The 57671-nt window shown below is 71.0% G+C and carries 44 protein-coding genes (1 of these 44 running past the window's edge); 21 read left to right on the top strand and 23 right to left on the bottom strand.

Annotated elements, in window-relative coordinates; translation table 11 throughout:
- From ABZS77_RS23440 to ABZS77_RS23395, 10 genes are all read left to right on the top strand, one after another.
- Positions 1-646, top strand: partial view of an ABC transporter ATP-binding protein gene (locus tag ABZS77_RS23440; RefSeq protein ID WP_354826462.1) — the 3' portion only. The gene continues 86 nt to the left of window position 1, outside the view; 646 of the gene's 732 nt are visible here — the last part of the coding sequence; its start codon lies off the left edge, out of view; the stop codon is at positions 644-646.
- Positions 633-1334 carry an ABC transporter ATP-binding protein gene (locus ABZS77_RS23435; protein WP_354826459.1) on the top strand — a complete coding sequence of 234 codons (702 nt, stop codon included), beginning with the start codon at positions 633-635 and terminating at the stop codon, positions 1332-1334. The genes ABZS77_RS23440 and ABZS77_RS23435 overlap by 14 nt, the downstream gene beginning before the upstream one ends.
- A gap of 1 nt (position 1335) precedes the next feature.
- A complete protein-coding gene (locus tag ABZS77_RS23430; RefSeq protein WP_354826457.1) occupies positions 1336-2670 on the top strand; it encodes an MmgE/PrpD family protein in 1335 nt (444 codons plus the stop codon).
- Positions 2671-2680: 10 nt separating this feature from the next.
- Positions 2681-3322, top strand: coding sequence for an aspartate/glutamate racemase family protein (locus ABZS77_RS23425; protein WP_354826455.1), 642 nt, complete (start codon positions 2681-2683; stop codon positions 3320-3322).
- Positions 3319-4686 carry an FAD-binding protein gene (locus tag ABZS77_RS23420; RefSeq protein ID WP_354826452.1) on the top strand — a complete coding sequence of 456 codons (1368 nt, stop codon included), beginning with the start codon at positions 3319-3321 and terminating at the stop codon, positions 4684-4686. Before ABZS77_RS23425 ends, ABZS77_RS23420 begins: the two co-directional genes overlap by 4 nt.
- Entirely contained in the window at positions 4683-6152 is a 1470-nt protein-coding gene (locus ABZS77_RS23415) for a dihydroorotase family protein (RefSeq protein ID WP_354826450.1), read from the top strand. The genes ABZS77_RS23420 and ABZS77_RS23415 overlap by 4 nt, the downstream gene beginning before the upstream one ends.
- 2 nt (positions 6153-6154) lie before the next feature.
- Complete coding sequence (locus ABZS77_RS23410) at positions 6155-7360, top strand: CoA transferase (protein WP_354826447.1); 1206 nt, start codon at positions 6155-6157, stop codon at positions 7358-7360.
- A 119-nt stretch (positions 7361-7479) separates the two neighbouring features.
- On the top strand, positions 7480-9057 hold the full coding sequence (locus tag ABZS77_RS23405) for a tannase/feruloyl esterase family alpha/beta hydrolase (protein WP_354826445.1): 1578 nt from the start codon (positions 7480-7482) through the stop codon (positions 9055-9057).
- A 255-nt stretch (positions 9058-9312) separates the two neighbouring features.
- A complete protein-coding gene (locus ABZS77_RS23400; RefSeq protein WP_354826442.1) occupies positions 9313-10557 on the top strand; it encodes an MFS transporter in 1245 nt (414 codons plus the stop codon).
- 222 nt (positions 10558-10779) lie between these two features.
- Complete coding sequence (locus ABZS77_RS23395; protein WP_354826440.1) at positions 10780-11469, top strand: Type 1 glutamine amidotransferase-like domain-containing protein; 690 nt, start codon at positions 10780-10782, stop codon at positions 11467-11469.
- Here the strand turns inward: ABZS77_RS23395 and ABZS77_RS23390 are convergent.
- The 3 genes from ABZS77_RS23390 to ABZS77_RS23380 are packed head-to-tail and all read right to left on the bottom strand — an operon-like array spanning position 11456 to position 17600.
- Entirely contained in the window at positions 11456-14587 is a 3132-nt protein-coding gene (locus ABZS77_RS23390; RefSeq protein ID WP_354826437.1) for an amino acid adenylation domain-containing protein, read from the bottom strand. The genes ABZS77_RS23395 and ABZS77_RS23390 overlap by 14 nt on opposite strands.
- The gene (locus tag ABZS77_RS23385) at positions 14587-15804 is read right to left on the bottom strand and encodes a cytochrome P450 (protein ID WP_354826434.1); all 1218 of its coding nucleotides are present in this window, start codon (positions 15802-15804) and stop codon (positions 14587-14589) included. The genes ABZS77_RS23390 and ABZS77_RS23385 overlap by 1 nt, the downstream gene beginning before the upstream one ends.
- Positions 15801-17600 (bottom strand): non-ribosomal peptide synthetase, encoded by a 1800-nt coding sequence (locus ABZS77_RS23380; RefSeq protein ID WP_354826432.1) that lies wholly within the window; start codon positions 17598-17600, stop codon positions 15801-15803. Before ABZS77_RS23380 ends, ABZS77_RS23385 begins: the two co-directional genes overlap by 4 nt.
- Positions 17601-18031: 431 nt before the next feature.
- Between ABZS77_RS23380 and ABZS77_RS23375 the strand changes: the two genes are divergently transcribed.
- Complete coding sequence (locus tag ABZS77_RS23375; protein ID WP_354826429.1) at positions 18032-19393, top strand: condensation domain-containing protein; 1362 nt, start codon at positions 18032-18034, stop codon at positions 19391-19393.
- A gap of 111 nt (positions 19394-19504) precedes the next feature.
- On the opposite strand, the gene ABZS77_RS23370 is transcribed toward ABZS77_RS23375, so the two are convergent.
- Entirely contained in the window at positions 19505-20791 is a 1287-nt protein-coding gene (locus ABZS77_RS23370; RefSeq protein ID WP_354826427.1) for an aminotransferase class V-fold PLP-dependent enzyme, read from the bottom strand.
- A gap of 200 nt (positions 20792-20991) precedes the next feature.
- Positions 20992-22566 (bottom strand): condensation domain-containing protein, encoded by a 1575-nt coding sequence (locus tag ABZS77_RS23365; RefSeq protein WP_354826424.1) that lies wholly within the window; start codon positions 22564-22566, stop codon positions 20992-20994.
- Positions 22567-22781: 215 nt separating this feature from the next.
- Between ABZS77_RS23365 and ABZS77_RS23360 the strand changes: the two genes are divergently transcribed.
- The 5 genes from ABZS77_RS23360 (at position 22782) to ABZS77_RS23340 (ending at position 31199) form a co-directional block, all read left to right on the top strand.
- Positions 22782-24146: a condensation domain-containing protein gene (locus tag ABZS77_RS23360; protein ID WP_354826421.1), complete on the top strand. Its 1365-nt coding sequence runs from the start codon at positions 22782-22784 to the stop codon at positions 24144-24146.
- 62 nt (positions 24147-24208) lie between these two features.
- On the top strand, positions 24209-26029 hold the full coding sequence (gene asnB / locus ABZS77_RS23355; protein WP_354826418.1) for an asparagine synthase (glutamine-hydrolyzing): 1821 nt from the start codon (positions 24209-24211) through the stop codon (positions 26027-26029).
- 58 nt (positions 26030-26087) lie between these two features.
- A complete protein-coding gene (locus ABZS77_RS23350; RefSeq protein ID WP_354826415.1) occupies positions 26088-26609 on the top strand; it encodes a DinB family protein in 522 nt (173 codons plus the stop codon).
- A gap of 135 nt (positions 26610-26744) precedes the next feature.
- Positions 26745-29945 (top strand): amidohydrolase family protein, encoded by a 3201-nt coding sequence (locus ABZS77_RS23345; protein ID WP_354826412.1) that lies wholly within the window; start codon positions 26745-26747, stop codon positions 29943-29945.
- A 456-nt stretch (positions 29946-30401) separates the two neighbouring features.
- Positions 30402-31199 (top strand): AraC family transcriptional regulator, encoded by a 798-nt coding sequence (locus tag ABZS77_RS23340; RefSeq protein WP_354826409.1) that lies wholly within the window; start codon positions 30402-30404, stop codon positions 31197-31199.
- A 64-nt stretch (positions 31200-31263) separates the two neighbouring features.
- On the opposite strand, the gene ABZS77_RS23335 is transcribed toward ABZS77_RS23340, so the two are convergent.
- The 13 genes from ABZS77_RS23335 to ABZS77_RS23275 all read right to left on the bottom strand — a co-directional run bounded on the left by ABZS77_RS23335 (position 31264) and on the right by ABZS77_RS23275 (position 48052).
- On the bottom strand, positions 31264-32061 hold the full coding sequence (locus ABZS77_RS23335; RefSeq protein WP_354826407.1) for a TIGR03084 family metal-binding protein: 798 nt from the start codon (positions 32059-32061) through the stop codon (positions 31264-31266).
- A gap of 19 nt (positions 32062-32080) precedes the next feature.
- Positions 32081-33754, bottom strand: coding sequence for a GMC family oxidoreductase (locus tag ABZS77_RS23330; RefSeq protein ID WP_354826404.1), 1674 nt, complete (start codon positions 33752-33754; stop codon positions 32081-32083).
- Positions 33751-34281 (bottom strand): DUF5987 family protein, encoded by a 531-nt coding sequence (locus tag ABZS77_RS23325; RefSeq protein WP_354826581.1) that lies wholly within the window; start codon positions 34279-34281, stop codon positions 33751-33753. The genes ABZS77_RS23330 and ABZS77_RS23325 overlap by 4 nt, the downstream gene beginning before the upstream one ends.
- Before the next feature lie 46 nt (positions 34282-34327).
- The gene (locus tag ABZS77_RS23320; protein WP_354826401.1) at positions 34328-34774 is read right to left on the bottom strand and encodes an SCP2 sterol-binding domain-containing protein; all 447 of its coding nucleotides are present in this window, start codon (positions 34772-34774) and stop codon (positions 34328-34330) included.
- A 193-nt stretch (positions 34775-34967) separates the two neighbouring features.
- Positions 34968-35762: a 4'-phosphopantetheinyl transferase superfamily protein gene (locus ABZS77_RS23315; RefSeq protein ID WP_354826399.1), complete on the bottom strand. Its 795-nt coding sequence runs from the start codon at positions 35760-35762 to the stop codon at positions 34968-34970.
- 2 nt (positions 35763-35764) lie between these two features.
- Complete coding sequence (locus ABZS77_RS23310) at positions 35765-36814, bottom strand: enediyne biosynthesis protein (protein WP_354826396.1); 1050 nt, start codon at positions 36812-36814, stop codon at positions 35765-35767.
- A complete protein-coding gene (locus ABZS77_RS23305; RefSeq protein WP_354826393.1) occupies positions 36811-38772 on the bottom strand; it encodes a CRTAC1 family protein in 1962 nt (653 codons plus the stop codon). Before ABZS77_RS23305 ends, ABZS77_RS23310 begins: the two co-directional genes overlap by 4 nt.
- Before the next feature lie 244 nt (positions 38773-39016).
- Entirely contained in the window at positions 39017-39544 is a 528-nt protein-coding gene (locus ABZS77_RS23300; RefSeq protein ID WP_354826578.1) for a flavin reductase family protein, read from the bottom strand.
- 46 nt (positions 39545-39590) lie between these two features.
- Positions 39591-40013, bottom strand: coding sequence for an acyl-CoA thioesterase (locus ABZS77_RS23295; RefSeq protein ID WP_354826389.1), 423 nt, complete (start codon positions 40011-40013; stop codon positions 39591-39593).
- Between the two features lie 3 nt (positions 40014-40016).
- Entirely contained in the window at positions 40017-45779 is a 5763-nt protein-coding gene (locus tag ABZS77_RS23290) for a type I polyketide synthase (RefSeq protein WP_354826386.1), read from the bottom strand.
- The gene (locus ABZS77_RS23285) at positions 45776-46768 is read right to left on the bottom strand and encodes a DUF1702 family protein (RefSeq protein WP_354826384.1); all 993 of its coding nucleotides are present in this window, start codon (positions 46766-46768) and stop codon (positions 45776-45778) included. Before ABZS77_RS23285 ends, ABZS77_RS23290 begins: the two co-directional genes overlap by 4 nt.
- 256 nt (positions 46769-47024) lie before the next feature.
- Positions 47025-47567, bottom strand: coding sequence for a copper resistance CopC family protein (locus tag ABZS77_RS23280; RefSeq protein WP_354826381.1), 543 nt, complete (start codon positions 47565-47567; stop codon positions 47025-47027).
- 5 nt (positions 47568-47572) lie between these two features.
- Positions 47573-48052, bottom strand: a complete 480-nt coding sequence (locus ABZS77_RS23275) for a hypothetical protein (RefSeq protein ID WP_354826378.1) — start codon at positions 48050-48052, stop codon at positions 47573-47575.
- A 421-nt stretch (positions 48053-48473) separates the two neighbouring features.
- Between ABZS77_RS23275 and ABZS77_RS23270 the strand changes: the two genes are divergently transcribed.
- On the top strand, positions 48474-49409 hold the full coding sequence (locus tag ABZS77_RS23270) for a hypothetical protein (protein ID WP_354826375.1): 936 nt from the start codon (positions 48474-48476) through the stop codon (positions 49407-49409).
- A gap of 85 nt (positions 49410-49494) precedes the next feature.
- Here ABZS77_RS23270 and ABZS77_RS23265 read toward each other — a convergent pair whose 3' ends face one another.
- Entirely contained in the window at positions 49495-50352 is an 858-nt protein-coding gene (locus tag ABZS77_RS23265) for a maleylpyruvate isomerase N-terminal domain-containing protein (RefSeq protein WP_354826372.1), read from the bottom strand.
- A gap of 352 nt (positions 50353-50704) precedes the next feature.
- Between ABZS77_RS23265 and ABZS77_RS23260 the strand changes: the two genes are divergently transcribed.
- On the top strand, positions 50705-51781 hold the full coding sequence (locus tag ABZS77_RS23260) for a carboxymuconolactone decarboxylase family protein (RefSeq protein WP_354826370.1): 1077 nt from the start codon (positions 50705-50707) through the stop codon (positions 51779-51781).
- Between the two features lie 161 nt (positions 51782-51942).
- Here the strand turns inward: ABZS77_RS23260 and ABZS77_RS23255 are convergent, their stop codons facing one another.
- On the bottom strand, positions 51943-52071 hold the full coding sequence (locus ABZS77_RS23255) for a hypothetical protein (protein ID WP_354826367.1): 129 nt from the start codon (positions 52069-52071) through the stop codon (positions 51943-51945).
- A gap of 609 nt (positions 52072-52680) precedes the next feature.
- Here ABZS77_RS23255 and ABZS77_RS23250 point away from each other — a divergent pair.
- Positions 52681-53409, top strand: a complete 729-nt coding sequence (locus ABZS77_RS23250) for a DUF899 family protein (protein ID WP_354826364.1) — start codon at positions 52681-52683, stop codon at positions 53407-53409.
- On the opposite strand, the gene ABZS77_RS23245 is transcribed toward ABZS77_RS23250, so the two are convergent.
- Positions 53391-54197 (bottom strand): alpha/beta fold hydrolase, encoded by an 807-nt coding sequence (locus ABZS77_RS23245; protein WP_354826361.1) that lies wholly within the window; start codon positions 54195-54197, stop codon positions 53391-53393. The genes ABZS77_RS23250 and ABZS77_RS23245 overlap by 19 nt on opposite strands.
- Before the next feature lie 163 nt (positions 54198-54360).
- Between ABZS77_RS23245 and ABZS77_RS23240 the strand changes: the two genes are divergently transcribed.
- Entirely contained in the window at positions 54361-55728 is a 1368-nt protein-coding gene (locus tag ABZS77_RS23240; RefSeq protein WP_354826359.1) for an FAD-dependent monooxygenase, read from the top strand.
- Positions 55729-55743: 15 nt separating this feature from the next.
- Positions 55744-56904 carry an epoxide hydrolase family protein gene (locus tag ABZS77_RS23235; RefSeq protein WP_354826357.1) on the top strand — a complete coding sequence of 387 codons (1161 nt, stop codon included), beginning with the start codon at positions 55744-55746 and terminating at the stop codon, positions 56902-56904.
- 135 nt (positions 56905-57039) lie between these two features.
- On the opposite strand, the gene ABZS77_RS23230 is transcribed toward ABZS77_RS23235, so the two are convergent.
- Positions 57040-57465, bottom strand: coding sequence for an SgcJ/EcaC family oxidoreductase (locus ABZS77_RS23230; protein WP_354826354.1), 426 nt, complete (start codon positions 57463-57465; stop codon positions 57040-57042).
- Between the two features lie 59 nt (positions 57466-57524).
- Positions 57525-57671: DUF397 domain-containing protein (locus tag ABZS77_RS23225; RefSeq protein ID WP_354826575.1), on the bottom strand; the 147-nt coding region annotated here is incomplete at its 5' end.

Genomic DNA, 57671 nt, shown 5'->3' with positions numbered 1-57671 from the left:
CAGCATCCTCGGCGTCATCGGGCCCAACGGCGCCGGCAAGACCACGGTGTTCAACCTCATCGCCGGTGCGTTGCGGCCGGACACCGGCCGGGTGCACCTGGGCGGGAAGGAGATCACCGGGCACGCGCCGCACAAGGTGACCGCAGCGGGCATGACCCGGACGTTCCAGCTGATGCGGCCGTTCTACTCGATGACCGTGCTGGAGAACGTCACGATCGCGGTGCTGGCCGGCGGCGCCGCCAAGCGTACGGCCCGGACGGCCGCCGCCGAGCTGATCGACCGGGTCGGCCTCGGTCGGTGGCGCGACTCGGCGACCGAGGGCCTGCCCACCGCGGCCCTCAAGCGGCTGGAGCTGGCCCGGGCGTTGGCAAGCAAACCCCGCGTGCTGCTGCTCGACGAGGTGCTGGCCGGCCTGGTGCCCGCGGAGCGGGCGCCGGTGATGGAGCTGCTGGAGCGGCTGCGCTCCGAGGACGGCGTCACGCTCGTCTTCGTCGAACACATCATGGCCGCGGTCATGCGGTTGTCCGACTCGGTGCTCGTGCTCGATCTGGGCCGGGTGCTCACCTCGGGCCCACCGCAGGAGGTGACCCGTGATCCGCGGGTCATCGAGGCCTATCTCGGGGAGGACCCGCATGCTCACGCTTGAGGGGGTCAGCGCCGGCTACCACGGCCTGCAGATCCTGCACGAGCTCGACCTGCGGGTCGAGGAGGGCGAGATCGTGGCGATCGTCGGTGCCAACGGTGCCGGCAAGACCACCACGCTGAAGACCATTTCCGGGCTGGTCAAACCGACCTCGGGCACGATCACGTTCAACGGCGCGCGGGCCGACGGCGTACGCCCGAGCGAGCTGGTCGCCCGTGGCCTGCTCCAGGTGCCGGAGGGGCGGGCGCTGTTCGGGCCGCTCAGCGTCGAGGAGAACCTGCGGATGGGCGGCTGGACCCGTGGCCGCAAGCCGCTCGACGAGCCGTTGCGGGAGGTCTTCGACCTGTTCCCGATCCTCGCCGAGCGGCGCGCCCAGGCCGCCGAGACGCTCAGTGGCGGGCAGCAGCAGATGCTCGCGATCGGCCGGGCCCTGATGGCCGGTCCACGGCTGTTGCTGCTCGACGAGCCGTCCACCGGTCTGTCGCCGAAGCTGACCTGGACCGTGCTCGACGCGATCAAGGCGATCCGCGACCGGGGTGTCTCGGTGCTGCTGGTCGAGCAGAACGCCGCGCACGCGCTCAACCTGGCCGACCGGGCGTACGTGCTGGAGAGCGGCAGCCTGGTTCTTGAGGGCTCGGGATCGGAGCTCGCCCGCGACGACCGGGTCCGAGCCGCCTACCTGGGCCTCTGACGTGACGTCCACGGTGGAGGCGGTGGCCGGGCTGGGCGCCTGGGCCGCCGCGCTCCGCTGGTCCGACGTCCCGGACGCCGTCCGCGACCGGCTCGGGCTGGTGCTGCTCGACTCGCTCGGCGTGACGGTGGTCGGCGCCCGGCAGGCCGAGCAGCGGGCCCTGGTCGCCGCGTGGCGTCCCGGTGCCGGCCCCGCGCCGCTGGTCGGCGCCGGCGCGACCACCACAGTCGAGGCGGCAGCCTGGCTGAACGCGACAGCGATGGCGCGGCTCGAACTCGACGAGGGCCACAAGTACGCCAAGGGCCATCCGGCGGCGCACGGGCTTCCGGCGGTGCTGGCGCTCGCCGCCGACCTCGGCGCGTCCGGCCCGGAGACGATGTCGGCGCTGCTGGTGGCCTACGAGGTGGCGGCGCGCTTCGGCCGGGCCACCACCCTGCGGGCCGGCGCGCACCCACACGGCAGCTGGGGTGTGGCGGGTGCGGCGGCCGGCTGCGCGCGGCTGCTCGGCCTGCCCGCCGAGGGTGTCGCCGCGGCGATCGACGCGGGCGCCGGTCTGCCGGTGGCCGGGCACTTCGCCAGCGCGCTTGACGGCAATCCGGTCCGCGACGCCTGGTTGGGAGCCTCCAACGTGTCCGGGTTGGCGGCGGCGCGGATGGCCGCGGCCGGCGTCGCCCGCAACACCGGTACGCCCTCGTTGTCGCTCGGCGACGTGCTCGGCCGGTTCGACCCCGCGCCGCTCACCGACGGGCTCGGCACGCGGTGGGACGTGCGGCTCGGCTACTTCAAGCGCCACGCGTCCTGCTCGTTCACCCATCCGGCGGCCGACGCGGCCCTGCTGATGCGGGCCGAGGGGTTGACGCTTGACGACGTCCAGGAGGTCCTGGTCGAGACCCACTCGCTGGCCGGCGGGCTCGACCGGACGAGGTGGGACAGCCGGCTGGCCGCGCTGTTCTCGACGCCGTTCGTGGTGTCCGCCGCGCTGGTGCACGGCACCGTGGACCCCGCCGTTTCCGCCGACGACCGGCGCGACGACCCGCGCGTCCGCGCGCTGGCCGCCAAGGTGGTGCTGCGGGTCGCTCCGGACCTCGACGCCCGACTGCCCGACGAGCGTGCGGCCCGCGTCACCGTCCGCACCCTCGGCGGGTCACCCAGGGTGGTCGAGGTGCCCAACCCGGTCGGCGACGCGGCCCACCACCCGATGGCCGAGGGCGACGTGCTCGCGTTGCTCGGACGCCTGCTCGACCCCGACGCCGTCCGAGCCGTGCACGAGGTCGCCGCCGGCCTGGCCGCCAGCACCGACGTCGGGTCCGACCTGCGCCGGCTCGCCGAGATCTAGGAGAGAGACCGTGCGGATCTACGCCGTGACACCGATCCATGTCGACGCCGAGGAACTGGCCCGCCGGCAGGCGCGCTACGCCGCGCTGTCGCCGCCCGGCGTCGAGGTCGTGCTGCACGACATCGGCGCGGACGGGCCGCGCGCCCTGGACACCGACGCGCAGGTGCGCGAGAGCGAGGAACTGGTCACCGCGGCGCTGCGCGGCGCGCCGGCCGGCTTCGACGCGCTGCTGCCGGACTGCGTGCTCGACCCCGGTGTGGCGGACCTCGCCGGCACCCTGCCGGTGCCGGTCTTCGGGCTGCTCCGTCTCAGCCTCGGCTGGGCCGTGCTGAGCGGGCGGAGGTGCGCGGCGGTGGCCCGCAACAAGCCGATCGCCGACGAGATCACCGCCCGGGCCGCTGTCTACGGGTGGTCGGCCGACCTGCTCGGCGTCGAGGTGCTCGACCTCGACGTGCACGCGATCGCCGACACCTCCCGCTGGGCCAGCACGCTCGGCGGTGCCGTCGGCACGCTCGCCGCGGGCGGCGCGCGTTCGGTGATCAACGGCTGTTCGGCCGTCGACCTGCCGGCCGGCGTCAGTCTGCCAGCGCGGGTGGTGGACCCGACAGCCCTGGCGCTGCGGCTGATCGGCGCGGGGGAGGTGGGCGCGTGAACGGGCCGGACCTCGTGGTCGCCGGCGCCGGGGGAGGGCTCGTCGCCGCCCTGCGCGCCGCCCAGCTCGGCCTCGACGTACTGGTGGTCGAGGCCAGCGAGCACTTCCGCCGCGGCAACAACACCTCGATGTCGACCGCGATGATCCCGGGCGCCGGCTCCCGGTGGCAGCGTGCCGCCGGCATCGACGACTCGGCCGAGCTGTTCGCGGCGGACGTCGCGCGCAAGACCAAGGGGCAGGGCGACCAGAGGCTCGCCCGCGCGCTCGGTGCGGTGAGCGCCGAGCTGGTCGAGTGGCTGGCGGACAGCGTCGGGCTGGAGCTGTCGCTGGTCACCGACTTCCACTACCCGGGTCACTCGGTCGACCGCTGCCACACCGTCGAGGGCCGGCACGGCACCGTCCTGCTCGACCACCTCGTCCAGCGACTGGGCGGGGCCGGTGTCGACATGCTGGTCCCGGCCCGACTGGTCGACGTCGTCGTCGGGTCCGGCGCGGTCCGGGCCGCCGTGGTCGAGCGACCGGACGGCACACGCGAGGAGATCCCGACCGGGGCGGTGCTGCTGGCCACCAACGGCTACGGCGCCGACCGGGCCATGGTCGGCGAGCACCTGCCGGAGATCGCCACGGCGGTCTACCACGGCAGCGAGACGTCCCGTGGCGACGCGCTGCGGATCGGCACCGCGCTCGGCGCGCGGAGCGCCTTCCTCGACGCGTACCAGGGGCATGCCGCCCTCTCGGCGCGCTCCGCGACGCTGGTCGGCTGGGCGACCGTGATGCACGGCGGTGTCCTGCTGGACAGCACCGGGCGGCGGTTCGGTGACGAGACGACCGGCTATTCCGAGTACGCCGCCGCGCTCGCGGCCCGCCCGGAGGCGTTCGGTTGGCTGGTGCTGGACCGCCGGATCCGCGACGCCTGCCTCGCGTTCACCGACTTCCGGCAGAGCGTGGAGTCCGGCGCGCTGCTGGACGCGGCCGACGAGGCGGCACTGTCCTCGGTCACCGGGCTGCCCGCCGAGGCCGTGACCGCCGAACTGGCCGAGACGGCGGCGGTGGCTCGCGGCGAGCGGGCCGACCGGTTCGGCCGCACCTTCTTCGAAGCACCACTGGAGCCGCCGTACCTCGCCGCCCGGGTGGTGCCGGCGCTCTTCCACACCCAGGGCGGCCTGGTGGTCGACGAGCATGCCCGGGTGCTGGGCCCGGGTGACGCGCCGATCCCCGGCCTCTACGCCTCGGGTGGTGCCGCGGCAGGTATCTCCGGCCACGGCGCGGCCGGTTACCTGGCCGGCAACGGCCTCCTGCCCGCCCTCGGCCTCGCCTACCTCGCGGCGAACCACGTCGCTCGAACCACGGGAGGAAACGCATGAAACCGCTGGAGACCTTGATCAAGAACGTGACCGTGATCCGGCCCGACGCCGGCTCGCCCGACGGCGACCGGCTCGACATCGGCATCGCCGGTGGCAAGGTGGTGCGGGTCGAGGCCGACATCCCGGCCGACGAGGCGCAGACCGTGGTGGACGGGCGCGGCCGGCTCGCGTACCCGGGCGCGGTCGACGCGCACCAGCACTGGGGCATCTACAACTCGCTGGCCGAGGACACCGCCACCGAGAGCCGTGCGAGCGTCCAGGGTGGCGTGACGACCGGACTGACCTACATGCGTACGGGGCAGTACTACCTCAACCGGGGCGGCTCGTACGCGGAGTTCTTCCCGCACGTGCTCGCCGCGTCGGAGGGACGCTCGTTCATCGACTACGGCTTCCACCTGGCGCCGATGATGAGGGAGCACATCGACGAGATCCCCTCGATCATCGAGAACTTCGGCGTGACGTCCTTCAAGATCTTCATGTTCTACGGCAGCCACGGGCTGCACGGGCGGTCCAGCGACCAGAGTTCGTTCCTGATGATCCCGCCGGACGAGCGCTACGACCTCGCGCACTTCGAGTTCGTGATGCGCGGCGTGCAGGCGGCTCGGGAGAAGCTGACCGAGGCGGCACCGCACGTGTCGCTGTCGCTGCACTGCGAGACCGCCGAGATCATGACCGCGTACACGAAGCTGGTCGAGCAGGACGCGTCGTTGCAGGGCCTGGCGGCCTACAGCGCGTCACGGCCGCCGCACTCGGAGGGGCTCGCGGTGACGATCGCGGCGTTCCTGGCGGACGAGACCGGGCTGCCAAACATCAACCTGCTGCACCTCTCCTCGCGCAAGGCCCTGCGGGCGGCGATGGCGATGGCCCGGACGTTCCCGCATGTCGACTTCCGCCGCGAGGTCACCATCGGGCATCTGCTGGCCAGTGTGGACACCGCGCACGGTCTGGGCGGCAAGGTGAACCCGCCGCTGCGCCCGCAGGAGGACGTGGAGGCGCTCTGGGAGTACGTGCTCGACGGCAGCGTCGACTGGGTGGTCAGTGACCACGCGTGCTGCAAGGACGAGACGAAGTTCGGCGACCCGCGCGACGACATCTTCGCCGCGAAGTCGGGCTTCGGCGGGGCCGAGTACCTGCTGCCCGGCCTGGTCTCGGAGGGGCGCAGGCGCGGCCTGTCGCACCAGCGGATCGCCCAGTTGGCCGCCTGGAACCCGGCCCGCCGCTACGGCCTGCCCGGCAAGGGCACCATCGGGGTGGGCTTCGACGCCGATCTGTGCCTGGTGGAGAACACCACCTGGACCGTGCGCGCTGCCGACTCCGAGTCGACCCAGGAGTACACGCCGTTCGAGGGCTTCGAACTCGGCGCCCGTGTCACCGACACCTGGGTCCGGGGGCAGCGCGTGCTCGACGCCGGCAACGTCGTCGGCACCCCGGGCGGCCGCTACGTGCACCGTCCGTACCAGGGGTGAGCATGTCCAGTGTGAACGACGGACCGCTGGCCGACCTGCGGGTGCTCGACCTGTCGACAATCCTGGCCGGCCCGCTGGTGGCGCAGATGCTCGGCGACTTCGGCGCCGAGGTCATCAAGATCGAGCATCCGGCCCGCGGCGACGGCATGCGCGGGCACGGATTGGCCAAGGACGACCAGCCGCTGTGGTGGAAGATGGTGGCCCGCAACAAGCGGACGGTCGGGCTCTATCTCGGCGACCCGGCCGGAGCGGAGATCTTCCGCAAGCTCGCCGCCACCGCCGATGTCGTGATCGAGAACTTCCGGCCCGGCACGCTGGAGCGCTGGGGCCTCGGCTACGACGTGCTCTCCGCGGACAATCCGCGGCTGATCCTGCTGCGGGTCACCGGCTTCGGTCAGTCCGGCCCGTACGCGGCGCGGCCGGCCTTCGGCACGCTGGTGGAGTCGATGAGCGGTTTCGCCCACCTGACCGGCGACCCGGACGGCCCGCCGACGTTGCCGGCGTTTGGTCTGGCCGACTCGATCGCCGGGATGGCGGGCGCGGCGGCGGTCTCGATGGCGCTGTTCCAGCGGGAGAAGGACGGCCTGGGTCAGGAGATCGACCTGGACCTGCTCAGCCCCATCATGACGGCTGTCGGGCCCGGCGTGATCTACGCCGACCAGCTCGGCATCGACCAGCGGCGTACCGGCAACCGGTCGCTCAACAACGCGCCGCGCAACACCTACCGGACGGCTGACGGGCACTGGGTGGCCATCTCCACGAGTGCCGACAGCATCGCCCGGCGGGTGCTGACGCTTGTCGGCCACCCCGAGGTGATCGACGAGCCGTGGTTCGCCACGGGGCGCCAGCGGGCGCAGCACGCCGACCTGCTCGACGGTTACGTGGGGGAGTGGATCGGGGCGCGGACCCGCGACGAGGTGCTGCGCGCGTTCGAGGAGGCGGGGGCGGCGGTGGCGCCGGTCTACAAGCCGAGCGAGTTGCTCGACGACCCGCAGGTACGGGCACTGGATCTGGTGACCACAGTGGATGACCCCGACCTGGGGCCGGTCCGGATGCAGAACGTGCTGTGGCGGATGGGCCGTACGCCGGGCCGGATCCGGTTCACCGGGCGCGCACTGGGCGCCGACACGGACGCGGTGCTCGGGGACGAGCTGGGTCTGTCGGCGGAGGAGTTGGCGGCCCTGCGCGAGCGGGACGTGCTCGGCTGAGTTCCGCCCAGCGGAACGATAGGCATGGATGTTGACAGGGCATTCGCCCAGCTCTAGCGTCATCCCCCAGGCCGTGGCGATGTTGCCACGTTCCGCCTAGCGAAACACTGGAGGCCAATGTGCTCCACAGGTTCCGTCTCCTCTCCGCCGTGGTCGTCGCCGCCGCCCTCACCGTCGGCACGGCACCCGGCATCGCACACGCCACGCCACGACTCGACTGCTCCACGACCGCCGCCGCCGGAAAGCTCAGCCGCGCCGTCGGCTACCCGACGACGGTCAGCTCCGCCACGACCGGCGCCACGGCGGCCGCCACGCCCTACTGCGACGTCCGGGCCGCCATCACGGTCCGTGCCGACGACGGCAGCACCTCGGTGATCCAACTGCGTCTCCAGGTGCCGACCGACTGGAACCGCCGCTACGTCCAGCTGGGCGGCGGCGGCTTCTGCGGCACCATTCCCACGGCCGGCACCTCCGGCAACGGCAACGTCGACCTCGGCTACGCGGTCGCCTCCGACGACACCGGTCACGTCGGCAGCGGCTCGGACGCCTCCTTCGGCCTGGACAACAAGGCCGCGCAGAACACCTGGGGATACCTCTCCGAGCACCTGACCGCGCTCGCGGCCAAGACGCTCCTCAAGGGAATGACCCGCCACGCCCCCGCTTACTCCTACTTCGTGGGTTGTTCCACGGGTGGCCGGCAGGCGCTGATCGAGGCGCAGCGCTGGCCCGGCGACTTCGACGGGATCGTCGCCGGCGCACCGGCCAACCGACAGAACTACCTCGCCCCGCTCTCCCAGGGTGTGCGCGAGCAGCAGAACCGGGACGCCGACCGTAACCAGATCGTCGACGCGGCCGCCGCGGCGGTCGTCAACCAGGGCGTGCAGGCCGCCTGCGACGGGGTCGTGAAGGATGGTGTCGTGGACGACCCGCGCGCCTGCCGGTTCGACCCGGCGACGCTGCTCTGCCCGCAGGGGGCGGCCGCACCGGGTTGCCTCAGCGCCGCGCAGGTGGCGGTGGTGAAGAAGTGGTACGACAGCCCGCGCGACAACCGTGGCCGGGCGCTGTACCCGGGCGGGCTGCCGCTGGGTTCCGAGGGCGGCTGGGTCGGTGCCGACATCAGCACGTCGCCGACCGGCCTGAGCGGCGGCGGCGCGTTCGCCGAGCAGGTCCTGCGCTACCTGGCCTTCCCGACCGACCCGGGGCCGGGCTACTCGCTCTGGGACTTCGACCCGACCCGGGACGCGGCGAAGCTCGACCGGATGGCGAAGGTCTACAACGCCGACACCACCGATCTCGACGCCTTCCGCAGGGCGGGCGGCAAGCTGATGCTCTACCACGGTCTGGCCGATCCGCTGATCACCCCGTTCGGCACGATCCAGTACTACGAGGACGTGGTGAAGCGGTACGGCTCGCTGGCCCGGACACAGCAGTTCGCCCGGATGTTCCTGCTGCCCGGCGTCTACCACTGCTCCGGCGGTCCCGGTGCCGACCGGGTCGACTGGCTCGGCGCGATCCGCGCCTGGACCGAGCGGGGCCAGGCGCCCACCTCGGTGCTGGCCAGCAAGGTGAGCGGTGGCGTGACCACGACGGAACGTCCGGTGTACGCGTACCCGCTGAAGGCCAGCTACGACGGCAGCGGTGACCCGAACGCGGCGGCCAACTGGAAGCCGGTGCTCGGCCCACGCGGCTGGCGCTGATCGCATCCTGAAAGGGCCCGCGCATCCCGCGCGGGCCCTTTCGGCTCGGGTCCGTCGCGGCCGCCACGTCGCCGCGAGGGTCGGATCCGACCACCGCGTTCCCCGTCGAGGTCCACACCGACGGGCCGGCGAGGACGTACGCGCCCGCCCGACCCGCCGCGCGGCTAGGCAATCCGGGAGAAGTGCCGGGCGAGCCGACTCCGAGATGCTGCTCCAAGTGCCGGAGCGAGATCGGAGACGGTAAGTATGCCGCGGTTGAATCCAGTCAGCGCCGTCACCTCGCTCTTCCCCACCGAGCCAGGCCCCAGACGCTCGTACGCGGTGGCGACGCTCGTCAACACGTTCGGGACCGGTCTGCTGCTGGTGAGCCTGCCGTTGTACCTGACCCGAATCGTGCACCTGTCCGCCGCGCAGGTCGGACTCGGTCTGACCATCGCCGCGACGATCACCCTGCTGGTGGGCCTCCCGATCGGTGATCTGGCCGACCGGCGCGGCCCCCTCGAAGTGGCCAAGACCGTGCTGCCGCTACAGGCCGCCGCGACGTTGGCCTTCCTCTTCGTCGACAACTTCATCGCCTTCGTGATCGTCGCCACCGTGGACACGATGGCCGCGCGGGCGGTCATCACGGCCGAGGGAGCGCTGCTGCGACGGGTGGCCGGCGAGGAGGCGGCCTCCTACCGCTCCTCGACCCACGCGATCACGAACCTGGGGTTCTCGGCCGGCTTCGCCTGCTGCGGCATCGCGATCCAGCTCGGCACGTCGATGGCCTACCACGCGCTGATCATCATCGACGCGCTGACCTTCCTGACCGCGTGGGCGGTTCTGCGGGGGCTGCCCCGGTACGAGCCGCTGCCGAAGCCGAAGACCGGCCCGCGCTGGGGCGTCCTGCGGGACCGGCCGTTCGTCGCGCTGGCCGTGCTGGGAGCCGTCTGCAGCCTCGAGTTCGCCGTGCTCACCCTGCTGCTTCCCCTGTGGGTGGTGGAGCGCACGGACGCACCGCGATGGACCATCCCGCTGGCCCTGGTGATCAACACTCTCCTGGTCGTCTGGTTCCAGGTCCGCCTCGGCGGCCACGTGAAGACGATCCGACAGGGTGGACTCGCGTGGCGACGGGCCGGGGTCTTCTTCCTCTTCAGCTGCTGCGCCATCGGCCTCGCCGCGGGGTTGCCCACCTGGCCCGCGCTGATCCTGCTGGTGGCCGGGGTCAGCCTGCACACCTTCGGCGAGATCTACCACCTGGCCGCCGGCTTCGCCCTCACCATGGGCCTGCCCCCGGCCCACGCCCAGGGCCAGTACGACGGCTTCCTCGGCATCACCGGCGGCCTCGGCGTCGCGCTGGCCCCGGCGTTGCTCCTCGGGCCGGTCATGGGCATGGGCAAGCCCGGCATGATCGGACTTGGTGTCTTCCTCGTCCTGGCGTGCATGCTGACGCCGGCCCTGGCGCGGTGGGGAGAGCGGACCAGGCCGGTCCCGTCGGATCTCGCTGCCGCGGCGGACTGAGCCGGCGACACGACGGAGTCCGGCTCGGACCATCGTCCCGTCCGCACCGTTGACGGCCTCGGTGTCGCCGTTGGAGGATGGGCGGTGTCCGAATACAGCTGGATCGACTCGCGTCATCGCCTGAGGCTCGGAGCCAGGTCGGGGAGCCGGTAGGCGCCGCGGATCTGCTCGGGGCACGGTCAGGCGACCCGACGTCACACGGCGGCTCTCAGAAGAGGTCTCATGAAGTTCCTTCTCACTTCCGCAGGCATCAGGAACGCGAGCATTTCCGCCGCACTGGTCGACCTGCTGGGCAAGCCGATCGCCGAGTCCGACGCCCTCATCATCCCGACCGGTGTGTACCCCTTCCCCGGCGGTGCCGGCCGGGCGTGGCAGGCGATCTCCGGATCGTCACCGCACCCGATGTGTGGCCTTGGCTGGAAGTCCCTGGGAGTGCTGGAACTCACCGCGCTGCCGACCATCCGGGAAGAGAACTGGGTCCCGGCGGTCCGCGAGGCCGACGCGCTGCTCGTCTGGGGCGGCGACGTGCTGTACCTGACCCATTGGATGCGTGAGTCCGGCCTGGCGGATCTCCTGCCGTCGCTCGACGAGACGGTCTACGTGGGAATGAGCGCCGGGAGCATCGCGGTGACCCCCTACAACTGCGACGCCGAGTTCGACCTGGATTTCGTCCCCGACGGCAGCGATATGGCGGTCGGAGCCGACCGTGCGCTCGGACTGGTGGATTTCACGCTGTATCCGCACCTCGAATGCGAAGGCATGGAGGACGCCACCGCGGCCAACATCGAAAAGTGGGCGTCGGGTATTCCGGTCCCGACATACGCGATCGACGATGAGACGGCCATCAGAGTGGTCGACGGCGCGGTCGATGTCGTCTCCGAGGGGGACTGGCGGCTGTTCAACCCTTCCTGATGTTTCCCGTTTCCGGCTCGCGATTTCCGGCCAGCTCCACCATCGCGGTCCGTACCGTTTCGAGCAGCCCGGCGGCGGTCTCGTCGCCGATCCCGTCCGACCGGTAGAGCATGACCAGCTCCCAGCTGCCGTCGGGCTGCGGGAACGCCTCGAACATCAGCTCCAGGGCGGTCGTCGGTGGTGGCACCCGTACCGCCCGCAGGGCGATCCCCGGAGCGAACGCGCCCGACGGCGGCGCGTGCTGCACCACAGCCCACACCTGGAACCAGGGGTGCCGGTCACGCGGCGGTGCCAGCACCCGCACCAGCTCGTCGAAGGGCGTACGGCCGTGGGCCATCGCCGCCGCCGTCCGATCGACGACCCGGTCCAACAGGGTGCCGGCCGGCTCGTCCCGCGCACCCGCCACCGGAATCACCAGCGGGTTGACGAAGTAGCCCACCACGTCGTCGAGGTTCGGGTGCGGGCGGCCGGCGGTCACCGTACCCAGGCAGACGTCCGGGACGTCGAAGGTCCGCCCCAGCCCGCGGCCCACAGCGGCCAGCAGGGCGGCCACCGGCGGACCACCGTGCCGCCGGGCCGCGCCGGTCAGCGCCGCCACCTCGGCGGCGGACACCCGGGCCACCAGCTCACGCCGGGGCGTCTCGCCGGTGGAGCCCGGGGCCGGCAGCACCGGTGGCGTCGGCTGGCGCAGCGTGCGACGCCAGAACGGAAGCTCGTCCGCCGCCCACCGCTTCTGTCCGCGCCGCTCCCAACGGCTGTAGTCGGCGTACGACGGACCGCTCGGACCGTCGGGGACACGCCCCTCCAGCCGGCTCCGGTAGGCCGCGCCGAGGGTCTCCACCAGCCGCTGCTCCGACCAGCCGTCGAAGGCGATGTGGTGGACGTTCAGGCAGAGCAGGTGCTGGTCCTCGGCCATCGGGCAGAGACGTGCCCGCAGCGACACCTCACGCTCCAGGTCGAAGGGTCGACGCCAGCAGTCGGCGGTGACCAGCCGGGCCAGCTCGACCGGATCGGTGCAGCCGTCGGGGCCGGTGACCCGTTCCACAGGTACGCGGGCGACGGCCGGGTCGAGGGCGCGTTGCTCCGGAGACCGGCCCGTCCAGCGGTAGACCGTGCGCAGCGTCGGGTGGCGGCGCACCACGTCCTGGAGCGCGGCGTCCAGCACCTCGACGTCGAGCGGCCCGTCGAGCAGGTACGCCAGCATCACGACGTTGTCGGCCGCACCGGGATTCGTCTGCTCGGCCATCCAGAACCGCGTCTGCGCGTGGGACAGCGGCGCGCCGGTGCCCTCGCGCTCGCCGGTCACCGGGATCGCGGCCAGGGTGGGCGCCCCGTCCCGCAGCAGCTCGCGCAGCCCGTCGACGGTACGCGCCCGGTGGACGTCGGCCGCCGTGATCCGACGTTCGAACCGGTGCATGGTCCGGGCGGCGAGCCGAACCGCGTCCAGTGACGTCGCGCCAGCATGGAAGAGGTCGTCAGTGGCGGCGAGGTGGGGGACGTCGAGCAGCCGGCGTACGTCGGACAGGAACGGGTCGGCGGCGTCGGCGGGCTCCGCCGTCGCCGGTCCCCGGCGGGCGCCGGCGGCCTGCTCGGCGAGCGCCCGCAGTTCCACCGGGTCCACCTTGCCGTTCGGGCTGAGCGGAAGACGGTCGACGTGCCGCCACACGGTGGGGATCATCGCCGGTAGGAGTCTCGGCCCGGCGAACGCGCGCAGCTCCGAGTCGCTGAGCGGGGCACCGTCGTGGCTGCGGTAGACCATCGCGAGTTCCGGCCGGCCCGGGTTCAGCTCCAGGCGCAGCACCGCACCGGCAGCGATGCGGGGGTGAGCCGTCAGCACCGACTCGATCTCGCCCGGTTCGATCCGTACACCATTGATCTTGAACTGCCGGTCGGCGCGGCCGCGGTAGCGCAGCAGTCCCCGCTCGTCCAGACAGCCCAGGTCGCCCGTGCGGTAGTGGCGAACCCCGGCCAGCTCCACGAAGGCGCGGGCCGTCTCGGCGGGATCGCCCAGGTAGCCGCTCGCCAGGCCGTCGCCGGAGACGAGGATCTCCCCGACGGAGCCGGCCGGGACCGGACGGTCTCCGCCGTCGACCAACCGGAATCCGGTACGCGGCACCGGCCGGCCGATCGGCACGTCGGCGTCCGGGTCGGCGACGTCGTCCGGGCGGATCACGTGGGTGGTGGTGAAGATCGTGTTCTCGGCCGGACCGTACCCGTTGACCAACCACAGGCCGGGGAACCTGTCCAGGATCCGGCGCAGGTGCGGAGCGGACACCCGCTCACCTCCCACCAGCAGCAGCCGGATCCGGTCGAACAGCTCCGGCGCTTCGTCGGAGAGCACGTTGAACAGGGAGCTGGTCAGCCAGAGACTGTTCACGCCCAGCCCTACGACGGCGGCCAGCGCCTCGACGTCGAGGGCCGGCAGGTGCGCCTCCAGGAGCTGGCAGCGACCGCCGTTGAGCAGCGGTGCCCAGAGCTCCAGGGAGAAGCCGTCCCACGGCAGCGGCGCGGCCTGGAGAAAGACGGATGCCGGATCCAGCGGGATGTCTGGGTGGTCGACCAGGGTGCGGATCGTGCCCCGGTGGGGGGAGACGGCGCCCTTCGGGCGGCCGGTGGAACCCGAGGTGTAGATGACACAGGCCGGCTCGGCGCCGTCCAGCGCGGGCGACGGGACGGGCCGGTCGGGGCCCGCCGTCAGGTCCGCGTACCCGGCGACCGGCAGACCGGGCCGGCCCGCCCGCGGATCGTCGGCCACGAGCAGGCGGCACCGGGTGTCGTCGAAGACCGTCGCTCTCCGGTCCGCCGGCCAGCCGGGGTCCATCGCGACGTACGCGGCTCCGGTGGTGAGCACACCCAGCAGCACGGCGACCAGCTCGACGGAACGGGGCAGGCAGACGGGTACGAAGTCGCCAGGTCCCACCCCCCGGGCCGCCAGCGCGCCGGCGACGCGGTCGGCCCGGGACATCAACTCCGCGTACGTCAGCCGCCGCTCGCCCTGCTGAACGGCCACCGCCTCGGGGGCGAACCGGGCGTGCCGGGCGACGACCCGCTCGATCCGGTCCCCGTAGCGATAGGGGTCGGCCGTCGCGACGCCTGACGCTCCCGGTCCGGCCGTCATCAGCCGACCGCCAGCGGGAGCGAGGTGGTCCCGAGGATGAAGTTCGAGCGGAGCCGCCGGGGTGTACCGGCGAGCCGGAACCGGGCCGGCGTGGCCAGCAGCGCCTCGAAGAGCAGGGACAGTTCCCGTTGCGCGGCGGGAGCCCCGATGCAGCGGTGGATGCCCGCGCCGTACGACAGGTGCCGGTTGGGGCTGCGGGTCACGTCGAAGCGGTCGGCGTCGGGGAACCGGGCCGGGTCGCGGTTGGCCGAGACGTTCCACAGGGTCACCGAGTCACCCCGTCGGATCAGGTGTCCGTCGCGTTCCACGTCGCGCATCGCCACCCGCTGCACGTACGCGTTGACCGAACTCCACCGCACCATCTCCTCGACGGCGCCGGGCAGGGCCTCCGGCCGTCCGCGCAGCAGGTCGTACTGGTCGGGGGCGGACACCAGCGCCTCGATCCCGTGGCAGGCGGTGTACGACGAGGTCTCGTTGCCGCCCACGGCCACGTTCATGCAGTTGAGGAAGATGTCCTCCTCGGACATCCGCCGGCCGTTCAACCGGGCCTTGAGCAGCAGGGTGACCAGGTCGTCGGCGGGGTCGCGGCGCCGTTTGGCGAGCAGGTCGGCGAAGAAGTCGAAGATCTCCGCCTGTGTCCAGGCCAGCCGCAGCTTCTGGTCACCCCCGGTGTCCACGAACGTCTCGTCGCGGAAGCCCACCATCCGCCGGGACAACCCGATGAGGTGGTGTGCCTCGTCGTGCCCGACGCCGAACACCACCATGAGCGCGCCGGCCGGCAACTCGGTGGCGATCTCGGTGGCGAAGTCGCAACCGCCGGCCGCCACCGCCCGCCCGACGGCCTTGTCGAGCAGGACCCGGACCTGGTCCCCGATGCGGTCCACCACGGCGGCCGACAACGCCGGGGCGATCTGCTGCTTGAGCAGCCGGTGCCGGGGCAGGTCGCTGGCGACGAGCATCCGGCCCCCGGCGGTGTCGTCGTCGCTGCGGAAGGACCCGCCGAGGATCGCGCCCCGGGTCGAGCCGAACACGGCGTGCTCCCGGTACGCCCAGTGCACGTCCTCGTACCTGGTCAACGCCCAGAATCGGCTGCCGTCGGCGCCCTCGTTCCAGTGGATCGGGCGGTGCTCGCGGAGCCAGGCGAACGCCTCCAGGTGCCGCCCGCTGACGAACAGGTCGATGTCGGTCAGGTCCACCGGGACGGACGGCCCGGTCATGCCCCGGCCCCGGACGTCCGTGTCTGTTCGTCCCGTGCCTGCTGCACCAGTGCCGCCACGTTGGACAGCACCGGGTCACGCAGGACCGCGGCCAGTTCCACCGACACCCCGTACCGGCGCTCGACCTGGCTGTGCATCCGGAAGGCGAGCAGCGAGTGACCGCCGAGGGCGAAGATGTCCTCGTTCGCGCCGACGTTCTCGACGCCGAGCAGTTCCTCCCACAGCTCCGCGAGATAGCGCTCCACCTCGGTGCGCGGCGCGACGTGGCGTGCCCGACGCTCCCGGACCCGGTCGACGATCTCCTGGAGGGCAGCCATGTCCCGCTTGCCGTGCTCGTTGGACGGGATCTCCTCCACCAGCGCGAACTGGCTGGGCACCAGATAGTCCGGCAGCTCGGCGCGGGCGAACTCCTGGATGTCCCGCAGGGTGGTGTCCTCGGCGGGTACGACCACGGCGAGCAGGTGCCGGCTGTCGCCCTCGCCGGTGGGCAGCACGACCGCCTCGCGTACGCCGTGGCTGCGGCACAGGCTCCGCTCGACCTCGCCCGGCTCCACCCGGTAACCGCGGATCTTCACCTGCCCGTCGACCCGCCCGACGAACTCCAGCACCCCGTCCGGGCGCCGGCGGGCCAGGTCACCGCTACGGTAGAACCGGTCCGGGCCATCGGGCCGCGGACCGGCGACGAACTGCTGCCGGGTCAGCTCCGGCGCGTCCAGGTAGCCGCGGGCGACCCCCGGACCACCGATGTGGATCTCGCCGATCTCGCCGTCCGGTACCGGCTGCTGGCGGTCGTCGAGCAGCAGGACCGTCACCCCGGCCAACGGCTTGCCGATCGGGATGGTGTCCCGCTCGGCGTCCTCGGCGGTGACCCGGTGCGCGGTGCAGGCGGTTGTCGCCTCCGCCGGGCCGTAGAGGTTGTACAGCTCGCCCTGGAACTCGCCGTGCAGCAGGTCCCGGCAGGCCGAGGGCAGCAGGACGTCACCACCGGCCTGGAGGATCCGCAGCGCGGCGAAGGCGTCCCGGTCCTCCCGGATCACCTGGTTGATGACCATGGTGGGGACGAGCATGGCGCTGATCCGCCGCCGCCGCATCTCCCGACGGAAGTCGGCGGCCAGGAGTTCGGGTACGGCCGGCAGGATGACCGTCTCGGCGCCCCGGTACAGGGTCGTCCACAGTTCGAAGTGGAACGCGTCGAAGGAGACGCTCGAAATCTGGCCGACCCGGTCGTCCGGCGTGAGCTCCGGCAGGCTCGGGTTGGTGGCGAACGAGACGATGTTGCGGTGCTCCAGCACGATCGCCTTCGGCCGGCCGGCCGAGCCGGAGGTGAAGAGCACGCTGGCCGCCCCCGCCGGGCCGGCGTGGTCCACGGCCGTGGACGTCGAGGTGGCCCCGCCGCGGAGGACCAGCTCCTCGAGGCCCAGGTGCGCGATGCGCTGCGACCAGTCCGCGCTGGTCACCACCACCTTGCAGCCGGCGGCGACGAGCATGTGGTCGCGGCGGCCGTCCGGGTACCGGGCGTCCACGGCGACGTACGCGCCGCCGGCCCGCAGGATGCCGAGGATGGCCACCACGAGTTCCACCGATCGGTCCAGGTAGAGGCCCACCCGATCCTCGGCCCCGATCCCGCGGGCCCGCAGGTCGGCCGCCAGCGCCGCCGAGCGCCGGTCCAGCTCGGCGTACGTGAGGGTGGTGTCGTCGTCGCTGACGGCGGGACGGTCCGGCCAGCGCCGCACGCTCGTGGCGAACATGCCGGTCAATGTCTGCGCCGCGGGCGATCCGGTGAGGCGGGTGGTCATTCGCATTCCTCCAACGGGCTGGGTAGCGTGACGGGCGAGGTGTGGCGGCGGACGTCAGCCGCGACCAGGCCCGAAACGTCCCGGCTGGTCAGCCAGCGGGGAGTACCGGCGTGCTCGCTCGACCGCAGCCCTGGTACTCGGTCATCACTCTCCTGGGAGCGGGCACCCGGACCGTGGCAGATCCGGTCGCAAGAGCCACCGTGGCAGTCGGCCCGTCGGGCTGCATCTCCGGGATTGCGGGCACGGCGGTGCCGCTGCCCGTCGTCGGAGCCCGGTGCCACCCCGTCATCCCCTTGGAGCACAGGGGGAGATGGACGCGGCCGACGCACCTGCGACGCTCCCAGTGAGCCGCACGTCGTGAGCCGGCAGCTGACCCGTCAGCGCGCAGGGCCGCGCGGTTCGATTTCGTCCCGGCCAGGATGGGGATAACCGTGGCTAATCGGATCGACGTCGAGGACCTGTCGCCGACCGGCGGCGAACCGGCCGTGAGCGCTCGTCCACGGATCTATCCGATGAGCCGGGAACAGGAGGCGCTGTGGCTCGACGATCTCCTGTGGGACGGGCCGTCCCGATACCTGGAAGGCTGGGCCTGCCGGTTCACCGGACAGCTCGACATCGGTGCGCTCGAGTGGGCGCTCGGTCAGATCATCTCGCGTCATGAGGTGCTCCGCACCCGGCTGACCGAGCTCGACGAGGAACCGGTGCAGATCGTCACCGACCCCGGTCCCGTCCGGATGAAGCAGCTGTCGTGCTCTCCGGCGTCACTTCCGGAGCTCCTGAGCCGGATCGCCACCGAACCGATCGACCTCGACGTCGCGCCCATCCGGCCCTGGCTGATCCGGGTGTCCCCGGACGAGCTGGTACTGGTGGTGCAGCTGCATCACGTCGCGATCGACAACTGGTCGCTGAACATCTTCCGGCGCGAGCTCATGCACTTCTACACGGCCCGGGTACTCGGCCGGTCGCCCAGCTTGAAACCGTTGCGGATGCAGGCCGGCGGGTACGCCGTCGCCCAGCGGGCCGCGGGTCTGGATCCGGCGGACCTCGCCTACTGGCGGGAGCGGATGCGCGACGTGCCCCTGTCGTGCACGATCCCGCCGGACCGGCCAGCGTCGGAGGAGCGGGCGCACCGCGCCGGGCGGCACGTCTTCACATTGAGCCCCGAACTCGGCCAGGCGGTGGTCGCCGCCGGCCGGACCCTGCGGACCACCCCGTTCTCCGTCATGGCGGCGGCGCTGGCCGCGACGCTGTGGCAGTACGGCCGGCCCGATGAGGTGATCTTCGGTACGCCGGTGTCGCTCCGGGGCGCGGCCGCCGACGAGGACATGATCGGCTACCTCACCGACCTGCATCCGATCCGTCTGGCCATCTCGCGGGACACGTCGTTCCGGACGCTCGTGACCGACACCAAGGCGGAAGTCCTCGGCGCCATCGCGCACCGTGCCGTTCCCTACGCCGAGATCGTCCGGATGACGCGACACAGCGCGGAGATCGACGCGCCGCCGCCGTGCGATGTGACCATGGCCGTCGACGACATGCGCTGGGAGCCGTTCTCGCTCCCCGGCGTCACCGCGCAACTGGTCAGCATGCCGCCCGGGCACTCCAAGTTCGCCATGCACCTCAACCTGACGGCGCGCAAGGATCGCGGTTACGCGGGCTGGTGGACCTATGACGCCGACGTCTTCGACGCCACCACGGCGGCGCGGGCGGCCAGCACGTTCACCGCGTTGCTGACCCACGGCGTCGCCGCACTGGACGAGCCCCTCGGCCGGCTGCTCGACCCCGCCACCTGACCGTCCCGAGCCGTCCTGCCGCTCCCGGATGCCCACGCGGACAGGGCACGCTGTCCTCCCACGACGAGGTGCCCGGCCGGATGGTGATCGGCCGGGCACCTCGTCGTCGGGTCAGACGAGCGTTCGGACCGCCCTCAGGGTGGCCTCCACGTCGGCTTCGTTGTTGATGATCGTGGCGCCGAAGCGCAGCAATGAGGGCTCGTACGGCGTCGAGCTGGCCACGACCTTGAGCTCGCGCAGCCGGGCCACCGCCTCGTTGACGTCGATGCCGGGCACCTTGCAGCACACCACGCCTGAGGACAGGTGAGGGCTCCTCGGCGTGGCGAGCTTGAGCCCGCGGATGCCGGCGAGCCCGGACTTGAGGACGGTCGCCAGCTCGCGCGTACGGGCCGCGATCCGATCCCGACCGATCGCCTTGTGGAAGGCGAACGCCTCGGCGAGCGCCCACCGGTGCTCGAACGTGTGGAAGCCGCCCGGTGTGGCTGCCTGACCGGGCGGGGCCGGATCGCCGGGGAAGCCCAGCCAGGCGCCGATGCTCCGCCCGTCGAAGGTCGGGATCACCGGGGTGAATCTGGACCACCCGGCGGCCGAGCCCCACACCAGCCCGGTGCCGCGCGGGCCGAGCACCCACTTGTGGCACCCCGACACGAGGAAGTCGCAGCCCAGGTCGGCCGGGTCGACGTCCTCCGCGCCGAATCCGTGCACACCGTCGACGCAGAGCAGCACGCCGCGGCCGCGCAACGCATCGGCGATCGCCCGGATCGGCAGCTTGACACCGGTGCCGGAGTGCACCCAGGTCACCGCCACCACCTTCGTACGCCTGGTCACCGCGCGGACGAGGTTGCCCACGATCTCGTCGGTGCTGGTCCTGGCCGGGTCGGTGTAGAGACGCACCTTCCGTACGGAGATGCCGTCGCGCTGGGTGCGCAGCCGCAGCGCCTCGTGCGTGGAGTAGAACTCGTGCTCGGTGGTGAGCACCTCGTCGCCCCGCTTCAGCCGCAGCCCGCTGTAGAGCAGTCCCAACCCCATCGTGGTGGAGTCGGTGAACGCGAGGTCGCTGATCCGTGAGCCCACGTACTCCGCCGCCGCGGCGGCGGCCGCCTGGTCCAGCCGCCCCCCGTTGTCGTGCAGGTAACCGCTCGGGTCGGCGTCCAGCCCCGCCCGGTGCTGGGTGATCGCCGCCCGCACGGACGCCGGGTGGGGCGCGAACACGTACGTGGAGAGGTGCGCCAGCTCGGGATTGATGGCGAACTGGGCCCGTACGCTGGCCCAGTCGGTGGGGATGAGAGGCGGCGCGCCGGGGGTGGCGGTCGCCGCCGCCGACCCGATTCCGTACGGTGCGGTCGCCCCGACCACCCCGGCTGCCGCGGCCACGCCCAGCAAGTCTCTTCGTCTCATTGCGACAGTGTTTCGGTCCGACGCCTGCCGGGCGTCTTCGAGAATGCCGACTTTCCCGCTGCCCAAACCCTTCCGCGTGCTCGACCCGGCGGTTCTCCGGAGGGGGCGAGGATCGACGGCTCCGGGCGCGGACATGGCCGGGTCGGACCGACCTGCTGGTCGACCGCCCGGCCCTGCTGTCCGGCCAGCTTCACGCCCGCCTAGCGGGCGGTCTCCCGTTCGAGCTGCTCGGGACCGTTCTTGATGATGTCGATGAAGTGCTCGCCGAGGCGGTCGGCCAGGCTGGCCTCGTAGCGGTCGGTCCGCACGATCATGTGCATGCCGAGCCCTTCCGGGCCGGTCTCCACCTCGACGAAGATGTCCCGCAGATTCCCCGTCCAGACGCGCAGCTCGCGTGCGAAACTCCCGACGACCCCACCCAGGTCGAGCGGGGGGTACGAGTTGTAGACCATGCCCACGATCCCGTCGAGGACACTCTGTTCACCGGCGATGCCGACGTATTCGGTCGGGTCCACGAGTACGTCGCGGGCGGCCATCGCCCGGTTGTACGAGTCCCGCATCCGGGCCAGCAGGTGCGGACCCGTACTGGACGGACCGTTCGGTCGCAGGAAGATGTTGCCCACCCGGTTGGTGATCGTCCTGTCGATGATCTCGCCGGACCAGTTCGCGAGCGCTACCCCGAGGCCGAAGTCCGGCTGCCCACCGGCGCGGATGACCGACTGCACGTAGGACGCCGCGACACCCACCGACGCACTCATGCCGTTGACGCGTGCGTAGTCCTCCCAGACCCGCAGTTGCGCCGTCGGTACGGTGAAGGCGCATTCCTTCGCCGGCCCGACGGACTGCGCGGGCCCGTCGTTGCGCCCGGGAAGGCGGCACGCCGGGAGGTCGCGCAACTCTTCGCGCCAGAAACGGCGCTGCGCCTCAGGATCCTGCTCCGCGACCTGGTGGCGGTAGTCGGCCGCCATCTCGGCGAGCGTCGCGACCCGGCCCGGCCACTGCGGCTCCTTCCCGGCCAGCCGGGCCGAGTAGGCGGCGGACAACTCGGTCGTCAGGATGGTCAGCGAACGGCCGTCGAATCCGGCGTGGTCCGCGGCCGCCCCGAACAGGGTGCGTCCGCCCGGTCCGCTGCGCACGATGGCACACCGCCAAACCTCACCCTCGTCGAGCCGCAACGGCTGCCGCAGCGTGCGCAGGAGCGCCTCGAGCGCGGCCGGGTCACTGTCTTCTGCCGGCAGCCGGTGAAACTCGGCCTGCCCGGGATCGGCCGGGATCTCCGCCAGGCCGAGGTCCGTGCCGCTGAAGTACCTGGCTCGCAGTGCCTGGTGGCGGCGGTGGACGTCGTTGGCGGCGCTCTCCAGCGCCGCGTCGTCGATCTCGCCGTCGAACCACCAGGCCACGTTGACCACGAGGCCCATCGGAACGGTGTGGGCCTGCCGGGGGGTGATCGCCACCAGCTCGGCGCCCTTGCCCGCCGACGGCTTGGCGGGGGTACCCGGACCGCCGCCCATCTCGTCACGGGCCGCGTCGATCCACGCTGCCAGCTCGGCGACGTTGGGGGTCCGGAAGAGCTGGGAGAAGCTGACCCGTACGCCGGTCTCCTGCTCCAACCGGGCACAGGCGACGGCCACCGACAGCGAATCAAGGCCCAGATCGAAGAACGAGGCCGTACGCGGCAGGCTGGGGATGCCGATGACCTCAGCCAACAGGCCCCCCAGGGCGGTCTCCGTCTCGCCTCGCGGGGCCTCCTCCGAACTGATCACTTGCTGCGTCATTGTCCACTCCTCAGAGCATGGGATGAGCCGGCACAAGCGGAAGCCCGGCAACGCGTCGGGGCAGCACGAGGATCACCCCCGCTTCGATCTCGTCGCACCTCTGCGGTTGCCTCCGCCGACCGGTGACCCCGGCAACGCCGGAGGTGTCCGCGGTCGGTGCGGCTGCGAGCCTTCGTTCGAGGACGACGAAGCGTGCAGGCGGGAGGCAGGCAGACATGAGTGCGACAGGTGCAGCCGCGGTGGCCGGAGAGGCCCCGCTGTCACTGAATCAGGAGTTTGTCAGCCAGTTCGACATGGGTAGCCCGGACGGGCCGTTCGGATCGCACTACCACGTGGTCGCCGCGTGGCGTGTCACGGGCGCCCCGATCGACGTCGACACGCTTGACGACGCCCTGCTGGACGTCGTGACGCGGCACGAGGCGCTCCGGACGCGAATCGCCGGCCCGGCCGGGAGCCGCTACCAGGAGATCCTGCCGCCGAGCGCGGTGCGACTGGACGTCCGTGACGTCCCGGCGGCTCCCGGTGAAACGCGCGACGATCAGACCGAGGCGCTGCTGCAGGCGATCGAAGCGGAGACCATCGGCGCGGACGAGACACCCTCCCTGCGCGCCGTCCTGGCCCGCTTCGACGACCAGGACGCGGTTCTGGCGCTGATGACGCATCATCTCGGCGCCGACGCCCTGTCGATGAGTGTGATCATCCGAGACCTGGCCCACTACTACGCCGCCCGGACCGGGCACGACGTCCCGGATCTGCCGCCGGCTCCGCAGTACCGGGAGTACGCCGGCTGGCAGCGCGAGGGCGCCGGCGCGGGCACGGATGCCGCACGCGAGTACTGGCGCCGCAAGCTGGACGGCGCGCAGTTCACCGCGATCCCCACCGACTTCCCGCGCTCGGCCGGGCTTCCCGAGTCGACCGCCAAGCACCGGTTCCTGATCGCGCGTGACGTGATGGCGGCCGTCGAACGGCTGGCCGGAACGAGCCAGGCCGCGAACTTCGTGCCGCTGGCCGCCATGTACCAGCTGCTCGTGCATCGGCTGACCGGCGCGACGGACATCGTGATCGCGACGTTCACCGCCGGCCGTGGCGGGGAGCTGTTCCAGGACACCGTCGGGGCGTGCATCAACTTCGTGCCGCTGCGCACGGACATCGCCGGGTGCAAGACGTACGCGGAGATCCTGGAGCGGACCCGGCAGACCTGCGTCGAGGCGTTCTCGCACGAACTGCCGGCCATCCAGGTGTTCGGCCAGGCGCCCGAGCTGATGCGCCCGGCCATGACCGACAACACGACCGCGATGGTGTTCCAGAGCATTCCCGACCCGAAGCAGGTCGTCGAGGCGCCGGGTGACCTGAAGTACGTCCGGATCACCCGGCGGCTGAGCTCGCAGCCGCAGGCGTCGGCACTGCCCGATGGCGCGCTGCTGGAGCTGAACGAGGACCCGTCCGGCGAGGCCATGGGCGTCATCGCCTACAAGCGGAACCTGTTCCGCGAGGAGACGATCGCCTCGATGGCCGCCGAACTGCGGCGGATAACGCACGACTTCGCTTTCAACCCCGACGCTTCACCGGGCCTGGCCTGAGGGCCGACAGACGACCACGACGTGCCGATTCAGCGGCTGAGTGAGGGCGAGAGGACAAATCTGTGTGCGGTGTAGTGGGATGGGTCAGCTACCGCCGGGACCTGCGGGAACAGCATGACGCCGTGCGGGCGATGACCGCGACGATGGCCTGCCGTGGCCCGGACGACTCGGGAACATGGCTCGGGCCGCACTGCGTCCTCGGCCACCGGCGGCTCTCGGTCATCGACCCGCCCGGGGGCAGACAGCCGATGACCGTCCACACGGACGACGGCGACGTGACCCTCGTCTACAACGGGCAGTGTTACAACTACACCGAGTTGCGTGCCGGGCTACGGGCGCGTGGGCACTCGTTCACCACCGACTGCGACACCGAGGTGGTCCTCCGCGGTTACCTCGAGTGGGGCACCGGGGTCATGGACCGGCTCAACGGCATGTACGGCTTCGCCATCTGGGACGGCCGCGACGAGCGCCTCATCCTCGGCCGGGACCGGATGGGCATCAAGCCCCTCTACTACTACCCGACCGAGGACGGCGTCGTCTTCGGCTCCGAGCCGAAGGCCATCCTCGCCAGTCCGCTCGCCGATCGGACGATCGACCTGGACGGGATGCGCGAGCTCTTCGGATCCACGAAGACGCCTGGTGCCGCGGTGTGGCACGGCATGCGGGAGGTCGTCCCGGGGACGGTGGTCACCGTGGACCGATCCGGGTGGCGCCCCTCGACGTACTGGACTCTGAGCGCGAGCAGGCACACCGATGACCTGCCCACCACCGTGGCGCGCGTCCGCGAACTGCTCGAGGACACCGTCGGGCGGCAGTTGGTCTCCGACGTCCCGCTGTGCGTCCTGTTGTCCGGTGGTCTCGACTCCAGTGCGCTGACCGCGCTGGCCGCGCGACGTTCCGGATCCATCCGGAGCTTCGCGGTGGACTTCGTGGGGCAGGCGGAGAACTTCGTGCCCGACCACGTGCGCGACGCACCGGACGCCCCGTACGTCCACGCGGTGGCCGAGCACACCGGCAGCGACCATCGGGACATCATGCTCAACCCGAAGGCGCTCGCCGACCCCGCGGCGCGTGCCGCCGCCATCGCGGCGCGGGAACTGCCGAACGGACTCGGCGAGTTGGACAACTCCCTGTATCTGCTGTTCTCCGCGATCCGGGAGCGGTCGACCGTCGCCCTGTCCGGCGAAGCCGCGGACGAGGTGTTCGGCGGATACCGATGGTTCCATGATCCGGAAATCCAGCGTACGGAGATGTTCCCCTGGATCGCCTCCGCGCAGGGCAGCTTCGCCCGTGGCGCGATGCTCGACAAGTCGTTCGCGAAGTCCCTGGACCTGGAGAACTACGCCAGGGAACGGTACCGGGAAGCGGTGGCCGAGGTCCCCCACATCGACGGCGTGAGCGACCTGGAAAGGCGCATGCGCACGATGTGCTACGTACACCTGACACGGTTCATGCGACTGCTGCTGGACCGCAAGGACCGGATCTCCATGGCTGTCGGACTGGAGGTGAGGGTGCCGTTCTGCGACCACCGGCTCGTCGACTACGTGTTCAACACGCCGTGGTCGTACAAGACGTTCGACGGGCGAGAGAAGAGCCTGCTGCGCGCCGCTGTCGCCGATCTGCTCCCCGAGTCGGTGCTCAAGCGGGTCAAGGCGCCGTATCCGTCCACCCAGGACTTCGCCTACGTGACCGAGTTGCAGCGCCAGGCGGCCGACGCGCTCCGCAACGGCAACGAGGCGCTCACGCTCTACGACACCGCCGCGCTGAGTGAGGTGACCACGGCGGACCCGAGGTCGCTGACTCCGCAGCTGCGGGTCGGACTGGAGAAGCTGCTGGACACCACGGCCTGGTTCGACCTGTGCAGACCGGAACTGCGGATGTGAGAGCAGAAGGGCACGCAGGGAGTGGACGGCTCCACAGACAGCCTGATGGACTCTCGTCATGACCTTGAGCAGGGGGAGTGAGGCCGACGAGTCGCTCATGCTCCTGGGCTTCCTGCAGAACCTGCGAGACCGGGTGCTGTCGGTCGTCGAAGGGCTGTCCGAGGAGGCCTGGCACACCTCGGCCGTGCCGTCCGGCTGGACGCCGGCGGGGCTGGTCGAGCACCTCGGCCGGGCGGAGCGGCACTGGTTCCAGCTGGTGGCCACGGGCACCGCGGCGGACCTGCGGTGGGACGAGGGGCGGCCACCGTACGTCCGCCCGGCTGTCTTCGTCTGCGACCGGCCGAGTGCCGACATCGTCGCCTTCTACCGGGACCAGTGCCGGCGCTCGGACGAGGTGCTCGCGACCACCTCGCTCTCGGCGGCTCCGCGCGGGCGGCACCCGAACCCCGAACTCGCGAAACGGGTGACGAACGTCCGCTGGATCGTGCTCCACATGATCGAGGAGACCGCTGTGCACTCCGGCCACCTGGAGATCGCGCGCGAGCTGCTCGACGGGCGAACCGGGCTCGGCGGCCACTGACGTCACAACGGCCACCACGGAAGTCACGACGCCGACCACCCTCGAGTGAGACATCTCCATGAAAACGATGGAGCTGTTGACCGGGCAGCAAACGATTGGAGATTACGCGTGAGACAGCAGGGTGCATCCGATCCGATGGCCGGCGATGTGCGCGAGCCCGTACGTGACGAGACACCGGGTGCCCCGCACCTCGGTGTCGAAACCGAGCACCTCCAGGTCAGTCGTCGAACGGTCCTGGCCGGTGCCGGTGGGGTGGTGGCCGCGCTGACCGCGGGCAACGCCCTGGCCCCGAGCTTCTTCGGCGACGAGGCCCAGGCGGCCACCGGCACCACGGTGGACGGCATCCGCCGCCCCGTCAACGCGCGGACGGGTACCGGAATGGCCGCGCAGCTGTCGCCGGACGGGCGGATGATCGCGATCGACCTGGTCGGAGTGCTCTGGGTGCTGCCGGCGTCGGGTGGACCGGCCCGAAGGTTGACCAGCGACTACTTCGACGTCGCGCAGCCCTCGTGGTCGCCGGACGGCAGGTCGATCGTGGTCCAGTCCTACAAGGACGGCAACTTCAACCTGTGGGTGATCCGCCCCGACGGGTCGGGGCTGCGGCAGCTCACCAAGGGACCGTACGACCACCGCGAGCCGCGGTTCTCGCCGGACGGCAAGCGGATCGCGTTCTCGACCGACGCGTCCGGCAGCTACGGCATCCGCGTTCTCGACCTGGCCAGCGGCGCCGTCAGCGTGGTCGCGGACAGCGCTTCGCAGGAGTACGAGCCGACGTGGTCGCCGGACGGCCGACGGATCGCCTTCGTGGTCGCCAACACCCGCATCGACGTCGTCGAGCTCGCCACCGGCGCTCGGGAGACCGCGGTGACCGTACCGCCGGGCCAGGACCTGCGGGCCCCGGCATGGACACCCGACGGTTCGGAACTGGTCTACACCAAGTTCGTCGACGGGCGCGCCGAACTGTGGTGCAACGGCACCGCAGAGGTCACCGGCGAGGACGTCTTCCCGTTCCGGGTCTCGTGGCGCTCGCCGCGGGAGTTCGTCTACACCGCGGACGGCCGCATCCGCCGTCGCACGCTGGGGGGCGGCGCGGCTCACGACATCGGCTTCATCGCCCCGCTGGCCCTCACCATTCCCCGCTACCGTAAGCGGCGTCGCGACTTCGACTCGGTGACGCCGAAGCCGGTGCAGGGCATCGGCAGCCCGCTGCTCTCCCCGGACGGGCAACGGATCACCTTCCGAGCCCTGAACGACATCTGGACCATGACGATCGGGCGGGCGCCGCAGCCGCTCCTGCGGGACCACTGGTGGAAGTCCGACCCGGCCTGGTCGCCGGATGGCCGCCAGTTGTCCTACTCGACCGACCGGGGCGGCAAACTCGACATCTGGGTGCGCGATCTGAGCACCGGCCAGGACCGGCAGCTGACGAACCTGCCGAACGCGGCGGCGGTCTCCGGGACGTGGTCGGCTGACGGCAGTCAGATCGCCTTCCTCGATCAGAACGGGGCGCTGTACACCGTCGCGGTGGCCACCGGTGCGGTCCGGCAGATCTTCCCGGCGACCTTCGAGCCAGGCCGGCCCAGCTGGTCCCCGGACGGGAACACCATCGCGCTCGCCGCGGTCGTGCCCTACTCCGGCAGGTACCGCGAAGGACTCAGCAAGATCCTCCTGGTCGACGTGCGCACCGGCGCCGGACGGTACATCGACACGCTGCCGCACCGGTCGATCCAGACCCGCGGCGACGACGGCCCGGTCTGGTCCCCGGACGGCAGGCACATGGCCTTCGTGGTCGCCAGCGTGCTCTGGGTGGTACCCGTGCACCCGGACGGGACCTTCGCCGGCAAGCCCCGGCAGATCACCCACGAGGTCACCGACGCGCCGAGCTGGAGTGGTGACTCCAGCAAGCTGCTCTACCTGAACAACGGCCGACTCCGCATCGTCTCGGCCACCGGCGGGTCGCCGCGCACCGTACCGATGCGGTTCACCTGGACCAACTCCGCGCCGCGCGGCCGCACGGTCATCCGCGCCGGCCGGGTCTGGGACGGCGTACGGCACGATCTGCGGCACGACGTCGACATCGTCGTCGAGGGCCACCGGATCACCGCCGTGGAGCCGCACCGGCCGGGACGCGACGGGCGACAGGTCGACGCGCGGGGGTCGGTCGTGATCCCCGGACTCATCGACATGCACCACCACCGGGAGATGCAGGGCTACTCCTACGGCGCCAGGCAGGGCCGGCTCTGGCTGTCGATGGGGATCACCACCACCCGGTCCACCGGCAGTCCCGCGTACCACATGGTCGAGGAACGTGAGTCGATCCAGTCGGGTGCCCGGATCGGCCCGCGCTACTTCGGCACCGGTGAGGCGATCGACGGTTCGAGGGTCTACTACAACTTCATGCGCCCCACGTACGACGAGCGGCAACTGCGCCTCGAGTTGGAACGCGCCGGCGCCCTGGACTACGACCTGACCAAGGCGTACGTCCGGCTGCGCCCGCAGTGGCAGCGCCAGGTCATCGACTGGTCGCACCGGCACGGGGTGCCCAGCACCTCGCACTACCACTATCCGGCGCTGGTGTTCGGTGGCGACGGCATGGAGCACATCGGTGCCACCAACCGGTTCGGCTACTCGCGTACCATCTCCGCGCTCAGCAACGTCTACCGTGAGGTCGCGGACATCTTCGGCGCCACCGGGGCGACGCTCACCCCGACCATGTTCGTGGCGCTGATCCTGCTCGACGAGAACCTGGCCACCGACCGGCGTGTCCAGGCCTTGTACCCGTCCTGGGATTACGCCTATCTCCAGGCGATCCTCAGCGACGTACAGAACAGTGACCTGACCATCGACCGGGAGGTTCTCGCGCGCCAGGTCGCCGGCGTGGCCTCCATCATCCGCGCTGGCGGTCGGGTGATCACCGGTACGGACTCGCCGATCACGCCGAACGCCGTCAGCACCCACCTCAACCTGCGGGCCATGGTGGTGGGCGGGCTGACGCCGTACGAGGCCCTGATCACCGCGACCCGAATGCCCGGGGAGGTTCTCGACGAGCCCCTCGGCCGCGTCGCCGCCGGCTGCTACGCCGACCTCGCCTTCCTCGGCGGCGACCCGCTGACCGACATCAACCAGGCGGCGAACGTCCAGCAGGTGATGGCGAACGGCGTCATTCACACCGTCGACGACCTGGTCGCACCGTTCGCCGCCGCACCGTCGGCCGCCAGGTCCTCGGTCAACTCGGTGCTGTCGACACTGCCACCGCACCCCGCAAACGCCGGCTACTGGTGGAACGACCCGCACTACCTGGAGGAGAGCAGGCGCGCCTGCTGCGTCGACGGGTAACCGCGGCGAGCTGAACCGGACAGCCCGGACCGACCTCAGGTCGGCCCGGGCTGTCCGGCGTCCTCCGATCGATCCCTGGCGGCGACCATCGCCGAGGCGGGCACGCACCGTCTCCACGTGCCGGGACACGAGGGCAGCCCGCTCGACGACCTCCTTCCGGCCGTCGTCGCCCTGGCCACGCATCTCGAAGACGACCTCGGTGGGCGGGCGGACGAGGATCTGCGGACCAGGCTCGCCGCGCTGGCCCGGACCGTCCTGGACCGGCTGAGAGCCGGCAGTTCGGCGTGCCGCCGCCCGGCCCGAGAGCGCCCGGACCAGCGTCGGTACGTGCCTCAAATGGATCACCAACGGGCCTCGAGCGAGGCTCGACCGAGGCCCTACCCGCCGCTCGATCGCCTCCCGAGCGGGCCGGGGGAGAGTTGAACGCATCGTGTTGCTCCCCTCACGGAGGCCCAAGTGAACAGTGCTATCAGGAACGCCATTGCGCGCATCTGGCAGGACTACAGCGAGCCGCTGTCACTCGACGAAATCGCCAAGAGTGCCATCCTCAGCCGGTTCCACTTCTCCCGGGTCTTTCGCGCCGCCACCCGCGTCTCCCCCGGGAGATACCTCTCCGCGGTCCGCATCTACCAGGCCAAGCGGCTGCTGGCCACGACCTCGCTGAGTGTCACGGACATCTCCCTGGCCGTCGGCTACAACAGCCTGGGCTCGTTCACGAACCACTTCACCGACAGCGTGGGCGCCTCCCCGAGCCGCTTCCGCCGAATGTGGAGGGACGGTATGCGGGCGTCACCGAAGCCCGACTGCCGGCCGACGCGCGACAGCGGCACCGTCAGCGGCACGGTCAGCCTGCCGCCCGGCTACGCCACCGCCCGCGTCTACATCGGGGCGTTCGAGACGCCCATCATCCAGCGCCAGCCGGCGTCGTGGACCGTCGTCGAGGCCAAGGCCGGCACGAAGGCGCGCTACTGCCTGCCGGACGTCTCCAGCGGCCAGTGGTACATCAGGGCGGTGGCCACCGCGGACAGCGCCGACCCTGAACCGTGGACCCGGCGCGCCCTGCTCCTGGGTGACGTCGATCCGGTCACCGTGACCGACCGGTCCACCTGCATGGTCGGCATCGCGCTGCGGCCCCGGCGCATGACGGACCTGCCCGTCCTGTACGCGATCCCCGACCTGGAGGCGCAGAGCCTGAGCCACGCCGGCCGGCCCGGATCGGGCCGCAGTGCCGAGCCGGCGCTGGGACGCGGATAGCAGAAAGGTCCGCCTCCGCGACCCCCTGGCAGGGGGTTCGCGGAGGCGGACCTCGGCGGGGCGCTCAGCGCTTGGCGAACTGCCCGGGTTGACGTCCGGCACCGGCCGGCCCGCGATAGGCCTGCGCGATGTCGAGCCAGCGGTCGGCGTGCTCGCCCTCGGCGGTCAACCTCAGGTCGGCGCGGTGCCGGCGGCGGCTGACCAGCAACGCGAAGTCCTCGGCCGGTCCGGTCACCCGCTGGGTCGCGTCGGCGGGCCCGAACTCCCAGACCACACCCGAGGGCCCGGTCAGCTCGACCCGGAACTCCTCGTCCGGCGGCGTCAGCCCGTGCGCGTGGTAACCGAAGTCGCGGGTACGGAAGCCGAACCAGGCCAGGTGGCCGATCCGGTCGGTCAGCTCACGGGTACGCCCGAGCGCGTCGGCGATGTCCTGCCCGTGGCCGAACAGCTCCATCATGCCGGCCGCGGCCAGCACCGACGGCGGCAACGGCGTGACCAGCCACGGGACGGTGCCCGCCGGATCGACGGCGGCCAGCGCCTTGGCCGCCGTGTTGCGCTCCTGCCGCCACCTGTCCACGAGCGCGTCGGTGGGCAGCTCCATGTACGCGGTCAGGGCGTTGTTCACCGCCGCCTGGAAGTCGCGCTTGGCGTCGGCCATGTGGTCGGCGAAGACGTCCGGCTGGGTCGCCGACAGGGCGGCCAGCTGGGACACGAAGGCCAGGTGCGCGATCTGGTGCTTGACCGTCCAGCCCGGCGCCGGCGTGTCCGTGGACCACTGGGCCGGGCTCAGCCCGGTCACCAGGGCCTCGACGTCGTCGCCGTCGGCGATCAGGTCATCGTAGACACTCGTCTGGTTCGACACGGATCCTCCTGATGATCGGCTATACCGAAGGGACTGTCATGGGCTGGCCGTCGCGGCCGGTGACCGCGACAGGTGTCCGGCGGCTGACCCGCTCACCCGGCGGCAGCGACCCGAGATACCTGACGTCGACGCCACGGGACTGGGCCGCCCGGACGATGTGCGGCACGGCGCGCTCGGCGATCGCGGCGATGGTGAACGCCGGATTGACGGTCAACGCCCCGGGCACGGCCGAGCCGTCGGTCACGAAGATCCCCGGGTGGTCGCGCAACTCGTTCGTATCGTCCAGGGCCGAGGTCTCCGGGTCGTCGCCCATCCGGCACGACGCCAGCGGATGCACGGTGTACGCCCCGATGACCTCGTTGGTCCACGGCATCACCCGGGCCAGACCGTCGCGTTCCAGGATGTCGCGGATGTCCGCGTCGGCCAGCGCCCACCCGTTGCGGGTGTTGGCCGTCGGCTCGTACCGCAGGTTGCCCCGGCTGAGCATCTGCATGGAGATGCGGTCGGCGTTGCCAGTCTCCGGAGGAGGGCCGAAGACGCCTTCGTTGTCGTCCTCGGACATGATGAAGATCGTCAGCCACGACTGCCAGCGCCGCAGAATCTCCTTCTTGTCCACCCCGAACCAGCTCGGCCCCTGCGCGTCGGGCGCCTGCGCGAGGATGGTGCCGAACCCCGGAGGGAAGTACAGCTGCTCCAGTGAGTAGCGACTGAACTCGGGCAGCGAACCGTCGAGGCGGTCCCAGCTGGCGGCGGACGGCCCGCGGCCGATCTGGTTGGCCGCGTACGCCAGGCCGTCGCCCCGATCCAGCCCCAGGACGTCACGGACCCGGTCCTCGTTGAGGATGGCCGTGTTGAGCCGTTCGCCGTTGCCGGAGAAGTAGCGCCCCACCGCGGGTGGCATCGCCCCGAGGGTCTCCTCGGACCGCTGCAGGATGACCGGTGTCGCCGCCGCGCCGGCCGCCACCACCACCAGCTTCGCCTCGATGACACCCTCGTCGACCTGCACCCGGTAGTCGACCGGGTCGACCACCGTGTAACGGACCAGGAAGTCGCCGTCGGCGGACCGCTCGATGCGCTGCACCTCGTGCAGGGGCCGGATCTGGGCGCCGTGGTCGACCGCCGCCGGCAGGTAGTTGAGCAGCAGCGACCGCTTGGCGTCGAACGTGCAACCGGACATCATCCAGTTGCAGTTGGTGCACAGGTCCGTGTCGATCGCCGCCGCGACCGGATTGGCCGTACGACCGGCGTGGTCACAGGCCGCGGCGAACACACCACCGGCGTACGTGACGTCGTCCCACTTGCTCTGCGTGATGGGCAGGGCCTGGGCCACCCGGTCGTACCAGGGTTCCAGGGTTTCCCGGGTGATGGACTTCGGCCACATCCGCCGGCCGAGGCTGCCCTCGCGTTCGAACACGAAGCGCGGGGCGCGGGGCATGGCCGCGAAGTAGACGACGCTGCCGCCGCCGACGCAGTTGCCGCCCAGCACGTTCATCCCCTCACCCATGGTGAACTCGAACACCCGGGTCGACGACGATCCGAACTTGAAGTCGTGCTCGAACTCGTCGGCGGTCAGCCACGGCCCGCGTTCCAGGACGACGACCGAGGCGCCGCCGGCCGCCAGGTGGTACGCGGGAATCGCGCCGCCGAAGCCGCTGCCGATGACCAGGACATCGGTCCGTTCGTGGGCTGTCACTGCGGATCTCCTCTCGGGGTCGTCCGTGGGTGGATCGCGGCAAGGGCGCGGCCGTAGGAAAATCGGGGGAAGCGCCACAAACCGTCCGGGTCGGGCGGCATGAACCCCATCGAGGTCAGGCCCGGATGACCGGCGGCCAGGGCGTCGGTCGTACTCATGTGGGCGCCGGTGTCCCAGGCCATGGCGCTGAACATCGCGAGCGCGACCCACAGCTCCTGCTCCGGGTGACCCGGCGCCAGCAGCTCCCGCGCCAGGGCGATGCGGTCGGCGAAGGTGAGCGCCACGAAGGGTGGCACGGCGGGATCCAGGTCGAGACCGGTCCGTTCGGCATAGTCGCGGGCGTGCTCGTTGAGCCCTTCGGCCAGGCTGTCCAGGGTGCCCGCCAGGCCGCCCTCCGGGGAGAGCATCAGATCCACGGCTCCGGAGGCGACAGCGCCGCCTCCGCTGGCGGCGCCGGCGACCGCGCGGTCTCCCGGACCACGCCGCTCGCCGGGAATGATGGTGTCGGCGTACGCCTCCAGGGTCATCACCTGGTCGGCTGTCAGGGCGTCGAAGTTGTCCACGTACCTTCCTTTACGGCCGCGGCGTGTCGAACAGGCTGGGGAAGCGCGTCGTGAGACCCAGGTCGCCGCGGGCCTTCATGCGGCCCCGCAGAAACAGGATCTTGGCGTTGGCGTTGCCGGTGACCATCCTCAGAAAGTCGACCGGACCGAGGGTCAGGGTCAGCCGGGCCGGGCGTGTGGGCTCCAGCGACGCCGTCAGCGTTCCCTGGGTGATGACCAGTTCAAGCGTGTCGGTGCCGCCGTCGGGCCGCCCGGTCACCTTCCAGTGCACGACCGCGTCGAGGTCGCCGGCCCGGTCGGCCAGGAAGACCGCGGGCAGGTCCTCGACGATGTCGTGCACGATCGACGCGCGGCGTGGTGACTGCATCAGGGCCAGCAGCTCGCCGGTGGAGGCGGCCTTGACCTGTCTGGCAAACGCGAGCCGGTCGTGCAGCGGGCTCGTGTCGACTGGGCTCATGCGTCGAATCTCCTGTCAGGGTGCGCCACGGGGTTGCACCGCCTGTCATCGGCGTCGATGGGACCGAGGCGGTTGCCCTCGACCATGGCACCGCCGGCCGCGCTCGGCCCTCTCGCACCGTGCCGTTCGCACGGACACGAGTGCCGGACGCCTGGGCGCCCGGCACTCGTGTCCCCTCGAACGGCGGACCGCCCTACCGCACGGCGATCCGTGAACGGTCGCGGACGAGTTCGGCCGCGGTGGCGAACGCGTCCGCCCCGTCCAGCTCCCAGACCCGTACGGGCCGCTTCGACAGCACCGTCACCGCACCGACGTATCCCGGTTCGGACCGCAGGTCCACGATCTGTGCCGTCTCGACAAGCTCCGGACGGTCGGTGAAGCCGGACAGCCGCACCCGCCCGTCCGACGTCCCCACCGTCACGTTCGACATCGGGATCCGCAGCCCGTCACCTGTCGCCTTGAGCACCGACTCCTTGCGGGTCCAGCAGTGGTAGAAGGCCCGGAGCCGGGCCGAGGGGTCCTCGACCGCGCTGAAGACCCGGCGCTCGGCCTCGCCGAACACGAATCCCAGCATGCTGTCCATGTCCACGTCGGGGTTCACCTGTTCCACGTCCACCCCGACCGGCCCGTGCTCGTACAGCGCGACCGTGACCCGGTCCCCGGAATGCGAGAGGGAGACGTGAGGTGTGCCGCCCACGACCTCGGGGCGGCCGTGCAGCCGTCCGCAGTCGGGGCACTCCCGCCGCAGCCTGACCTCGAAGGGATCACACCCGGCCCACCCGGCCACCGCGACCTTGACGAGCGCGGTGGCCGAGGTGAACCGTCGTCGTGCCACGACCGTGTGGAACGACTCGGCGCGGGCCCGTTCCGGTTCGCTGAGCAACTCCTCGCACCAGTCGGGGGCATCCGTCGGGTCGATGCTCCACACGCAACAGTCAGTGGTGCGGACCGCCGCGGCGGTGTCGCCGCCCGAGACACCGATGGCCAAGGTCAGCTCGCCGGTGCCGCCGCGGCGACCGCCGGCTGGCGGCGCTCCCGCAGCCACTTCAGCCACCACATGGCGCCCCGGCCGAGGCAGACGAGGGTCGTCGCGAAGAACAGCGTGTACACGATGTTGAACTGCATCAGCACGCCGTACACGACGCCCACGCTCATGCCGAACATGAACTGGTGGATCGGCTTGCTCGGGGTCGTACCGGGGTCGGTCACCATGTAGTTGGTGTAGAGCAGGAACGCCACACCGGTCATCGGCACCAGCGCGGCCCACAGGTTGACGTCCCAGACCCAGTGCCGCACGAGAGCCTGGATGACGAACGTGCCGACCCAGCCCAGGATCAGCGGCACCTTCTTGGTCAGGACGGCGTTCAGGACCGTACCGGCGGTCAGCAGGACGATCGGGATCATGATCCGGAACACGTCCGGCACGTGTTCGGTGAAGTGGTACGGCGGTGCGATGTTGACCCAGGAGAACAGGACGAGGCTCATCGTGATGCCGAAGTTCGACGGGTTCATGAAGTGCCGCATCCGCCCCTTGATCGGCGCGACGAGGACCGCCTTCTGGCCGACACCGATCACCACGGCGAGGGCGATCGGCCAGAACCGGTCGTTCGCGTACAGCAGCATGTTGACCGCGAGTGTGGTGATGTACGCCGGTAGGAGGAAGGTGAACAACCCCCATGCGCCGTGTCCGGCGAAGGCGGGTGTGCTCCGCGTGGCCCAGGCGGCGATCAGCGCGATCACGATCTCCAGGCCCAGACCGATGGCCAGGGCGAAGAACGGCCAGGCCCACGGCTGCTCGAACCCGAGGACCGTGTAGCCCAGGATATTGAAGATGCTCATCGAGATGGCGAAGTTCCGAAGCGCCAGGTAGCGCGGGTCCCGGCTGTCCACCCGTGGTGGCCGGCCTGCCTGCCTGTCCTCCGCGCGCCGCAGCGCCGGCGGCACCGGCACGTCCCTGGCCAGCGGCGGAAGGGTGATGGTGCTGGATAGGTGGCTCTTGCCGCGTCCGTCACCGGTCGAGACGCTGTCCGTCGCCGTCATTTCGCTGCTACCTCCTTGACCTGGTCGGTCAGCATCAGGTCGTGCCAGCCGGTGGCCAGGTCGACCTTCTGCACCCGGGCGTTCCCCTGCAGGTCCCGCCAACTGATCTCGGCCGACACGGGCTGCGAGCCCTGGTCGCCCAGACCGAAGAACACGTCGAAGCTCCGCTTGCCGGAGTGGCCGCCGCCGCCGTCGAGCTGGGCGACCTGCCGGCGACCGTCGGCCGTGGTGACCACGACCTTGGCGCCGTACGCCGGGGTGCCGACCGGTCCGGCCGCCGCGCCGGCCGTGGCCGGTCGGTGCAGGCGCAGGCCGACGAAGTCACCGCGGTTGGCACTGTCGTTGCGGTAGAAGGCCGGCGCGCCCCACTGGCGGGCGATCGCGAACTCCTGACCACCGTCGCCGTTGGTGTCGGCGACCGCCACACCGCGGGTCGGGATCGGCACGTCGAGGCCGAGTTTGGCGCTGATGTTGACGTAACGGTCGTCGCTCTCGCGTACCCAGAACGCCATGGGCTCGTGGCCGGCGATGTCGTCACCGGGCTCGGCCTTGGGCCACATGTCCGGGTTCTCCAGCAGCAGGTCGTTGCTCATGGCCAGTTCCTGTAGCCAGTTGAACCGGTTGATGGAGCCCTTGACGAACCCGCAGGCCTGTACGACGGCCAGGTGGCCGCTGTTGTCGAAGTCGGCCATCTTGGAGTCCCAGCCCCAACCGGTCCAGGCCATGTCGAGGTCGGCGGCCTTGTTGTGGAACGGCGCGATGCCCTTCTCCAGCTTGGCCTTGGCGCCGGCTTCGCTGCTCTCGGTGTTGATCCAGGTGAGGTTGCTCTCCTCCAGACCCCACGGAGTGGTGATGTTGCTGACGAACGCGTCGAACTGGCCGTTGCCGTTCAGGTCACCGAACTCGATGGACATGCCCTTGAACGAGTCGTGCCCGACGACCAGGGACTTGGGCGTGAGCGCGTCCCGGTCGCCCTCGACCAGCTCGAACTTGATGTCGCCCCGGCTCGACCGGTTGTGGAACATCCGGTCCTGACCGAAGTCGTTGGCCAGGTAGAGCTCGGGCAGCAGGTCACCGTCGAGGTCGGCCGAGCTGGCACCCAGCGTCCAGCCGGTGGCGAAGCGGGGGTTGATGGCCGGTTCCTCCTCGAAGGAGACCGACGTGGCGGTCGCCCCGGTCCAGCGCAGGATGTGCGCTCCACCGGCGTTGGTGGCCCGGGACATGGAGTGGTTCATCTGGACGTTGGGCTGCCCGTGGGGGTCCAGCACGCCGCTTTCCGGGAAGTAGTTGAACACCCCGAGGTCGGGGTGCCCGTCGCCGTCGAAGTCGGCGACCGCCACGGCGTTGGTGTTCCACTGCTTGCCCTGGTAGGTGCCGCCGGGGCCGGTGGACGGCGCGATCAGTTCGGCGGGCTGGTAGCTGGCCAGGGTCAGCGGGCCCGGCTGGCCCCGGTGCAGGAACACCACGGGGGTACGCCCCCAGTAGTAGACCAGCAGGTCGTTCCACCCGTCACCGTTGTAGTCGCCCGGGACGCAGCCCATCGGCGCGATGACGTCGTTCATCGGCAGGGGAGCCGGGTTCAGCACGAACGGTTGGTAGTTCTCGCCGCCGAGCGGCGCCGGGGTGACGATGGCCGCGTCGGATCGCGTGTCGACGAGGCACAGGTCGTTTGCCACACCGCGACCGTCCAGGTCGTTGATGGAGATGGCGGCGCCGACCGAGGAGATCCACGACCGGATGTGCTTGTACCTCGGATTGACCACCCGCACCGACTTCTGCGGGAGGTTCTCCGGCAGCGCGATCGGCATTTCCGTGAAACGGAACTGCGAGGCCAGTGCGGCCTCGTCGGCTGCGGAGATCGCGGGTCGCTGGGCCACCACGAACAGCGTGGTGCACAGGACGAGGACGAATAGTGCTGGGGCGAGTCTGCGGACCACCGCGACTGGGCTCGATCGCATTGGATCCTCTCATCTCGACGGAAAAGGCGTCAGCCGACGCCGGACGGCGGCAGCAGTTCCTGCCGAGGAAATCGTGGGTTCTGCGCCGCGTGGGGTCTTCTCGCGAAATGCGCAATGGGCTGGTGGCGAACGCGCCGAAGGCCCGGCGGGCCACCGAAATGGCCCCGCCGGGTCCGCGCGGTCCCGAATGGGACGGAAATTGTCCGAACAGATCGGCGGCGGTGGCCGCCGGGAACGAGCCGGCCTATGCGGCGCCGGTGGGCCCCGGCTGGGCCGGCACCGGCGCCGGATCGGTACGCAGGAACTGGCCGTTGAGGAACAGCAGTGCGTCGTCGCCGGGTCGGCGCCACAGTGACAGCACCCGACCGACGTAGATGGTGTGGTCGCCCGCCTCGTGGCGTTGCTCAAGCTCGCATTCGAGATGGGCCAGCGACCCGTCGATGAGCGGCGCGTCGCTGTACGTCCCCGGCGACCACGGGACCGCGTTGAACTGGTCCTGGCCGACCGGCCGCCGTTTGTCGGCGAAGTACCTGGCCAGCGCGGTCTGGTCGGCGGCCAGGATCGACACCGCGAAGGTCGGCCGCTGCTCCAGGATGTCGTGCATGAGCGCGTCGCGCCCGACGCAGACCAGGACCAGCGGCGGGTCCAGGGAGACCGCGGTGAAGGAGTTCGCCGTCATGCCGTGCGCGATCTCCCCGCCGACGGTCACCACCGTGACGCCGGTGGCGAAGGCGCCGAACACCCGGCGCAGTGACGCCTGCTCGTGGACCACGTCCTGAGTTGGCTGGAGCCTTTCCACATTCGCCTCCGGAAGCCGCCTAGGCATAGGGCTGCAGGGCCTTGGCCAGCGCCTCCGGCACGCGGGCCGGAGTCGTCCGGGTGTTGGGACCCCGCATACAGGCGACGCGTTGACTGCCGCGCGCGACAAGCGTCTCCCCACTGTCGTCCAACCGCACGTAGTCGAAGCCGAACTGCACCTGGGTCTGCGCCAACTCGGTCAGGCGCATCCGGATGGACAGGTCGTCAAAGGCGGTCAGCTCGGCGAAGAATTCGCAGTCCACCTTGAGCGTGAACAACTTCAGGTCCTGCTGGAGGTCCGCGAGAACCGCCGGCGCCCGATCCTTGAGGAACATCTCCCGGCACCGGCCCTGCCACCGCAGATAGTTGACGTAGTAGACGTTGCCGACCATGTTGGTTTCCTCGAACCCCACGGTGTGGCGGTACTCGTAGAATTTTGTCACTGCCTATTCACGCCCTCCGCTGAGAATGGCCACGGCGATCTTGTCCGGCGCGCCGGACACCCGGGTGACGAACGTGGCGACCTGCCGGTCACCGCATCCGAGCACGACCCATCCGATCGGTTCGGTCGAGATCAGGCGCCACTCGTCGGCGGCGGGCAGGCAGTCCAGGGCGACCTGGACCCGCGTCGCCGCGATGTCGAGTGATTCCTCGGCGGCCCGGGCGACCTGCTGTGCCAGCTCCATCCGCGTGCCGAGCCGGTCCGCCCACTCCTGCGGGGTCCGGCCGGTCACCGGGGTGACGGCGCAGCCGCTCTGGCCCGCTGCCGCGACGCACAGCGCGAGACCCGCAGCCGAACTGGCCGACACGTGCCGCTCACCGGTGACCCGGGGCTGGCCGTCCTTCGTGTAGCGGACCTTGGTCGGCGTACCCAGTGCCCGACCGACCGCGATGGTGGTCGTCGACTGGTCCGGACCCGCCGGCGCGGGTTCGACCGCGACCGCGACCGGCGAACCCAGCCCGTCCCGCATGCCCCGTTCCAGGTAGCAGCCGAGCAGGACCGGGTGCCAGGGGCCGGAGCCGTCCTGCCTGCGGACGGCCCGCAGCCGCAGGCCCTCCCACCGTTCGACCACGGTGCCGGCCGCGTCGCGCAGCGCGATGTCGTACACGTAGGTGTCGCCGTCGCGGGACCGTTCGGTGGCGCGGAACCGGAGGGAGTCGGCGTCGAACATGGCCGGGCCGGCCGGCACGATCCGTTCGATCCCCTGGGGCAGCAACGTCGCGTCGGGTACGCAGACCTGGTTGCCGTGCATCATCGCGTCCCGCACACCCGGATCGCCGAGCAGCAGGGTGGACGGCAGGTAGGCGGCGAACCAGTCGGTCGAGGCGTCCGCGGCCACCGTGGCGTCCACGTCGCGCGCGGCGGCCAGGTGGTACGTCCGCAGACGCTGGAACCGGCGTCCCTGGAACAGGACCGGGCCGTAGAGGTCGGTCGCCGGGTCGAGGGGCACCTCGGGCAGGCCGGGCTCGACGGGTTCGGGTGCCCCCGCCGCCGGCGGCGTCGGCGTGAAGCACAACCGGGCCCGGAAGTGGTCGGCGCTGAATCCGGTCTCCTCGCTGCGCAGCGCGACCTCGACGGTGTCCGGGCCGGTGACGACAGCCGCGATCCGGATCCGGGTGCTGCCGTGCGGCGGTACGACGATCGGTCGGAGGAACTCGGCGTTGTCGATGACCGGGGCGTTGACCGCTCCGGTGACCGCCGTCGCGACCTGTGCCATGGCCTCCATGCCGAAGACCGCCGGGAAGAGCTGGTTGCCGTCGAGCAGGTGATCGGCCAGGTACAGGTCGGTTCCCCCGCTCAGCTCCACCTCGCAGATCAGCTCCACCCCGTGGTAGCGCACCACCGGGCGTTCGACGAAGCGCAGCAGCGGCAGCTCCGGCTCGTCGTACCGCATGGTGTCGATGCCGTGGGTCCGGCCGCTGATCACCACGGTGCCCGGGCTGTCCGGGTCGGCCAGCAGCCGACGGAGCACGGCGATCCCCTGATCCGGTGGGATGGGGCTCACCCCGTCGCGGTCGAGCTTCTCGACCACGTCCAGCCGTTCGCCCATGCCGACGTCCGACCACACCGACCACTCGAGGCAGAGTGTGCGGCAGTGCGGGTTCTGCCGGCCGAACTCGGAGGTGGCGTCGTCCAGCCATTCGTTCGCCGTCGCGTAGTGCGCCTCGCCGGGCAGTCCGGCGCGGCCGATGATGCTGCCCAGGGTGACCAGCAGTCGTACCTGTCCCGGGTCGACGGCTGCCAGCACCGCACGTAGGCCGCCGACCTTCGGCGCGAGCGTACGGCCGATGGTGTCGGCCTCCAGGGTGAGCAGCGAGGCCGGTTCGTTGCGGCCGGCGCCGTGCAGCACCGCGGTGACCGGGCCGAGGGTCGCGGTCAGCGTGTCGACCGCCCGTCTGACCGACTCGGGGTCGGTGACGTCGGCCCGGGCGTACTCGACGGTGACCCCGGCCTGTGCCATCCGCTGGAGGTTCGCCGACAGTTCGGCGTCGTTCGCCGGGTCGGACCGTCCCAGCAGCGCGAGCTTGGCCCCGCTGTCCTGGGCCATGGCCAGGGCGCACTCGGCGGTGATGCCCTTGCCGCCTCCGGTGACCAGCAGGACGTCCTGCGCCGCGAGGGCCTGGACGGTCCGAGCCGGCTCGTAGGGCAGCACCCGCAGCGTCGGGGTGCGACGGGTGCCGTCCGCGTCGTAGAACACCTCGGCGAAGGACTCCGTCACCGCGGTCTCCGCCGTGACCCGCGCCACCGCCTCGTCGGCGTCGGCCAGGTGGACCACGGTGACCCGGGTCTGCGGCGACTCCAGGTGCAGTGTCTTGGCCAGACCGGCCGCGCCCCGGCCCTGCTGGACCAGGACGAAGCGGCGGTTCGACGAACCAGCCAGGACCACCTTGGCCCCCCGCAGGGCCAGTTCGAGGTCCTGCTCGACGCAGTCCGGCGGCAGGCAGACCAGCACGCCCGCACCCACCCCGGCGCGGGCCAGGGCGGCGCCCAGGTCCTGGGCGTACGGGTGACCGGCCGGCGCGAAGACCTGCCAGGCGGCGTCGGACTCCCGGGCGACCCGGGGCGGAACCGGAGCGACGTCCAGGTCCACCGACCACGGGCGGACCCAGCCCGCCGCGCCGGCGGGTGCCACCGGCACGGACGCCTCGACGGTTTCGGTGTTGCGCGCCAGCGCCTCGTAGGCGTCGGCGAGCTCCCGTACGGTCGAGGTGGCGAAGTTCGGCGGGGTCTGGCCCACCGGGATCTTGAGTTGGGTGGCGACCTGGTTGACGATCTGACCCACGGTGATGGAGCTCAGGTGCAGGTCGTCGAGCAGCCGGCTGTCCGGACGCACCAGGTCCAGGGGCAGCTCGGCCCGTTCGGCGGCGAGCCTGCGCAGCAGCTCCAGACTGGAGGTCGGGGCATCGTCGGCCACCGTCGCGCCGCCCGCCGCAGAGGTCGTCTGGGCCTGGGCCGACGGCGCCGGAACGGCCGGCTGGACCGGTAGGTCGATGTCGAGTGCCGGGACCGCCTCACACGGACTGGCGAAAAACGACTGCCTGGCTCCGATCTCCAACGGCTTGAGCAGCCGGCCGTGGAACAGGCTCGAGTCGACCTCGGCGGCGCCGACCACGAACGCCGCCCCGACCACCCGCAGCACGCCGGCCAGCGACTCGTCGTCGGTGTCCAGGGCAACGGCGCGCAGTTCCGCGGTTGCGGCGAGCCCGGTGAGCACCCGGCCGGGACCGACCTCGATCAACAGGTCGACCTCCTTGCCCACGAGTGCGAGGGCCTGCTGGAACAGCACCGGGTCGGTGATCTGGTCGCGCAGCAGCCCGGTGAGGTCCGCGTCGGCCGGCAACGGCTCGCCGGTCACGGAGGACATCACCCGACCGGTCAGCGGCGCCCAGGCCTGGCCGTCGAGGGCCGCCCCGAACACCCCGGCCGCCTTCGCGACGAGCGGCGAGTGGAACGCGTGCGACACGGGTAGCCGGCCGGCCACGTAGCCAGCTTCGCGGGCCCGGACACAGGCCGCCTCGACGGCGTCGACGCGTCCGGCGATGACCGTCTGCTGCGGGCTGTTGTAGGCGGCGATGACGACGTCCGAGCCGTGGATGATCTGCTCGACCTCCACCGCCGGTGCGCTGATCCTGGCCATCGTGCCGGTCACACCGTGCTCGCTCATGGCCCGACCGCGCTCCGCTGCGAGCCGCAGCAGCGCGTCCTCGTCCAGAGCCCCGGCCCAGTGCAGGGCGGTGAGTTCGCCGAGGCTGTGACCGAGGGACACCGAGGCGTTCAGGCCGAGCGAGGCCAGGACCCGCAGGCCGGCGAGCGACCCGGTGACGATCCGGGGTTGCGCCACCTCGGTCGCCACGGAGTCGCCGCCGGTCGGTAGGGCGGCCTTGGTGTACACCGCGTCCGCCTCGGTGAAGCGGCGTCGCAGCGCGCCGCCGCTGGTCCCCTGCCCGGATCCCTGGCCGGGGAACAGGAAGCCGACCTGGCCGCGCCTCGCGAAGTACCCGAGCAGGGTCCGCCCGTCCGCGCTGAAGCTCGTCGTCTCGCCGGCCTCGACCTTTTCCAGCAGGCTCCGCAGCCGCGCGGTGGCGTCCGCCGGCGAGCTGGCCACCACTGCCGCGCGGAAGGGCAGGTCACGTAGCCGCTGATGCAGGGTCGCGGCCAGGTCGCCGAGCTGGGCGTACGAGAGCACCGGCACGAAGTCGACGAGCTCCCGCAGCCGGTCCGACAGTTCGGTGGCCGAGGCCGCGTCGACCAGCAGCAGCTCGTGGTCCTGGATGGCGGTGGCCATCGCCCGGGTGCGGACGTCGAATCCGTTGCGCCGTCTGGTGTTCTCCAGCACGACGTGGGTGTTGATGCCACCGAAGCCCATCGCGGTCACGCCGGCGCGGACCGGACCGGTGGCCGGCCACGGCTCCGCCTGACGCAGCACCCGCAGCGTCGCGTCGGGGGCGGTCAGCAGGTCGTGGGGATCACTACAGCCCAGCGCCGGCGGCATGACCTGGTGGTGCACGGCCATCGCGGCCCGGATCAGGCCCGCCACGCCGGCGGCTGCCTTGGTGTGGCCGATCATCGCCTTGACCGAGCCGACCACTGCCGGCGTGCCGGTGGCGCCGGCGGCACGCCGGGCCTCGGACAAGGCGCGCAGCTCGGTCGCGTCGCCGACCGAGGTGCCGGTGCCGTGCCCCTCGAACATGCTCACCGTCTCGACGCCGAACCCGGCCCGCTCGTACGCCCGCCGCATCGCCAGCTGGTAGCCGCTGAACTCCGGCCGGGTCATGCCGCCCTTGCCGTCGGAGGACATGCCCCAGCCAGCGACGGTGGCGATCACCCGCTGGTTGCTGCGCAGGGCGTCCTCCTCGCGCATCAGAACGATCATGCCGCAGCCCTCACCGGGCCAGAACCCGTTCGCGCCCCGGTCGTAGACCTTCATCTCGCTGCGGGCCAGCGCCCCGGTCTTGGCGAAACCGATCATCTCGAACGGGTCGATCGACAGGTCGACCCCGCCGGCCACGGCCACGTCCACCACACCGTCGACCAGGTTGTTGCAGGCGGTGGCCACCGCCAGCAGGGACGACGAGCACGCGCCGTCGACGGTGAAGCCGCCACCGTTGAGGTCGAAGTAGTTGCAGATGCGCCCGGCGATCGTGTTCGACAGACCGCCGGCGAGGGTGTCCTCGTCCACCTCGGGGAAGGGCGCCTTGTAGACGCCCTCCAGCTTCGCGATGAACGCGCCGAGCCGGTTGTCGTCCCAGCCCTCGCGCCGTAGCGCGGCGGCGACCGTACGCCTGACGAACGGCCAGCGCAGCCGCATCTGGCTGGCGCGCGAGAACTCGCCGGTCAGGCTGTTGCCGACGATGACGGCCGTACGCTGGCGGGGGAGTCCCTCGCCGCCGGGGAAACCGGCGTCGGCCAGCGCCTGCGACGCGACGTCCAGGGCGAGCCAGTGGGTCAGGTCGGTCGACCGGTACGTGCTGCCCGCCACCTTGAAGGCCAGCCGGTCGAACTCGTAACCCTCGATGACCGCGGCCATGCGGGCGTAGAACCGGTCGGGTGCGTCCGGGTCGGCCGACCAGTAGTCGTCGAGGTTCATCCGCTCCGACGGCAGTTGGCGGAACGCGCGTCGCCCGGCGATCGCGTTCTCCCACAACTCCCGTGGGCTGTTGGCATCGGGGTAGCGGCAGGCCATGCCGACAATAGCGATCCGGGTCATTTTTGCTCCGTGGCGGTTAGTGCGTAGTGTCCGGAACGAGCAAAAGCATCCGAAATCCGTTGGCGCCAGACTTCGAACGCCGGTACCTGGTCGTCGCCCGGAAGGTCCACCATCGCCTCATCGGTGACCTTCTGCGCCAGCGCGACCGGCTGCCCGCACAGGATCCGGGTGGCCATCTCGTTGTGCGGGCAGACCAGGTTGGCTCGGGCACGAGCGCCGGCCGCGAAGGCGGCGCCCTGCGCCAGCTGCGGCCGGTAGTCCCTGGCGTGCTCCCACAGGGCGTTCAGTTCGGCCTCGGTGGCGCCGCCGGCGTAGGTGGCGGCGAGCCCGATCCCGCTGTAGAGGTCGGCCCACCGCCGACGGGGGTAGCGCTCGACCAGGCCGGTCACGACCTCGACGTCGGTGCCGCCGATGAACCAGAGAGCCCGACCGATGCCCTGGTCGGTGGCGCGCGTGGCGTAGTCCCGCGCGGTCCCGCCACGCCACGGGATCGAGCTGTCCTCGTACAGGTCGTAGACGTACCGCTCGGTGCGGAAGTACGCCTGGTGGAACCCGTAGCCGTCGAGCACCAGCCAGCGCAGCAGCGGATCGGGCGCGTGCAGCCTCGACCAGCAGAGCCGGGGCAGTCGCGCCATGGCCCACCCGACGCCGACGTACGCCATGTAGATGTGGTCGGCGCCGGCGCCGGCCAGATAGCGTTCGACATTGCGTCCGCCGGGGCGCATGCCGTCGCGGATCGCGAAAGCCATGGCGGCGCCCTCGTTGGCAAAACCGCGGAACCGTGTGGGTACGGCCGCCAACGGCGCCTCGGCGTCAGCCGGTGTCCGAGCCTGGGCTGCGATTCCGAAACCGTCAAGAAAAGTGCCACCGACGGTCTCCAGCAGCGTGCGCGCCTCGGGGCTCTTGACGTGGAATCCGCGGACATCCATCCTGGTGGCGGATCGGTTGGGCGTCATTATCTTGCGGCGAATCACTCGGAGAGCGTTCATCGGTGGGCTACTCCTGTGCCACTAGGCCGACATTGGGAAGCGTTGTACGCCTCGCCATCTCCCTGAGCCTGGCAAGGCATCGCTGAGGTGTCTTCTTTGGTGTTGCCGAGGGCCGGGCAGGTCGGACAGCCGAATCCTGCCGAAATCCGCGAATGCGAAACAGTCCGGACGCGGTATCGCGTCCGGACTATTTCCTGCGATGCGGCCGGTCGCCATCGGAGACGACGTGGGCCGGCTGGTGGATTCGACGCACGTCCTAGGACCGGCGGGGCTGGGGCCGGTGGATGAGCATGACCAGCAGCGCGATGACCGATCCCGCGGCCACGACGGTGAGCACGACGCTGAGCGGATCGCTACCGAAGTGGTCGTGGTCACCGGCGGCCGGTTGGGCGACATCGCCGGGCGCCGGGGCCGCGAGCGTCGAGGACACCCGGAAACGGTTGGTGCCGGTGAAGGTGCGGCCGTCGTCCAGGACCACGTGATAGGCCAGCACGTAGTCACCGTCGGCCCGGATGGTGACCAGCTTGTTGATCGCCGTGCCGGCAACCTCCGGCGCACCGGACGGCACCAGATGGCCGCTGCCGTCGGAGACCCCGATGTGGATCTGGGCGGGTCGCACCGCCTCGTCGAAGGTGAGCGACACCTGGTGGGGCGGTTCGCGCAGGGCCGCGCCGTCGGCCGGGTAGACCGGTCCGAGGTCGGCGCCCCGGCTCCCGGCGTACATCAGCACGCCGATCGCGACGACGATGACCGCTCCGGCCGCCGCTGCGATCCGCCCCCACCGGGTGGTGCTGTTCATCGCGGTCAGACCCGGACCAGCTCGCGGGCGCACGTGCAGGCGGTCAGCTCCCGCTCAGCATCCTTGGGGCGCAGGTGGAAGTACATGGCGACCACCATCGGGACGAAGACGACGGTGTTGTAGAACAGGTGCAGCTCCACGCGGGGGTAGAAGTACTGAAGGATGCTGGTCGGCACCGCGGCGCCGAACAGGAAGTGGTGCGTCTGCGCCTGGATCAGCAGCAGCAGGTGCTCGATGTGGTGCCAGAACTGGATGGCCAAGGCCACGGTCCACCACGTCCGGGCACGGCCGACGAACCCGTCGCGCAACGCGAACAGGCCGATCAGCATCACGATCGCGTAGCCGTAGTGCAGCAGCTCGGACGAGACCAGCCACGGGTAGAACTGGCCGAGAACGCCTCTCGCCTGCGGTCGCGGCTGGTTGAATGCCCAGATCTGCGCGGCCTGCACCAGGTGCTCGGCCCAGTGGGCCAACACAATGAACATGAAGACGCCGAGGGTCAGTCGATGACCTGCCCCGTTCATCCAACTGACAGAACGCTGGTTGTTTCTCGCTAGCGTGGCCACATGCCCCTCCGCACCATTTTGAAGGCACCCGACGGCGCCGACTCAACGATGGGATCGTACCGGGGACAACCCATCTCGTAAATTGCTCCGATGCGCACCGGAGCTGTCGTCACACTGTCTTTCGTGAATCTTCATAGCGGCCGCACGACAGCTTCTGCAAGCGTTTTGTGGCGTCCGTCGGCGCACTGCGCGCAAGATTCGACGGAGCGCCCGGCACTGTGACAAAACGGGTGATTATGCCCACGCGACGATGCGCTTTTATCACGTATTGCCGGCCTGCCCGGAGCAAACAGCAATCCGTGACAGCCCACTCGCCGGATCTACCCAGACAATGACGTCCATGACTCTGCATGATCACCGCCAGGCAATCACTGTGCCGCCGAGCAGCGGGCCCGAGCACCGGGGCCGGATCATCGTCGGCAGTGTCGTGGCCGGCGTGCTGCTGGCCATCCTCTGGTCGTTCGAGTTCGTCGACCACGTCATCGGCGACAACGTCGCCAACACCCTGCTCGGCCACGACGCCAAGGCCACCGCCATCGGCGGTACCGTGGCCGGTCTGGCGTTCGCGTTCGTCTCCGGGCTGGCCGGCACGTTCACCGCCTGCAACATCGCCATGGCGGCGTCCATCGGCCCGATGAGCCAGGCCAGTGCCCACTCTCCCACCCGCAGCGGCCTGCGCAGCATGCTCAAGCCGGTGGGATGGCTGACTCTCGGCATGGTGACGGTCTCCGGTGTCTACGGCTTCGTCGGAGTGCTCATCGGCGACCGGCTGCCGCAGCTGTCGACCGACACGGCCGGCGGCATACCCGTACGCCTCTGGCAGTCGATCGTGGTGTTCGGCCTGGTGGGCCTGGCCTTCGTCTACCTGGGGCTCGCCGCTCTCGGGGTCCTGCCCGACCCGTTCGCCCGACGCCCGGTCGCCCGCGTGGTCACCCTCGGCGGGCTCGTCGGCGCCTTCCTCATCGGACGCCCGTACCCGTTGTTCAACAAGCTGTTCCACTGGGCCGTGGACAGTGGCAACCCGCTGTACGGCGCCGGGGCGTTCATCCTCCAGTCCCTCGGCAACATCGTCATCGTGACCGCCCTGTTCAGCCTGATCGTGCTGCTCAGTCGGGGACGTGCCATCGCCTGGCTCTCCAGCGACCCGGCGCGCACCGTCGCGGTGACCGGCGCCCTGCTGATCGCCCTGGGCGTCTTCACTGTCGTCTACTGGGATGTCCGGCTGCCCGCCATGTTCGGGCACGGATGGTTCCCCACGATGCCGTACAACAACTGACGAGGCGACCGGGCCGGCGGGGGAGGACAGCCACCGCCGGCCCGACCGCCTCCTCGCCGTACGCCGGTCCCGCCGCGCCGGCCGGTCACGAGTTCGGCATGTGGACGACCCGGAGGTAGCCGGGCAGCAGCCACGGTCGGGGCCCACCGATGACCACGTCGCGGCGCAGCACCGCCGAGACCATGCTGATGCGCCCGAACAGCATGAGGTTGAACCGCGCCGGACGGTAGGTGATGCGCGCGTCAGGCGGGGTGCCGGGCGGAGCGATGCTCAGCCGGCCGTCCTTCAGGACGGTCGTGGTCTCCGCGGTGTACGCCGACCGGTACGCCACCGCGACCGGACGAGCGGGCTGGCGGGCGCCGGTGTCGATGAGGACGCCGTGGTCGTGCCGCACCATGTCGAGGAAGAACAGCTCGAAGAACAGCGCGGCCTCGGCCTCCGGCATCGTCCACGGTCGGCCCGTCGCCTGGGCGATGTCCCAGCCGTGGACGAGGAGCTCGTTCGTCAGGTGGGCGAACAGGCCCGCGACGGTGACCGACGCCCCGCCGAGCCAACGCACGACGCTGCCCGGATCGGCGTGCGCGCTGGCGCGGAGCAGGTGGTCGAGGGTGTCCGACAGTTCCCGGCACAGCACGTCGGCGTCCCGCTCGGCCAGGTGCCGCATGACGAGCACGTTGAGGGACGACACCGTGTCCACTGTCGTCCGTTCCAGAGCGCTGGCGAGCCCGGGCACCGGCGGTGGCTCGACATCGGGGTCGACCAGCGAGACGTAGAGCACCACGATGGACAGTACGTGCATCGTGGTGTCCGACACTGTCCAGTCCTTGGTGACCATGGTGCTCGTCGGCGTCGGGCACGACTTGACGAGCGCGATGAAGCGCTGGGCGGCCTGATGCGCGGCGGCTCGGGCGTCGGGCCATCGATCGTGGGCGTTCTTCGTCACGGCACCACTGTCACATCGGACCGGACGGCAAAGGATCCTCCAGCGTGCGCAGTTCCGGCATCTGTGTATCGAGACGACACGGACCCCTTGGGCGTGTCCGACCCCCCGTCCGGCAACGCGCGAGGTGGACGCACCGGCGGTCGATGCGAGGCTGACCCCATGACCGAGTTCGACGCCGGGACCGCACGACAATCGCGGGTACCGGCCGTCGCGGTCCGCATCACCGCCGGCAGGGGCGTACCAGCGGTGGCCTGAGCGAGCGCCGCCGCTGTGCCGGACGAGCCGGTGTGGCGGCGGTGCTTTCCACCGGCACCGACCCTCAACCATCGCCTGACGCAGAGACGGGATCGGCATGACCACACTGTTCGCGCGCGCGACGCGCCGCGCTGGCCGTTCGCATTTCCGGTACGTGCGTCCGGTGCCGTTCGCCGCGGCCACCGGTCTCGTGGGCACCGTGTACCGGCGGATCGAGGCGGAGTTCGGCATGCTCGCCCCGCCTCTCGCCCTGCACTCTCCCGCGCCCTCGGTGCTGGCGGCCAGCTGGTCGATCCTGCGTGAGGTGCTCGTGGTGCCCGGGCTGGTTCCCCGCGCGGAGAAGGAAGCCGTCGCGGCGGCCGTCTCGCTCGCGAACAACTGCCCGTACTGCGCCGAGGTGCACAGCACCACGCTGCGCGGGTTGGTCCGTGGGAAGGACCCCGAGGCCATCGCCGCGGGCCGCATCGGGCAGGTGGCCGACGACCGGTTGCGGACGCTAGCCGGCTGGGCGCTCACGTCCGCCGAGGCTCCCGGCCCGGCCCCCTTCCCGCGGGCCCAGGCGCCGGAGCTGGTCGGCACGGTCCTGACCTTCCAGTACATCAACCGCATGGTGAACGTCTTCCTCCACGAGTCGCCGCTGCCACCGGTGCAGGGCATCGCACGCGACGTGGTGCGGCGGGGCGCGGCCCGGGTGATGCGGCGGTTGGCCTCCTCCGCGCCCCTACCCGGGCTCGACACCGACGACCTCCTGCCCGCCGCGCGGTTGCCCGACGACCTGCGCTGGGCGGCGAGCAGTCCCAGCATCGCCAACGCCCTGGCCCGCGCGGCCAGCGCCATCGACGAGGGTGGCGAGCGGCGGCTCACGACCGCGGCGCGCGACCTGGTCCGCGACGCCCTGCGCGACCCTGGTCCCGACGCGGGAACGGCGCCGTGGCTTCAGGTGCGTCTCGACACCCTGCCGGCCCGGGACCGCCCGGCGACCCGCCTCGCTCTGCTCACCGCCGTCTCGTCGTTCCGCATCACCGACCCCGTCGTGGCCGGCGTACGGGCGACCGGCGCGGACGACGCGGCCCTTGTCGAGATCACGGCGTGGGCGAGCCTGACCGCCGCCCGGCACATCGCGGCCCGTCAGGACATGGGGAACGACGCCCACAGCGGGAACACCGTCGGGTGACGTCGTCGGGTGCGTGACCGTGCCGCCCGATGGACCGGGCGGCGCGATCACGCGTCAGAGGCACGGTGTACGCGCCCGGACGTCGATGACTTTCCGGTGCGGGGGAACGTCGCCTTCCGCCGCTTGACGCAGGCCGGAGACGAACGTGAATGCCAGACCGGCTAGCGCGACACCGCCGGCGGTGGTGTTGGCGTCGCGGGGCCGAGCGCAGTGTTGGCGACATTGTCGCCGATGGCGTGGTCGACCAGCGCGCACGACCACAGAATGGCCATGAGCACGCCGGCGATCACGCTGCCGATGACAATTCGGCCTCTGCGCGCCGACACCTCGGTCGGCGGCGAGAGATCTTTTGCTTGCGGTCATCGACAGTCATGCGCATGATTGTATGGGGTTCCGGCCCCCGGCTGTTCGAAATTGCCCTCCTCATTTCGGGTGCCGTCGCAGAGCCGCGCCGATGCTCGGGGGAGCACTTTGGAAGGTTCACCGGTTGTCCCCCGGCTCATCGTGGATGCGGTGCCACCAGGTGCATTCCACAATTGTTACGGAGGGGCTTGTGGCCACGATCTCGGTATACGGCCGCGCTCGGTCGGCTGGATCAACGGCGCCGGGCATCGTCCTGTTCTCGGCCTGTTCAGGGCCGTCGTCCCGGCGTACTGGTCCGGACATCTGGCGCGGGCTTTCCAGATCTGGGGACTGGGCGAGCGGCGGCCCCAGGCGTGTCGAGTGCTCGGTCAGTTACACCCGTCGCCGGTCTCCTCCGAGACCCCGCACTACGGCTATGCGGGTGTGATGCTGATCGGCCTCTTCGCTCCGCGCAACGGGGGCGCCGGGCGATGAGGCGGGCGGCTCCCGAGATTCACCACTGCCGATGAAGCTCACCGACCGATGAGGAGATGTTCATGTTCCTGCCGCCGATGGTCTCGCGTGATCAGTGGCTGACGGCCCGAAGGGAGCTCCTGGCGCTGGAGGAGCAGCTCCCCGAGCAGCACGCCGACCTGGCGGTGGCCCGGCGTCGCCTGCCCATGGTGCGGATCGAGAAGCCCTACACGTTCGAGGGCCCGCGCGGCCGGGTGAGCCTGCCGGAGCTGTTCGAGGGCTGCCGGCAGTTGATCGTCTTCCACTTCATGTTCGATCCGACCTGGGACACCGCCTGCCCGACCTGCGCGGCCTTCGCGGACCGGCTCGGTCCCGGGCTGCACGCGGCGCTACGGGCCCGGGACACCGCCTTCGTCGCCGTGTCCCTGGCACCGTCGGCCCGCCTGGAGGCCGTCAAGGCCGGCCGCTGGTGGGACTTCCCCTGGTACTCGTCGTTCGGCAGTGACTTCAACTACGACTTCCACGTCACGCTCGACGAGCGTGTCGCCCCGGTGATGGACAACTTCGTTCCCAAGGCCGAGATCCTCGCGGCCGGCACACCGAACGACCTGGTCGTCAGCGACATTCCCGTCGAGGTCGCCGGCCTGAGCTGTTTCATCCAGCACGACGGGAGTGTGTTCCACACCTACTCGGTCTACGACCCCGGTTTCCAGGAGGCCTGCCAGGCCGACAGCCTGCTCAAGCTGACAGTTCTGGGCGGCCAGGCGCTGCCGGTGCCGGCCGGTCGCGTCCGTCAGGCGATCGAGGACTGATTCGTCGCGACACGCTCGGCGACGATCTCCGCCAGCTCGGGTGTGACCGTTCCCACCGGCTGCGGTGGCAGTTCCCGGACCAGGAAGGTGTGCTCGTCGCGGCCGGGCACCGTGACTTGCGAGGGAGAGTCGGACAACACCGTCACCGCCGCCTGACCGGCCGTGTGCCGGATCTGCCGGTCGTTGCGGCCCGCCAGCAGGAACGCCAGCCACGCGCGGTACCACACGATCAGGTCCGAGAAGGCTCCCGCGGAGCTGCTGACGCCGCGGCTGGCGGCCAGTGCGGTCACTTCGTCGAGCAGGATCTGCGCCATCGCCGCGACGACCAGCTCGGGGTCGTCGTTCAGGTCGGGCGCCGGACGGGCGGCCGGCCCGAACTTGGCGAGGAACTCGTCGAACTTCACAGTCACGTGCTCGTTGCCGGGCCACGTCGGGTTCACCAGGACCGCGGTGACCGGACGCTCGTGCGCCAGCAGGTCCGCGACGTGCAGGGCCAGCGGCGCGGCACTGCAGTGCCCGACGACGATGGCCCGGCCGTGCTGCGCGCCGGCCTCCTGGAACTCGTCCGCGCACGCCCCCGCGAGCTCGGGTAGCGGCACGTACCGACGCTCGCCGGACAGCACGCCGATGGGGTCGATCTGGAACACGGGCCGGCCCTGGATGCGCTCGCTGAGCATGTCGCTCAGGCGCGGTGACATCGACATCGCCTGGAAGTCAGCGACCAGGATCGGATCGGTGTCGCCGGAGCTCAGCCGCCGGAGGATCCGCGCGTCGCCTGAATGCGTCATGTCAGCAATCCTGTCCGGCGCCGCCCGGTGAGACCTCTCCGTGCTTGCGGCCGGCCAAGTTTCCGCAGCACAGCGGAAGGTGTCCGGCCGGGCGTGCTCGCCGATGCTGGCGGTGGCCCCGGCTCTGTCGGAGGTCACGGTCCGCAGAGGAGGAAAGATCGCGATGCCTGAGCAGCTCGTACCCCGCGCTGTGGTGCTCGGCGGTAGCCTGGCCGGCCTGCTTGCCGCCGACGTCCTCGCCGAGGTCTACCCCGAGGTCCTGGTGGTGGACCGCGATGAGCTGGCGGGAGTGACGGGTCCCCGGCGCGGCGTGCCGCACGGCCGCCATGCCCACGGCCTGGTCGCCCGCGGCCAGCAGATTCTGGAGAAACAGTTCCCCGGCCTCCTGACGGACCTGCAGGCCGCCGGTATCCGCCCGGGCGATTTCAGCGGCGACATCCGCTGGTACTTCAACGGCATGCTGCTGCGCCCGGCCCGGACCGGCCTGCTCTCGGTGCCCTGCACCCGGCCGGTCATCGAGCGGATCGTCCGCAGCAGAGTGCAGAAGGTCGGCCACATCCGGTTCGTCGAGCAGCACGACATCGTCGGGTTGGAGACCACTGCCGACAAGGGACGGGTCACCGGCGTCCGCGTGCAGCGGCGCGACGGGAGTGCGGGCGTCGAGGTCCTGTCCGCCGACCTGGTGGTCGACACGACCGGCCGGGGTTCGCGGACGCCGGCCTGGCTGGAGGAGCTCGGCTACGACCGGCCGGCCGAGGACAAGGTGAAGGTCGACCTCGCCTACACCACCCGCCACTTCCGGGTGTCGAAGGATCCCTTCGGCAGCGACATCGCCATCATCGCGGCGGCGACCCCGTCGCATCCGCGCGGTGCGCTCTACTACCGGCAGCCCGGGGACGACGGCCTGGTCGAGCTGTCCCTCACCGGTGTGCTCGGCGACTATCCGCCGACCGACCACGAGGGCTTCCTCGAGTTCGTCCGCTCCGTGCCGGTGCCGGAGATCTACGAGTCCGTCCGCGCCGCCGAGCCGGTCGACGACGCGGTGATGTTCCGCTTCCCGGCCAGCGTCCGACGCCGTTACGAGCAGCTGTCCCGCTTCCCGGAGGGCCTGCTGGTCATGGGTGACGCGGTGTGCAGTTTCAACCCCGTGTACGCGCAGGGCATGGCCGTCGCCGCCATCGAGTCCCAGATCCTCGCCGCTCAGCTCCGGCAGTCCAGGGTGCCGCGGCCGCAGGAGTTCTTCCAGAAGATCGCCCGGGAGATCGACTCGCCGTGGGACTTCGCGGCGGTCGCGGACCTCGGCTACGCGGGGGTCGAGGGTCCCCGAACCGCCAAGGTACGCATGATCAACGCCTACATCGCCCGGCTCCAGCGGGCAGCGGTCCACGACGCGAGCCTCACCAACGCCTTCATGCGGGTCGCGGGCCTCATCGACGAACCGGCGGCTCTGCTCCGTCCCGGCCGGGTGTTCCGGACGTTCCGGCGCTCCGGACGACCGGCACCCGCCCCGCTCGTAGCGACCCGAGACTGACCCGGAGGTATCGACATGCGCCCGTTCCGCATCGAGTTCCCACAGTCCGCTCTGGACGACCTCAAACGCAGGATCGACGACACCCGGTGGCCCGACGAGATGCCCGGCGTCGGCTGGGACCGCGGAGTGCCCCTGGGATACCTCAAGGAGCTGGCCAGCTACTGGCGGACCGAATTCGACTGGCGGGCGGTCGAGGCCCGGCTCAACGAGTTCCCGCAGTACCTGACCGAGATCGACGGCACCAGCGTCCACTTCATGCACATCAGATCGCCCGAGGCCGGCGCGCTGCCGCTGATCCTGACGCACGGCTGGCCGGGCACCGTGGCCGAGTTCCTGGACGTGATCGGGCCACTGACCGATCCCGCCGCGCACGGCGGCGACCCGGCCGACGCCTTCCACCTGGTCATCCCCTCGATCCCTGGCTTCGCGTTCTCCGGTCCGACCGGCCAGGTCGGCTGGGACACCGACCGGGTGGCTCGGGCCTGGATGGAGCTGATGCACCGCCTCGGCTACGACCGTTACGCCGTCCAGGGCGGTGACTGGGGCTCGCCGATCTCGCTGCGACTGGGCCTGGCCGACCCCGCCCACGTCGCCGGCGTCCACATCAACATGTGCGTGACGTTCCCCCCGCCCGATCCGGCGGCGATGGCCGACCTGGACGCGGCGGACCTGGCGCGGCTGGACTTCACCGCCCGGTTCGCGCAGGACGGGATGGGGTGGCAGAAGATCCAGTCCACGCGCCCGCAGACGCTGTCCTACGCCCTGACCGACTCGCCCGTGGGCCAGCTCGCGTGGATCGCCGAGAAGTACAAGGAATGGACCGACTCGGACAAGGTGCCCGAGGACGCCGTGAGCCGCGATCACCTGCTGACCGCGGTCACGATCTACTGGCTCACGGCGACGGCGGGATCCAGCGCCCAGCTGTACTACGAGTCCACCCACCTGGACGAGGACTTCGTCCGGACCTGGGCGGGGCCGTGGCCCCTGACGATGCCTGTCGGAGTCGCGTCCTTCCCCAAGGACGCGGTACGACCGGTGCGCCGCTTCGCCGAGGGGATCCTTCCGACCCTCAGCCACTGGACGGAGTTCGACCGCGGTGGTCACTTCCCGGCCCTCGAGCAGCCGGGGCTGCTGGTCGAGGACATCCGTACGTTCGCCCGCTCGCTCCCGCGCTGATCTCGACGACAACACCGGGCCACCAGCACCGCGCGACTCCGCGCGGTGCTGGTGGCCCGATGGCCTGCGGTAGAGACGCGAAAGGCGACCGACGCCGCGGTGAGCGTCGGTCGCCCGTGGAGCCGGTGGAGCGGCTCAATCGCGCGGGCAGTTCTGGTAGACGGCGAGCTGCCACCGGCCCTCGCGGTTGACCAGGATCCAGGAGGCCCTGATGGCGCTCGCGTCCGCCAGCTCGGTCGCTCCGGCGGCAAGCACACCGCCGGTGGTCAGCAGCGCCACGGCGCCGTCGGCCAGCGGCTTGATGTCGATCGGGGTGCCCGTGACCCGCGTCCCCTGGTACGGCCCGGCGAACGCGGCGGTCATGAACGCGCGGATCGCCTCCCGGCCCTTCTGGTAGACGCCCGGCAGGATCATCGTCCCGTCCGGCGTGAAGAGGTCGGCGAAGGCCTCGGCGTCGTGCGCGGCCCAGGCCTTGACCATGCGGGCGGGAACGGCGGCGATCTCCGCCTGCTCGCTGCTGGAGACGGCCGGTGCGGCGGCTGCGGGGGTGTTCGGCGGCATGCTGCTCTCGCTTTCGTCGGAATCGATGGGACTGCTGCTCATCGGCTCAGTTCCGGGGATCACCGGATCGACGCGAACGGCCCGGCGTCGTCGCTTCCCACGGCTCTCGGGGGGAAGAGCAGCACCGGACCCCGCCGGTCCTTCGAGTCGCGGACGGGTACCACACCTGAGAGATTGGTGGCGACCTCGACGCAGTTGCCGCCGTT

It is taken from the genome of Micromonospora sp. NPDC005298 (assembly GCF_040607375.1).
GTDB lineage: Bacteria > Actinomycetota > Actinomycetes > Mycobacteriales > Micromonosporaceae > Micromonospora.
The sequence above is the reverse complement of the archived record's forward strand: the minus strand, read 5'-3'. Positions and strand labels throughout refer to the sequence as shown.

Bases quoted from the DNA above. Each gene is read 5' to 3' on its own strand.
- ABZS77_RS23280 (WP_354826381.1), bottom strand. From the start codon at position 47,567: ATGAACAGCACCACCCGGTGGGGGCGGATCGCAGCGGCGGCCGGAGCG.
- ABZS77_RS23275 (WP_354826378.1), bottom strand. From the start codon at position 48,052: ATGTTCATTGTGTTGGCCCACTGGGCCGAGCACCTGGTGCAGGCCGCG.
- ABZS77_RS23360 (WP_354826421.1), top strand. From the start codon at position 22,782: ATGAGTGCGACAGGTGCAGCCGCGGTGGCCGGAGAGGCCCCGCTGTCA.
- ABZS77_RS23310 (WP_354826396.1), bottom strand. From the start codon at position 36,814: ATGACGGCGACGGACAGCGTCTCGACCGGTGACGGACGCGGCAAGAGC.
- ABZS77_RS23385 (WP_354826434.1), bottom strand. From the start codon at position 15,804: ATGACCGGGCCGTCCGTCCCGGTGGACCTGACCGACATCGACCTGTTC.
- ABZS77_RS23415 (WP_354826450.1), top strand. From the start codon at position 4,683: ATGAAACCGCTGGAGACCTTGATCAAGAACGTGACCGTGATCCGGCCC.
- ABZS77_RS23390 (WP_354826437.1), bottom strand. From the start codon at position 14,587: ATGACGGCCGGACCGGGAGCGTCAGGCGTCGCGACGGCCGACCCCTAT.
- ABZS77_RS23435 (WP_354826459.1), top strand. From the start codon at position 633: ATGCTCACGCTTGAGGGGGTCAGCGCCGGCTACCACGGCCTGCAGATC.
- ABZS77_RS23325 (WP_354826581.1), bottom strand. From the start codon at position 34,281: ATGACCCTGGAGGCGTACGCCGACACCATCATTCCCGGCGAGCGGCGT.
- ABZS77_RS23365 (WP_354826424.1), bottom strand. From the start codon at position 22,566: ATGACGCAGCAAGTGATCAGTTCGGAGGAGGCCCCGCGAGGCGAGACG.
- ABZS77_RS23285 (WP_354826384.1), bottom strand. From the start codon at position 46,768: ATGAACGCTCTCCGAGTGATTCGCCGCAAGATAATGACGCCCAACCGA.
- ABZS77_RS23235 (WP_354826357.1), top strand. From the start codon at position 55,744: ATGCGCCCGTTCCGCATCGAGTTCCCACAGTCCGCTCTGGACGACCTC.
- ABZS77_RS23345 (WP_354826412.1), top strand. From the start codon at position 26,745: ATGGCCGGCGATGTGCGCGAGCCCGTACGTGACGAGACACCGGGTGCC.
- ABZS77_RS23270 (WP_354826375.1), top strand. From the start codon at position 48,474: ATGACTCTGCATGATCACCGCCAGGCAATCACTGTGCCGCCGAGCAGC.
- ABZS77_RS23260 (WP_354826370.1), top strand. From the start codon at position 50,705: ATGACCACACTGTTCGCGCGCGCGACGCGCCGCGCTGGCCGTTCGCAT.
- ABZS77_RS23410 (WP_354826447.1), top strand. From the start codon at position 6,155: ATGTCCAGTGTGAACGACGGACCGCTGGCCGACCTGCGGGTGCTCGAC.
- ABZS77_RS23395 (WP_354826440.1), top strand. From the start codon at position 10,780: ATGAAGTTCCTTCTCACTTCCGCAGGCATCAGGAACGCGAGCATTTCC.
- ABZS77_RS23350 (WP_354826415.1), top strand. From the start codon at position 26,088: ATGACCTTGAGCAGGGGGAGTGAGGCCGACGAGTCGCTCATGCTCCTG.
- ABZS77_RS23380 (WP_354826432.1), bottom strand. From the start codon at position 17,600: ATGACCACCCGCCTCACCGGATCGCCCGCGGCGCAGACATTGACCGGC.
- ABZS77_RS23370 (WP_354826427.1), bottom strand. From the start codon at position 20,791: ATGAGACGAAGAGACTTGCTGGGCGTGGCCGCGGCAGCCGGGGTGGTC.
- ABZS77_RS23305 (WP_354826393.1), bottom strand. From the start codon at position 38,772: ATGCGATCGAGCCCAGTCGCGGTGGTCCGCAGACTCGCCCCAGCACTA.
- ABZS77_RS23230 (WP_354826354.1), bottom strand. From the start codon at position 57,465: ATGCCGCCGAACACCCCCGCAGCCGCCGCACCGGCCGTCTCCAGCAGC.
- ABZS77_RS23245 (WP_354826361.1), bottom strand. From the start codon at position 54,197: ATGACGCATTCAGGCGACGCGCGGATCCTCCGGCGGCTGAGCTCCGGC.
- ABZS77_RS23240 (WP_354826359.1), top strand. From the start codon at position 54,361: ATGCCTGAGCAGCTCGTACCCCGCGCTGTGGTGCTCGGCGGTAGCCTG.
- ABZS77_RS23320 (WP_354826401.1), bottom strand. From the start codon at position 34,774: ATGAGCCCAGTCGACACGAGCCCGCTGCACGACCGGCTCGCGTTTGCC.
- ABZS77_RS23290 (WP_354826386.1), bottom strand. From the start codon at position 45,779: ATGACCCGGATCGCTATTGTCGGCATGGCCTGCCGCTACCCCGATGCC.
- ABZS77_RS23250 (WP_354826364.1), top strand. From the start codon at position 52,681: ATGTTCCTGCCGCCGATGGTCTCGCGTGATCAGTGGCTGACGGCCCGA.